General features: G+C 69.9%; 44 protein-coding genes, 1 tRNA gene and 3 pseudogenes (1 of these 48 running past the window's edge). 27 read left to right on the top strand and 21 right to left on the bottom strand.

Going from position 1 to position 57,671, the window contains the following annotated elements:
- Together U9R90_RS15345 and U9R90_RS15340 are read right to left on the bottom strand one after the other, a co-directional pair.
- Positions 1-1,110 carry the 5' portion of an ArsA family ATPase gene (locus U9R90_RS15345; protein ID WP_411056995.1) on the bottom strand. The gene continues 270 nt to the left of window position 1, outside the view, so 1,110 of the gene's 1,380 nt are visible here — the first part of the coding sequence; it begins with the start codon at positions 1,108-1,110; the stop codon falls past the left edge of the window.
- Positions 1,111-1,237: 127 nt separating this feature from the next.
- On the bottom strand, positions 1,238-2,212 hold the full coding sequence (locus U9R90_RS15340) for an ArsA family ATPase (protein ID WP_411056994.1): 975 nt from the start codon (positions 2,210-2,212) through the stop codon (positions 1,238-1,240).
- 71 nt (positions 2,213-2,283) lie between these two features.
- Here U9R90_RS15340 and U9R90_RS15335 point away from each other — a divergent pair, with 71 nt between their 5' ends.
- The 5 genes from U9R90_RS15335 to U9R90_RS15315 all read left to right on the top strand — a co-directional run bounded on the left by U9R90_RS15335 (position 2,284) and on the right by U9R90_RS15315 (position 5,836).
- Complete coding sequence (locus U9R90_RS15335; protein ID WP_020129281.1) at positions 2,284-2,442, top strand: DUF4177 domain-containing protein; 159 nt, start codon at positions 2,284-2,286, stop codon at positions 2,440-2,442.
- Entirely contained in the window at positions 2,439-2,906 is a 468-nt protein-coding gene (locus tag U9R90_RS15330; RefSeq protein WP_411056993.1) for a RidA family protein, read from the top strand. Before U9R90_RS15335 ends, U9R90_RS15330 begins: the two co-directional genes overlap by 4 nt.
- A 105-nt stretch (positions 2,907-3,011) precedes the next feature.
- Complete coding sequence (locus U9R90_RS15325; protein WP_411056992.1) at positions 3,012-3,884, top strand: NUDIX hydrolase; 873 nt, start codon at positions 3,012-3,014, stop codon at positions 3,882-3,884.
- Positions 3,881-4,711 (top strand): MBL fold metallo-hydrolase, encoded by an 831-nt coding sequence (locus U9R90_RS15320; RefSeq protein WP_411056991.1) that lies wholly within the window; start codon positions 3,881-3,883, stop codon positions 4,709-4,711. The genes U9R90_RS15325 and U9R90_RS15320 overlap by 4 nt, the downstream gene beginning before the upstream one ends.
- 234 nt (positions 4,712-4,945) lie before the next feature.
- Positions 4,946-5,836 carry a prohibitin family protein gene (locus tag U9R90_RS15315; RefSeq protein WP_411056990.1) on the top strand — a complete coding sequence of 297 codons (891 nt, stop codon included), beginning with the start codon at positions 4,946-4,948 and terminating at the stop codon, positions 5,834-5,836.
- A gap of 108 nt (positions 5,837-5,944) precedes the next feature.
- Here U9R90_RS15315 and U9R90_RS15310 read toward each other — a convergent pair whose 3' ends face one another.
- The gene (locus tag U9R90_RS15310; protein WP_411056989.1) at positions 5,945-6,619 is read right to left on the bottom strand and encodes a Crp/Fnr family transcriptional regulator; all 675 of its coding nucleotides are present in this window, start codon (positions 6,617-6,619) and stop codon (positions 5,945-5,947) included.
- Positions 6,620-6,930: 311 nt separating this feature from the next.
- Between U9R90_RS15310 and nth the strand changes: the two genes are divergently transcribed.
- The 3 genes from nth (at position 6,931) to U9R90_RS15295 (ending at position 9,932) form a co-directional block, all read left to right on the top strand.
- Positions 6,931-7,944 (top strand): endonuclease III, encoded by a 1,014-nt coding sequence (nth, locus tag U9R90_RS15305; protein WP_411056988.1) that lies wholly within the window; start codon positions 6,931-6,933, stop codon positions 7,942-7,944.
- A 73-nt stretch (positions 7,945-8,017) separates the two neighbouring features.
- Complete coding sequence (locus U9R90_RS15300) at positions 8,018-8,719, top strand: NUDIX hydrolase (RefSeq protein WP_411056987.1); 702 nt, start codon at positions 8,018-8,020, stop codon at positions 8,717-8,719.
- A gap of 13 nt (positions 8,720-8,732) precedes the next feature.
- Entirely contained in the window at positions 8,733-9,932 is a 1,200-nt protein-coding gene (locus tag U9R90_RS15295) for a MarP family serine protease (protein ID WP_411056986.1), read from the top strand.
- Between the two features lie 94 nt (positions 9,933-10,026).
- Here the strand turns inward: U9R90_RS15295 and U9R90_RS15290 are convergent, their stop codons facing one another.
- The 6 genes from U9R90_RS15290 to U9R90_RS15265 all read right to left on the bottom strand — a co-directional run bounded on the left by U9R90_RS15290 (position 10,027) and on the right by U9R90_RS15265 (position 17,902).
- A complete protein-coding gene (locus tag U9R90_RS15290; RefSeq protein ID WP_411056985.1) occupies positions 10,027-10,233 on the bottom strand; it encodes a hypothetical protein in 207 nt (68 codons plus the stop codon).
- 106 nt (positions 10,234-10,339) lie between these two features.
- Entirely contained in the window at positions 10,340-11,284 is a 945-nt protein-coding gene (locus U9R90_RS15285) for an alpha/beta fold hydrolase (RefSeq protein ID WP_411056984.1), read from the bottom strand.
- Positions 11,281-11,772, bottom strand: coding sequence for a phage holin family protein (locus U9R90_RS15280; RefSeq protein WP_411056983.1), 492 nt, complete (start codon positions 11,770-11,772; stop codon positions 11,281-11,283). The genes U9R90_RS15285 and U9R90_RS15280 overlap by 4 nt, the downstream gene beginning before the upstream one ends.
- Before the next feature lie 43 nt (positions 11,773-11,815).
- A complete protein-coding gene (nhaA, locus tag U9R90_RS15275; protein ID WP_411056982.1) occupies positions 11,816-13,228 on the bottom strand; it encodes a Na+/H+ antiporter NhaA in 1,413 nt (470 codons plus the stop codon).
- 258 nt (positions 13,229-13,486) lie between these two features.
- Entirely contained in the window at positions 13,487-15,484 is a 1,998-nt protein-coding gene (gene acs, locus U9R90_RS15270; RefSeq protein WP_411056981.1) for an acetate--CoA ligase, read from the bottom strand.
- A 180-nt stretch (positions 15,485-15,664) separates the two neighbouring features.
- Positions 15,665-17,902: a bifunctional SulP family inorganic anion transporter/carbonic anhydrase gene (locus U9R90_RS15265; protein ID WP_411056980.1), complete on the bottom strand. Its 2,238-nt coding sequence runs from the start codon at positions 17,900-17,902 to the stop codon at positions 15,665-15,667.
- Between the two features lie 244 nt (positions 17,903-18,146).
- Here U9R90_RS15265 and U9R90_RS15260 point away from each other — a divergent pair, with 244 nt between their 5' ends.
- Entirely contained in the window at positions 18,147-19,430 is a 1,284-nt protein-coding gene (locus tag U9R90_RS15260) for a hypothetical protein (RefSeq protein WP_411056979.1), read from the top strand.
- Here U9R90_RS15260 and U9R90_RS15255 read toward each other — a convergent pair.
- Complete coding sequence (locus U9R90_RS15255; protein WP_411056978.1) at positions 19,405-20,442, bottom strand: ATP-binding protein; 1,038 nt, start codon at positions 20,440-20,442, stop codon at positions 19,405-19,407. The two genes, U9R90_RS15260 and U9R90_RS15255, sit on opposite strands and share 26 nt — an antisense overlap.
- Positions 20,443-20,543: 101 nt before the next feature.
- Here U9R90_RS15255 and U9R90_RS15250 point away from each other — a divergent pair, with 101 nt between their 5' ends.
- Positions 20,544-21,359, top strand: coding sequence for an oxidoreductase (locus U9R90_RS15250; protein ID WP_411056977.1), 816 nt, complete (start codon positions 20,544-20,546; stop codon positions 21,357-21,359).
- A 378-nt stretch (positions 21,360-21,737) separates the two neighbouring features.
- Here the strand turns inward: U9R90_RS15250 and U9R90_RS15245 are convergent, their stop codons facing one another.
- Positions 21,738-22,580: an HAD family hydrolase gene (locus U9R90_RS15245; RefSeq protein ID WP_411056976.1), complete on the bottom strand. Its 843-nt coding sequence runs from the start codon at positions 22,578-22,580 to the stop codon at positions 21,738-21,740.
- Between the two features lie 566 nt (positions 22,581-23,146).
- Between U9R90_RS15245 and ssd the strand changes: the two genes are divergently transcribed.
- Genes ssd through U9R90_RS15230 form a run of 3 tightly spaced genes read left to right on the top strand, consistent with a single transcriptional unit; the run spans position 23,147 to position 26,222 of the window.
- The gene (gene ssd / locus U9R90_RS15240) at positions 23,147-24,226 is read left to right on the top strand and encodes a septum site-determining protein Ssd (RefSeq protein WP_411056975.1); all 1,080 of its coding nucleotides are present in this window, start codon (positions 23,147-23,149) and stop codon (positions 24,224-24,226) included.
- The gene (locus tag U9R90_RS15235; protein ID WP_411056974.1) at positions 24,223-25,389 is read left to right on the top strand and encodes a TadA family conjugal transfer-associated ATPase; all 1,167 of its coding nucleotides are present in this window, start codon (positions 24,223-24,225) and stop codon (positions 25,387-25,389) included. The genes ssd and U9R90_RS15235 overlap by 4 nt, the downstream gene beginning before the upstream one ends.
- Positions 25,383-26,222 carry a type II secretion system F family protein gene (locus U9R90_RS15230; RefSeq protein WP_411057752.1) on the top strand — a complete coding sequence of 280 codons (840 nt, stop codon included), beginning with the start codon at positions 25,383-25,385 and terminating at the stop codon, positions 26,220-26,222. Before U9R90_RS15235 ends, U9R90_RS15230 begins: the two co-directional genes overlap by 7 nt.
- 188 nt (positions 26,223-26,410) lie before the next feature.
- Here U9R90_RS15230 and U9R90_RS15225 read toward each other — a convergent pair whose 3' ends face one another.
- The gene (locus tag U9R90_RS15225; protein WP_411056973.1) at positions 26,411-28,864 is read right to left on the bottom strand and encodes a DEAD/DEAH box helicase; all 2,454 of its coding nucleotides are present in this window, start codon (positions 28,862-28,864) and stop codon (positions 26,411-26,413) included.
- A 77-nt stretch (positions 28,865-28,941) separates the two neighbouring features.
- Between U9R90_RS15225 and bldG the strand changes: the two genes are divergently transcribed.
- From bldG to U9R90_RS15175, 10 genes and pseudogenes are all read left to right on the top strand, one after another.
- Positions 28,942-29,283, top strand: coding sequence for an anti-sigma factor antagonist BldG (bldG, locus tag U9R90_RS15220; RefSeq protein ID WP_156725607.1), 342 nt, complete (start codon positions 28,942-28,944; stop codon positions 29,281-29,283).
- A gap of 103 nt (positions 29,284-29,386) precedes the next feature.
- On the top strand, positions 29,387-29,830 hold the full coding sequence (locus U9R90_RS15215; RefSeq protein ID WP_411056972.1) for an ATP-binding protein: 444 nt from the start codon (positions 29,387-29,389) through the stop codon (positions 29,828-29,830).
- A 243-nt stretch (positions 29,831-30,073) separates the two neighbouring features.
- Positions 30,074-32,461 carry a sodium-translocating pyrophosphatase gene (locus U9R90_RS15210; protein WP_411056971.1) on the top strand — a complete coding sequence of 796 codons (2,388 nt, stop codon included), beginning with the start codon at positions 30,074-30,076 and terminating at the stop codon, positions 32,459-32,461.
- 330 nt (positions 32,462-32,791) lie between these two features.
- A complete protein-coding gene (locus U9R90_RS15205; RefSeq protein ID WP_411056970.1) occupies positions 32,792-33,376 on the top strand; it encodes a small secreted protein in 585 nt (194 codons plus the stop codon).
- A 120-nt stretch (positions 33,377-33,496) separates the two neighbouring features.
- The gene (locus U9R90_RS15200; protein WP_411056969.1) at positions 33,497-35,059 is read left to right on the top strand and encodes a methyltransferase; all 1,563 of its coding nucleotides are present in this window, start codon (positions 33,497-33,499) and stop codon (positions 35,057-35,059) included.
- A 115-nt stretch (positions 35,060-35,174) separates the two neighbouring features.
- On the top strand, positions 35,175-35,372 hold the full coding sequence (locus U9R90_RS15195; protein WP_411057751.1) for a hypothetical protein: 198 nt from the start codon (positions 35,175-35,177) through the stop codon (positions 35,370-35,372).
- 339 nt (positions 35,373-35,711) lie between these two features.
- A complete protein-coding gene (topA, locus tag U9R90_RS15190) occupies positions 35,712-38,561 on the top strand; it encodes a type I DNA topoisomerase (RefSeq protein ID WP_411056968.1) in 2,850 nt (949 codons plus the stop codon).
- A 189-nt stretch (positions 38,562-38,750) separates the two neighbouring features.
- Positions 38,751-41,687, top strand: a pseudogene (tmk, locus tag U9R90_RS15185) (dTMP kinase); the annotation flags it as partial.
- Positions 41,638-41,820, top strand: a complete 183-nt coding sequence (locus U9R90_RS15180; RefSeq protein ID WP_411057750.1) for an alpha/beta hydrolase — start codon at positions 41,638-41,640, stop codon at positions 41,818-41,820. The pseudogene tmk and the gene U9R90_RS15180, both read left to right, overlap by 50 nt.
- Positions 41,821-41,935: 115 nt before the next feature.
- Positions 41,936-42,009: transfer RNA gene (locus U9R90_RS15175), tRNA-Thr, on the top strand.
- Between the two features lie 47 nt (positions 42,010-42,056).
- Here the strand turns inward: U9R90_RS15175 and U9R90_RS15170 are convergent.
- Together U9R90_RS15170 and U9R90_RS15165 are read right to left on the bottom strand one after the other, a co-directional pair.
- Positions 42,057-42,767: pseudogene (locus U9R90_RS15170) on the bottom strand (tyrosine-type recombinase/integrase); the annotation flags it as partial.
- A 70-nt stretch (positions 42,768-42,837) separates the two neighbouring features.
- Positions 42,838-43,131, bottom strand: coding sequence for an ATP-binding protein (locus U9R90_RS15165; protein ID WP_411056967.1), 294 nt, complete (start codon positions 43,129-43,131; stop codon positions 42,838-42,840).
- A 53-nt stretch (positions 43,132-43,184) separates the two neighbouring features.
- Here U9R90_RS15165 and U9R90_RS15160 point away from each other — a divergent pair, with 53 nt between their 5' ends.
- Positions 43,185-43,499: a hypothetical protein gene (locus U9R90_RS15160; RefSeq protein ID WP_411056966.1), complete on the top strand. Its 315-nt coding sequence runs from the start codon at positions 43,185-43,187 to the stop codon at positions 43,497-43,499.
- Positions 43,500-43,888: 389 nt separating this feature from the next.
- On the top strand, positions 43,889-46,339 hold the full coding sequence (locus U9R90_RS15155; protein ID WP_411056965.1) for an SIR2 family protein: 2,451 nt from the start codon (positions 43,889-43,891) through the stop codon (positions 46,337-46,339).
- Positions 46,340-46,361: 22 nt separating this feature from the next.
- On the opposite strand, the gene U9R90_RS15150 is transcribed toward U9R90_RS15155, so the two are convergent.
- The 6 genes and pseudogenes from U9R90_RS15150 to U9R90_RS15125 all read right to left on the bottom strand — a co-directional run bounded on the left by U9R90_RS15150 (position 46,362) and on the right by U9R90_RS15125 (position 53,691).
- Positions 46,362-47,414, bottom strand: a complete 1,053-nt coding sequence (locus U9R90_RS15150) for a hypothetical protein (RefSeq protein WP_411056964.1) — start codon at positions 47,412-47,414, stop codon at positions 46,362-46,364.
- A gap of 401 nt (positions 47,415-47,815) precedes the next feature.
- On the bottom strand, positions 47,816-48,025 hold the full coding sequence (locus U9R90_RS15145) for a hypothetical protein (protein ID WP_411056963.1): 210 nt from the start codon (positions 48,023-48,025) through the stop codon (positions 47,816-47,818).
- Between the two features lie 386 nt (positions 48,026-48,411).
- Positions 48,412-50,517 carry a protein kinase domain-containing protein gene (locus U9R90_RS15140; RefSeq protein ID WP_411056962.1) on the bottom strand — a complete coding sequence of 702 codons (2,106 nt, stop codon included), beginning with the start codon at positions 50,515-50,517 and terminating at the stop codon, positions 48,412-48,414.
- A 23-nt stretch (positions 50,518-50,540) separates the two neighbouring features.
- Positions 50,541-51,911, bottom strand: a complete 1,371-nt coding sequence (locus tag U9R90_RS15135) for a PQQ-binding-like beta-propeller repeat protein (protein ID WP_411056961.1) — start codon at positions 51,909-51,911, stop codon at positions 50,541-50,543.
- A gap of 134 nt (positions 51,912-52,045) precedes the next feature.
- A pseudogene (locus U9R90_RS15130) lies at positions 52,046-52,672 on the bottom strand (serine/threonine-protein kinase); the annotation flags it as partial.
- Between the two features lie 77 nt (positions 52,673-52,749).
- A complete protein-coding gene (locus U9R90_RS15125; protein ID WP_411056960.1) occupies positions 52,750-53,691 on the bottom strand; it encodes a serine/threonine protein kinase in 942 nt (313 codons plus the stop codon).
- 249 nt (positions 53,692-53,940) lie between these two features.
- Between U9R90_RS15125 and U9R90_RS15120 the strand changes: the two genes are divergently transcribed.
- Entirely contained in the window at positions 53,941-55,314 is a 1,374-nt protein-coding gene (locus U9R90_RS15120) for a benzoate/H(+) symporter BenE family transporter (protein WP_411056959.1), read from the top strand.
- A gap of 27 nt (positions 55,315-55,341) precedes the next feature.
- On the opposite strand, the gene U9R90_RS15115 is transcribed toward U9R90_RS15120, so the two are convergent.
- Positions 55,342-56,085 (bottom strand): maleylpyruvate isomerase family mycothiol-dependent enzyme, encoded by a 744-nt coding sequence (locus U9R90_RS15115; RefSeq protein ID WP_411056958.1) that lies wholly within the window; start codon positions 56,083-56,085, stop codon positions 55,342-55,344.
- A gap of 533 nt (positions 56,086-56,618) precedes the next feature.
- Between U9R90_RS15115 and U9R90_RS15110 the strand changes: the two genes are divergently transcribed.
- Complete coding sequence (locus U9R90_RS15110) at positions 56,619-57,515, top strand: carbonic anhydrase (RefSeq protein ID WP_411056957.1); 897 nt, start codon at positions 56,619-56,621, stop codon at positions 57,513-57,515.
- Positions 57,516-57,671: the final 156 nt, after the last annotated feature.

Below are 57,671 nucleotides of genomic sequence, written 5' to 3'. Positions count from 1 at the left end.
GTCCATAGCGTCAGTGCTGTCCGTACCGTCATTGCTGTTCGCGGCATCCGGGGCGCCTGCGGCATCGTCCGTGGTGTCGGCAGGGTCGGCGGAGTCAGAGGAACCGGGAGATTCGCTGGACGTTTCGGGGGAGTTACGCACTCCTACCTTCCCGGCCTCCTGATCCACAATGCGGCGTTCGTCAAGATTTTCCGCAGCGGCGAGCGCCCGTTCGGCGGACAGCTGAGCGGCGCCGCTGCCGTGCACCCGGTTCAGTACGAGCCCGGCGAGCGGCATCTTCTCGGCGGCCAGCCGTTCCACGAAGTACGCCGCCTCCCGCAACGCGTCCCGCTCCGGGGCCGCCACCACGAGAAACGCCGTCCCCGGCGCCTGCAGCAACTTGTACGTGGCGTCCGCGCGGGTGCGGAAACCGCCGAACATGGTGTCCATGGCAGCCACGAAGGTCTGTACGTCGCGCAGGAACTGACCGCCCAGCAACTTGCCCAGGGTCCCGGTCATCATCGACATTCCGACATTGAGGAACTTCATCCCGGCCCGGCCGCCGACCTTCGCCGGAGCCATCAGCACGCGGATGAACTTGCCGTCCAGGAACGACCCGAGGTTCTTGGGCGCGTCCAGGAAGTCGAGCGCGGAGCGCGACGGCGGAGTGTCGACCACGATCAGGTCCCACTCCTCGCGGGCCCGCAGCTGCCCCAGCTTCTCCATCGCCATGTACTCCTGCGTGCCCGCGAACCCGGCCGACAGGGACTGGTAGAAGGGGTTCTCCAGGATCGCGCGGGCTCGCTCGGCGTCCGCGTGCGCCTCGACGATCTCGTCGAAGGTGCGCTTCATGTCCAGCATCATGGCGTGCAGTTCGCCGACGCCATCCACGCCCTTCACCCGCCGCGGCGTGTTGTCCAGCGAGTCGATCCCCATCGACTGCGCCAGCCTGCGCGCCGGGTCGATGGTGAGGACGACGACCTTGCGGCCCCGCTCCGCCGCGCGCAGCCCGAGCGCCGCGGCGGTCGTGGTCTTGCCGACGCCGCCGGCGCCGCAGCACACCACGATGCGGGTCTCCGGGTCGTCGAGCAGCGGGTCGACATCCAGCGGAACGGCCGGTGTCAGGCTCATGGGCGGACCCCCTCCTTCGCGTAGTCCTTCACAGGGCTCACAGGGCTCACAGAGTTCACAGCGCTCACGGGACGCACAGCGCTCATGGGACGCACAGAGCTCACAGCGCTCACAAGGCTCACGGGGATCACAGGGCTCCCAGGCCCTGGTCCCGCAGGTCGCCCGCGAGCTGATAGAGCCCGGCCAGGTCGATGCCCTCGGCCAGCAGCTCCAACTCGTGTACGGGGAGCCCGAGCTCGGCCAGCTCGGCCCGCTGGCTGCGCTCCAGGGACACCCGCTCCTCGTAGTCGGCGGCCTGCGCGAGCAGCGGCTCGACCAGCTGCTCGGCCCGGCCGCCCTTGCGGGCTCCGCCGAGACCCGCCCGGGAGAGCGCCTTGGCGATGTCCGTACGGCGTACGTCGGCGGGCACCGGCGCGTCCAGGACGGCCGGGCGCACCATGTTCACCAGGACCCGGCCCGCGGGCAGCCCTGCGGCCCGCAGCTCCGCCATGCCGTCCACCGTCTCCTGGACCGGCATCTCCTCCAGGAGCGTCACCAGGTGCACCGCGGTCTCCGGCGACTTGAGCACCCGCATCACGGCCTGCGCCTGGTTGTGTATCGGGCCGATCTTCGCGAGCCCCGCCACCTCGTCGTTCACGTTCAGGAAGCGGGTGATGCGGCCGGTGGGCGGTGCGTCCAGGACGACGTAGTCGTAGGCGTAGCGGCCCTTCTTGTCCTTGCGGCGTACGGCTTCGCAGACCTTGCCGGTCAGCAGGACGTCGCGCACACCGGGTGCGATGGTGGTCGCGAAGTCGATCGCGCCGAGCTTCCTCAGGGCCCGGCCCGCGCCGCCGAGGCGATAGAACATCTGCAAGTAGTCGAGCAGTGCCAACTCGGCGTCGATGGCGAGTGCGTACACCTCCCCACCGCCGGGAGCGACCGCGATCTTCCGCTCCTCATAGGGCAGCGCTTCGGTTTCGAAGAGCTGCGCGATGCCCTGTCTGCCCTCGACCTCGACCAGGAGGGTGCGCTTGCCCTCGGTAGCGAGGGCGAGCGCGAGTGCGGCGGCGACCGTGGTCTTACCGGTACCGCCCTTGCCGCTGACGACCTGGAGCCTGCTCACATATGCGAGCCTAACCAGTCGGCCGCCGGGCTACGCACGAGGCTGTCAGTGCCAGGCATTACAGTCGCCGTATGACCAAGTGGGAATACGCAACTGTGCCGCTCCTCGTCCACGCGACGAAGCAGATTCTGGACACCTGGGGCGAGGACGGCTGGGAGCTCGTCCAGGTCGTGCCCGGGCCGAACAACCCCGAGCAGCTCGTGGCCTACCTGAAGCGGGCGAAGGCATGAGTGCCGTCGAGGACAAGCTCGCCTCGCTGGGGCTGACCCTGCCGGAGGTCGTCCCGCCGCTCGCCTCGTACCAGCCGGCCGTCCAGTCCGGTGTGTACGTGTACACCTCGGGCCAGCTCCCGATGGTGGAGGGCAAGCTGCCGGTCACCGGCAAGGTCGGCGCCGAGGTCACCCCCGAGGAGGCCAAGGAGCTGGCCCGCACCTGCGCGCTGAACGCGCTGGCCGCGGTCAAGTCGGTCGCCGGGGACCTGGACCGGATCGCCCGTGTCGTGAAGGTCGTCGGCTTCGTCGCCTCGGCCACGGACTTCACCGGCCAGCCGGCGGTCATCAACGGCACCAGCGAGCTCCTGGGCGAGGTGCTGGGCGACAAGGGCGTGCACGCACGGAGCGCGGTGGGCGTGGCGGTCCTCCCGCTGGACTCCCCGGTCGAGGTCGAGGTCCAGGTCGAGCTGACCAAGGCCTGATCGCCTGGGGGAGCGGGGCAGGTGGAGCAGGTGGGGCGGTGGAGCAGTGAGGCGCAGCGATTGCTGCCCCTCGAACATCCACCCGCCACCGGATAGCCTCCGCCCATGGCGAATGGTCAGTGGTACCCACCGGAGTGGCCCGACCGCATCCGTGCCCTGGCGAACGGCACGCTGCGGCCCGCCCTCCCCAAGCGCGCGGCGACGGTCATGCTGCTGCGGGACACCGCGGCAGCCGGCCCCGCCGTCCATATGCTGCGCAGACGCGCCTCCATGGCCTTCGCCGGAGGCGCGTACGCCTATCCGGGCGGCGGAGTCGACCCGCGGGACGACGACCACCTCGTCGGCTGGGCGGGCCCCGCTCTGAGCACCTGGGCCGAGCGGCTCGGCGTCGCGGACACCGAGGCGCAGGCCGTCGTCTGCGCGGCGGTGCGGGAGACGTACGAGGAAGCGGGCGTCCTGCTCGCGGGCCCGACCGCCGACACGGTCGTCTCGGACACCACCGGCGCCGACTGGGAGGCCGACCGCGAGGCGCTGGTGGCCCGCGAGCTCTCCTTCGCCGAGTTCCTGGACCGCCGCGGCCTGGTGCTGCGCAGCGACCTGCTGGGCGCCTGGACGCGCTGGATCACTCCGGAGTTCGAGCCGAAGCGCTACGACACCTGGTTCTTCGTGGCCGCGCTCCCGGCGGGCCAGCGCACCCGCAACGCCTCCACGGAGGCGGACCGTACGGTGTGGATCAGCCCGAAGGACGCCACGGCCGGGTACGACAAGGGCGAGCTGCTGATGATGCCGCCGACCGTCGCGACCCTGCGCCAGCTGACCCCGTACGCCACTGCCGCCGACGCGCTAGCCGCGGCGGCGGGCCGCGATCTGACCCCCGTACTGGCCCAGGCCCGGCTGGAGGAGGACGAGGTGGTGCTCAGCTGGCCGGGGCACGCGGAGTTCACCAAGCACATCCCGACCGGGGAGAGCTCCGTATGACCGACGCCGCCGCCCTGCCCGGACAGCCACGCGGCCAGGTGCTCTCGGGCCCCGCCACCGCGCGGGCCGTCAACGTCCTGGCCCCGAACCCGTCCGCGATGACCCTGGACGGCACCAACACCTGGATCGTCGCCGAGCCGGACTCCGAGCTCGCGGTGGTCATCGATCCGGGCCCGCTGGACGACGTCCATCTGCGGCAGGTCGTCGAGACCGCCGAGAAGGCGGGCAAGCGGGTCGCGCTGACCCTGCTCACCCATGGCCACCCGGACCACGCCGAGGGCGCGGCTCGCTTCGCCGAGCTGACCGGTAGCAAGGTCCGGGCCCTCGACCCCGCGCTGCGCCTCGGCGACGAGGGCCTGACGGCGGGCGACGTCATCGACACGGGCGGCCTGGAGCTGCGCGTGGTGCCCACGCCGGGGCACACCGCGGACTCGCTCTGCTTCCATCTCCCCGCCGACCAGGCCGTACTGACGGGCGACACCATCCTGGGGCGCGGTACGACGATGGTGGCGCACCCGGACGGCCGCCTCGGCGACTACCTGGACTCCCTGCGCCGACTGCGCTCGCTGACCGTGGACGACGGGGTGCATACGGTGCTGCCGGGCCATGGTCCGGTGCTGGACGACGCCCAGGGCGCGGTCGAGTTCTATCTGGCACACCGGGCGAACCGCCTCGCCCAGGTCGAGACGGCCGTCGAGAACGGGTACCGGACGGCGGGCGAGGTCGTCGCGCATGTGTACGCGGACGTGGACCGTTCGCTGTGGCCGGCTGCGGAGCTGTCGGTGCGGGCGCAGTTGGAGTATCTGGGGGAGCACGGTCTGATCTGACGGGCGCCCTGATTTGGCGGGCGCCCTGATCTGACGGGCGCCCTGATCTGACGGGGGTTCAAAGACAGGCTCTGAGGCCCTGACTGCCGTATTCCGCACGTGTCCGCTCTCCCTGGTTGCTTGACCCGGCCGTATTCCGCCCTCCCTCGATCCTTTACGCTCCGCATACACAGCAGCCCAGCCGCCTGTATGCGGCGTCTTCAGGGTTTTCAGGGTTTTCCAGGGGGAGTCCACGTGTTTGTCCTGTCCATCTTGCTTGTCATCGCCGCCGTGGTGGTGTGGTTCGTCGCGAAGGCGCGCCCGGAGACGCCCGCTCTGAAGCTCGGCGCTGTGGCCTCGCTGGTCGCCGGTGTGTTCTTCGGGATAGCCAGCTGTGTGCACGTGGTGAGCGCGTACGAGGTCGGGGTCCCGGTGACCTTCGGCAAGGTCGGGTCGCCGATGACGCCCGGTATGAACCTGAAGTCGCCGTTCACCAACGTCACCTCGTTCTCCACGCGCCCGGTGGACCTCAACCTGTCCGACAAGGACGTGATCGAGGTGCGTTCCTCGCAGGGCGGCGTGATGCAGGCGGAGGTCACCGTGAAGTGGGCGGTGTCCCCGGCCAAGGCGGTGGAGCTGTACCGGCTCGCGGGCAACGAGGAGTCCATCCAGCAGCGGCTGGTCTTCCCGGACAGCCGGGAGATCGTACGGAACGTCTTCGCCCGCCACACCAGCGAAGAGGGCTACAGCTCGGCCCGCGAGAAGATCAACACCGAGATCGGTGAGCTCATCAAGGAGCGGCTGGCGCCGCGCGGCATCGACGTGTCGACCGTCAACCTGCGCAATGTGAAGCCGTCCCAGAAGCTGCAGGACACGATCGACCGCAAGATCCAGCAGAAGGAAGCCACCGACCGGGCGACCGAGGCGAGCCGCACGGCCGAGGAAGAGGCCAAGCGGCGCAAGATCGAGGCCGAGGGCATCGCCAAGGCGAACAAGATCCTGAACGACTCGCTGACCGACAAGGTCCTGATGAACGAGTGCATCGACGCGTTCAAGCAGGCCGCGAAGCAGAACCCGGTCTACGCCGTGCCGTGTGGCGGCGGGGACGGCAACCCGCTGATCGTGGACGGCACCCGCAACAATTGACGGCCGTCGGGATTCGACGGGATTCGACACGGACATACGGGAAGGGCCCCACCCGCCGGGTGGGGCCCTTCCCGTATGTCCGTGTCGGTGTCGGTGTCCGACTCCGTGTCAGCGCGAGCGCTTGGCGAGCCGCTCCACGTCCAGCAGGATCACGGCGCGCGCCTCCAGGCGGAGCCAGCCGCGGCCCGCGAAGTCGGCCAGGGCCTTGTTGACCGTCTCGCGCGAGGCGCCGACCAGCTGGGCCAGCTCCTCCTGCGTGAGGTCGTGTACGACGTGGATGCCTTCCTCCGACTGCACACCGAAGCGGCGCGACAGATCGAGCAGGGCGCGCGCGACGCGGCCCGGGACGTCGGAGAAGACCAGGTCGGACATCTGGTCGTTGGTCCTGCGCAGGCGCCGGGCGACGGCGCGCAGCAGGGCGGTGGCGACCTCCGGGCGGACGTTCAGCCAGGGCTGCAGGTCGCCGTGGCCGAGGCCGAGCAGCTTGACTTCGGTGAGGGCGCTGGCGGTGGCGGTGCGCGGGCCCGGGTCGAAGAGCGACAGCTCGCCGATCAGCTCGCCGGGGCCGAGGACGGCGAGCATGTTCTCGCGGCCGTCGGGGGAAGTGCGGTGGAGCTTCACCTTGCCCTCGGTGACCACATACAGGCGGTCTCCGGGGTCGCCCTCGTGAAACAGCGCTTCGCTGCGTGCGAGCGTCACCTCACTCATGGAGGCGCGGAGCTCCGCGGCCTGCTCGTCATCGAGCGCCGCGAAGAGCGGGGCGCGCCGCAGAACGTCGTCCACGAGTTCTCTCCTATCGACCTGCATCAAGGGACCGTGATCCCCATTTTGCCGGACGGTCCAAACAGTGTGATCAGTCACAAGGATGCCGTACTGGTGTCGTATGCCGTGAGACAGGGGGCCCAATCGGGGTCGGTTCCCCGGGGTCCGGGGCGGATGTCGGTGGTCGGCCTTAGGCTGGCCGAGTGTCCAATACGCCGGTGAGAGCACAGGCCAAGGGGGCTGGGAAGGTGGCCGAGCGCCGTAATTCCGCTGTGGGCGAACAGGCTCCAACAGGGTCAAAGAATGCCGCAAAACGGACAGGGGAGAGGGGTGTGAAACCAGCCGCAGAGGGGTCCGGGGAGTCCGCGAAGGCACCGGCCAAGGCCACGAAGGCGGCCGCCAAGGCCCCCGCGAAGACTACGAAGGCCACGAAGGCCCCCGCGAAGGTCACGGAGGCATCCGCGAAGACCACGAAGGCCTCCGCGAAGACTACGAAGGCGGCCACCAAAGCTCCCGCGAAGACCACGAAAGCGGCCACCAAGGCGCCCGTGAAGACCATCAAACCCGCCAAGATCGCGAAGCCCGAGTCGCGCCTCTCCCTCGTCCGCCGCGCCCGCCGTATCAACCGCGAGCTCGCCGAGGTCTACCCCTACGCCCACCCCGAGCTCGACTTCGAGGACCCCTTCCAGCTCCTGGTCGCCACGGTGCTCTCCGCCCAGACCACCGACCTGCGGGTGAACCAGACCACGCCCGCCCTCTTCGCCCGGTACCCGACGCCCGAGGACCTGGCCGCCGCCGACCCGGAGCAGGTCGAGGAGCTGATCAAGCCAACCGGCTTCTTCCGCGCCAAGACCAAGTCGATCATGGGCCTGGCGGCCGCTCTGCGGGACCGCCACGGCGGCGAGGTACCCGGCCGCCTGGAGGACCTGGTCAAGCTCCCCGGCGTAGGCCGCAAGACCGCCAACGTCGTACTCGGCAACGCCTTCGGTGTCCCCGGAATCACCGTCGACACCCACTTCGGGCGGCTGGTGCGCCGCTGGAAGTGGACCGACGAGGAGGACCCCGAGAAGGTCGAGGCGCTGATCTGCGAGATCTTCCCGAAGAGCGAGTGGACGATGCTGTCGCACCGGGTCGTCTTCCACGGCCGCCGCATCTGCCACGCCCGCAAGCCCGCCTGCGGCGCCTGCCCGATCGCGCCGCTCTGCCCGTCGTACGGCGAGGGCGAGACGGACCCCGAGAAGGCCAGGAAGCTGCTGAAGTACGAGATGGGCGGCTTGCCGGGCCAGCGGCTGAAGCCGCCCGCCGACTACCCGGGCAAGCCCGCGCCGCCACTGGGGGCCGGGTGACGGCGGCCACGCCGAGACGGCGGAACGTTCCGCGCACCCCCATGCGTTGGGCAGGGAGATGCGGGGGGTGTTCATGACGCGCGCCAGTGAGCAGCAGGACGGTCAGGTGGCCGTCACGGTGAGCCGTGACGGGCTGCCCGACTGGCTGGATCCTGTGGCCAGCGCGGCCGAGGGCATCGAACCCAGGCAGCTCAGCCGCTTCCTGCCGCCCGAGAGCGGAGCCGGGCGGCAGTCCGCCGTGCTCGTCCTCTTCGGCGACGGAGACCGGGGACCCGAGTTGCTGCTCATGGAGCGGGCCGGCTCGCTGCGCTCCCACGCCGGCCAGCCCTCCTTCCCCGGCGGCGCCCTCGACCCCGAGGACGGCGACCCGCACACCACGGGCCCGCTGCACGCCGCCCTGCGGGAGGCCGAGGAGGAGACGGGGCTCGACCCGAAGGGGGTGCAGATCTTCGGCGTACTGCCCAAGCTGTACATCCCGGTGAGCGGCTTCGTGGTGACCCCCGTGCTCGCCTGGTGGCGACAGCCCAGCGCGATCGGCGTCGTCGACCCGGGCGAGACAGCGCGGGTCTTCACGGTTCCCGTGGCACATCTCACGGACCCCGAGTACCGCGTCACCGCCGTACACCCCAGGGGCCACAAAGGCCCCGCATTCCTGGTCGGATCGGCCCTGGTCTGGGGTTTCACGGCCGGGGTGATCGACCGCATTCTGCACTATTCGGGCTGGGAGAGACCGTGGGACCGCTCCCGGCAGGTCCCGCTCGACTGGCACGCATGACAGGGTGGCCTCCGTGAATGTGCTGGACATCCTGTTGCTGGTCGCCGCCGTGTGGTTCGCGATCGTGGGCTATCGCCAGGGCTTCGTCGTCGGCATCCTGTCGGTGATCGGGTTCTTGGGCGGTGGCCTGGTCGCCGTGTATCTGCTGCCGGTGCTCTGGGACGCCTTCACGGACGAACCGGAACTGAGCACCACCGCCGCCATCGGGGCGGTCGTGGTGGTGATCGTCTGTGCCTCCGTCGGCCAGGCCTTCACCACCCACCTCGGCAACAAGCTGCGCAGATACATCACCTGGACCCCGGCCAGGGCCCTGGACGCCACCGGTGGCGCGCTGGTCAACGTGGTCGCGATGCTGCTGGTCGCCTGGCTGATCGGCTCCCTGCTGGCCGTCACCACGCTGCCGACGCTCGGCAAGGAGGTGCGGGCCTCCAAGGTGCTGCAGGGCGTCGACCGGGCGCTGCCGAACCAGGCCGACACCTGGTTCACGGACTTCAGCGCCATCCTCGCGCAGAACGGCTTCCCGCAGGTCTTCAGCCCGTTCGCCAACGAGCCGATCACCGAGGTCCAGGCACCCGACCCGGCCCTGGCGAACAGCGAGGTCGCCACCCGCGCCAAGCGCTCCATCGTGAAGGTCACCGGCACGGCCCCGAGCTGCGGCAAGTCCCTGGAGGGCACCGGCTTCGTCTTCGCCGACCGCCGGGTCATGACCAACGCGCACGTGGTCGGCGGCATCGACGAGCCGGTCGTCCAGATAGGCGGCGAGGGCAAGCTGTACGACGGCAAGGTCGTCCTCTACGACTGGGCACGCGACATCGCCGTCATCGACGTGCCGAACCTGAAGGCGCCCCCGCTGAAGTTCGCCGACAAGAACGCGGTCAGTGGCAACGGCGCCATCGTCGCGGGTTTCCCGGAGAACGGCCCGTACGACGTGCGCTCCGCCCGTGTCCGCGGCCGGATCAACGCCAACGGCCCGGACATCTACCACCGCGGCACCGTGCGCCGCGATGTCTACTCGCTGTACGCGACCGTGCGGCAGGGCAACTCGGGCGGCCCGCTGCTCACACCGGACGGCGAGGTGTACGGCGTGATCTTCGCGAAGTCGCTGGACGACCCGGACACCGGCTATGCGCTGACGGTCGAGGAGGTCGCCGAGGACATCAGGCTCGGCCGCGCGGCGAACCAGCAGGTCGACACCCAGGGCTGTGCCCTGTGACGCTGCCGCGCTAGCTCTGCCTTCGCGGACAGAGCGGAGGCAGAGCGCCTACGGAGTGCAGGCAGAGCGTCCGACAGGGCCCAGAACCTGGATCTCAGGCGCGGGTGTGCCGCAGCCGCGCCGAGACCCAGCGGGCCCTGCGGCGCAGGATGCGCGGGATGCCCAGAACCCGGGGATCGTGGCCCTGGTCGTGCGGGCCTCCCGGGTGGCCTTGAGGGCCGCTCCCCGGATGCGGATGGTTCGCCGCGGTGGCCGAGCGGCGATTGCGTGCTGCGTCACTGAAGTCGTGCGTCCAGCCCATACCCCGACGTCTGCCCGTGCCCCATGGTCGATAACCGCCCCCACAGAGCCCAATTGGCCTATGCGGCGGGCAATTGGCCGTTCGGAGAACAGCCGTTCCCATGGCTCTACCGGTCGGGCTCGGGGTCCTTCAGCCAGTTGACCAGCTCGGTCGAGAAAGCCACCGGATCCTCCTCGTGCGGGAAGTGCCCCAGGCCGTCGAACAGCCGCCAGCGGTACGGCGCTTCGACGTACTCGCCGGAGCCCGCCGCGCTCCGGGTGCGCATCACCGGGTCGAGTGACCCGTGCAGATGCAGCGTCGGTACCCGTACCGGCCGCTTCATCCGCCGGTTGAACTGGATGCCGTCCGGCCGTGCCATCGAGCGCACCAGCCACCGGTACGGCTCGATCGAGCAGTGCGCCGTCGAAGGGATGCACATCGCCCGCTGATACGCCGCCACGGCCTTGTCGTCCGGCAGCCGCGGCCCCGACCAGTCCCGGATCAGACGGCCGGTCAGCGCTCCGTCGTCCGCGACCAGTTGCCGCTCCGGCAGCCAGGGCCGCTGGAAGCCCCAGATGTACGAGCTCGCCGAGGTCTGCTTGAGGTCGGCCAGCATCGCGGCCCGCCAGCGCCGTGGATGCGGCATCGAGGAGACCGCGAGGCGGCGCACCAGCTTCGGCCGCATCACCGCCGCGGTCCAGGCCAGATACCCGCCGAGGTCGTGCCCGACGAGCGCGGCGTCCGGCTCGCCCAGGGAACGTACGACCCCGGTGATGTCGAGGGCCAGGTTCGCCGGGTCGTAGCCGCGCGGTGTGCGGTCACTGCCGCCCGTACCGCGCAGGTCCATCGCCACCGCACGGAAGCCCGCGTCGGCGAGCGCGGTGAGCTGGTGCCGCCAGGTCCACCAGAACTGCGGGAAGCCGTGCAGCAGCAGCACCAGCGGCCCGTCACCCATCTCGGCGATGTGGAAGCGCGCGCCGTTGGCGGCGACGTCCCGGTGTGTCCAGGGGCCGTCGATCCGTACGGCCGACGTGGGTGCCGATGGGAGGGAGTGTGCGGCGGGGTCCGTCATGAGGACGAGCGTGCCACAGGGGCCGCCTCAAGCGCCCTGTCGTCGAGCTCGTCGCTGGCCGAAACGGTGGCCGCGCGGGGATGCGGCTTGACGTTCCCCAGTACGGCAGCCGTCTCCTTGGCCGAGGAGACGGCCTTCTGCGGGCCCTGGCCCTGCTTGGCCTTCTTGGCGAAGGTCACACCGATCAGGCCGAGCAGGGCGGCCACCAGCACGTTGGCCGCGAAGGAGAGGAGGAAGCAGACCGACAGGTGCCAGTCGCTCCAGGCGTGGATGCCGTAGGCGAGCGCGAAGCTCAGCATCGGCAGCGAGAAGATCAGGACCGCGACGGCCGCGATGAACGCGGCGCCACCCACTCCGGCACGCTTGACGTCGTTGCGGAGCTGGGCCTTGGCCAGCGCGATCTCGTCATGGACAAGACCGGACAACTGGTCGGTCGCCGCGGATACCAGCTGCCCGAGGCTGCGGTCTCCGCCTTCGGCTGCGCTCATCGCGGTCCCCTCTTCTCTTCTGTGGCCGACATCTGGCATCAGATCATGCCGGACTGTGGTCCTCTACGCTCTCTTGGGCTCGCGCTTCGGCGAGCTTGCGGTGCTCGGCGGCCTTCTTCTCGTAGATCGCGGCCATCCGGAGGTGGTAGTCGGGATTGTCCATCTCGTAAACGTCCGGGATGCCGTCGGCGTCGTCGTCGCGGTCCTCGTCCGCGCACAGCCTGCGGTACTTGGCGTTGCGGACCTTCAGCAGGATGGTCGCGGCGACGGCGGCGATCAGCGAACCGACCAGGACGGACGCCTTGATCTCCTCGGTCATCGCCGCGTCACCCTTGAAGGCGAGCTCGCCGATGAGCAGCGAGACGGTGAAGCCGATACCGGCGAGCGTGGCGACCGCGAAGACGTCGGGCCAGGCCAGATCCTTGCTGAGCTGGGCCCTGGTGAACCGCACGGTGAGCCACGTACCGCCGAAGATGCCGAGCGACTTGCCCAGGACCAGACCGAGCACGACGCCCAGGGTCTCGGGCTTGGTGAAGACGTCGTTGAGGGCCTCGCTGGAGACCGCGACACCGGCCGAGAACAGCGCGAACATCGGCACCGCGAAGCCCGCGGACAGCGGGCGCACCATGTGCTCGATGTGCTCGCCGGGGGACTCCTGCTCACCCTCGCGGGTGGTGCAGCGCAGCATCAGGCCCATCGCGACACCGGCGATGGTGGCGTGGACGCCGCTGTTGTACATCAGGCCCCAGATGACGGCGGCCAGCGGGATGTAGATGTACCAGCCGCGTACGCCCTTGCGGAGCAGCAGCCAGAAGACGGCGAGGCCGACGACGGCGCCCCCGAGGGCCGCGAAGTTCAGGTCCTCGCTGAAGAAGACCGCGATGATCAGGATCGCGAAGAGGTCGTCGACGACGGCCAGCGTGAGCAGGAAGGCGCGCAGCGAGGACGGCAGTGACGTGCCGATGACCGCGAGTACGGCGAGCGCGAACGCGATGTCGGTGGCGGTCGGGACCGCCCAGCCGTCCAGGGCGCCGTTTCCGGTCACATTGGTCAGGACGTAGACCAGCGCGGGGGCGGCCATACCGCAGAGCGCCGCGGCCACCGGCAGGATGGCCGCCTTGGGATCGCGTAGATCACCGGCGACCAGCTCGCGCTTGAGTTCGACACCGGCGACGAAGAAGAAGACGGCGAGCAGGCCGTCGGCCGCCCAGTGCTGGATGGACAGGTCCAGGCCCAGCGCGCTCGGGCCGATGTGGAAGTCGCGGACCGCCTCGTACCCCTCCCTGAGGGGGGTGTTCGCCCAGATCAGCGCGGCGATGGCGGCCGCGAGGAGCAGGACGCCGCCGACGGTTTCGGTGCGCAGAAGCTCCGCGATGAAGTTCCGTTCGCGGAGTGAGGGGCGTCCGAGTGCTTGGTCTTGGTCGCTTTGGGTCTTGCTGGGAGCGGGCGCGGCCACGGGTGAGGACCTCCGGGTCGGTTCGGCAACGGGGTTCGCTTGCTGCATTGCCGACCAGACTTCCCGGCACACCTTTGTGGATCTGTCGCGTCGGCTACAGGGGAGCAACCTTTCGAACCCTTGTCGCGTTGTTGACGCGGTCCCACCCTACCGGGTGTGTGCGCGGACTGACCTGGCAATCGTCACCTTATGCGCGAAACGGGCACCCGGCTCGTTGCCGGATGCCCGCCCAGGAGGCCTACGGGAGGTCGCTGGAGATCAGTCCTCGCTGCCTGCGCTCGGCAGTTTTGTCTGGATCAGGGCCATCACCGAGGAGTCGGTGAGCGTGGTGACGTCGCCCAGCTCGCGGTTCTCGGCCACATCGCGCAGCAGTCGCCGCATGATCTTGCCGGAGCGGGTCTTCGGCAGCTCGGCGACCGGCAGAATCCGCTTGGGCTTGGCGATCGGGCCGAGCGTCGCGCCCACGTGGTCGCGCAGCTCGCCCACCAGCCCCTCCGTCTCCGCCGCCGTACCGCGCAGGATCACGAAGGCGACGATGGCCTGGCCGGTGGTCTCGTCGGCGGCGCCGACCACCGCGGCCTCGGCGACCGAGGGGTGCGAGACCAGGGCCGACTCGACCTCGGTGGTCGAGATGTTGTGGCCGGAGACCAGCATCACGTCGTCCACCCGGCCGAGCAGCCAGATGTCGCCGTCGTCGTCCTTCTTGGCGCCGTCGCCCGCGAAGTACTTGCCTTCGAAACGCGACCAGTAGGTGTCGAGGAAGCGCTGGTCGTCGCCCCAGATGGTGCGCAGCATGGACGGCCACGGCTCGGTGAGGACGAGATAGCCACCGCCGCCGTTGGGTACCTCGTTCGCCTCGTCGTCGACGACGGTGGCCGAGATGCCCGGCAGGGCGCGCTGCGCGGAGCCCGGCTTGGTCTCCGTCACGCCCGGCAGCGGCGAGATCATCATGGCGCCGGTCTCGGTCTGCCACCAGGTGTCCACGATCGGGCACTTTCCGGCGCCGATGTGCTCGCGGTACCAGACCCAGGCCTCCGGGTTGATCGGCTCGCCGACCGTACCGAGCACCCTGAGGCTCGACAGGTCGAACTTCGCCGGGATGTCGTCGCCCCACTTCATGAACGTACGGATCGCCGTCGGCGCGGTGTAGAGGATCGTGACGCCGTACTTCTGGACGATCTCCCAGAAGCGCCCCTGGTGCGGGGTGTCGGGCGTGCCCTCGTACATCACCTGGGTCGCGCCGTTGGCCAGCGGCCCGTAGACGATGTACGAGTGCCCGGTCACCCAGCCGACGTCGGCGGTGCACCAGTAGACGTCGGACTCCGGCTTGAGGTCGAAGACGGCGTGGTGGGTGTACGCGGCCTGGGTGAGGTAGCCGCCGGAGGTGTGCAGGATGCCCTTCGGCTTACCCGTGGTGCCCGAGGTGTAGAGGATGAACAGCGGGTGCTCGGCGTCGAAGGCCTCGGGCGTGTGCTCGGCGCTCTGCCGCTCGGTGATCTCGTGCCACCACACGTCCCGGCTGTCGTTCCAGTCGACGTCCTGGCCCGTACGGCGTACCACCAGGACGTGCTGGACCCGGTCGACCCGCTCGATGGCGGCGTCCACGGCGGGCTTCAGCGCGGCGGGCTTGCCGCGGCGGTAGCCGCCGTCCGCGGTGATGACGACCTTGGCGTCGGCGTCCTCGATGCGGGTGGCCAGGGCGTCCGCCGAGAAGCCGCCGAAGACGACCGAGTGCGCGGCACCGACGCGGGCGCAGGCCAGCATCGCCACGGCGGTCTCGGGGATCATCGGCATGTAGATGGCGACCCGGTCGCCCTTCTGCACACCCAGCTCGGTCAGCGCGCCCGCGGCCTTGCTGACCTCGTCCTTGAGCTCGGCGTACGTGATGCTGCGGGTGTCGCCGGGCTCGCCCTCGAAGTGGATGGCGACCCGCTCGCCGTGGCCCGCTTCGACATGGCGGTCCACGCAGTTGTACGCGACGTTGAGCTTCCCGTCGGCGAACCACTTGGCGAACGGCGGATTCGACCAGTCGAGGGTCTCGGTCGGCTCGCTCGCCCAACTCAGCCGCCGCGCCTGCTCGGCCCAGAAGCCGAGCCGGTCAGCCTTGGCCTGTTCGTACGCCTGAGCCGTGACGTTGGCGGCTTCGGCCAGCGCGGCGGGCGGCGCGAACCTGCGCTCTTCCTTGAGCAGGTTGGCCAGGCTTTCGTTGCTCACGACATCTCCCTTTCCCAGGGTGTCCGTTGTGTCCCAGACCACACCTCATCAGACGCGCGCCCTCGGTGACAAGGGTTTGCCGGAAATTGGTTTAGACCTGTGCCTGTGGGTGGGGTGCCTGGGTGGTGCCATACGTTTTCACGGACGGGAACGGGTGGTGGTTCAGGCGCGGCGGAAACAGGTCGTGGTGGCTCAGGTGCGACGGAAACAGGTGGTGGTGGCTCAGGCGCGCTCCAACGCGGTGGGGGCCACCCGGTCGAAGAGCCGGTCGCAGTCGGCGAGCAGATAGGCCTGGGCCTCGCCCACGTGGAAGTACATGCCGTGGAGCTGGAGCGTGCCCTGGGCGAGGCCGTACGTCACCGCCGGATGGGACCGCAGATGCTCCAACTGCTGCACCACGTTGGTCAGACAGAGCTGCTCGACCGCGTCGGCCGGTGCCCGGCCAGCGATCCTCGCCCAGGAGTGGTTGTGGCTCGCCATGCGCTCCAGGCTGGGCACGCCGTGCCGCAGCCAGCGCCGCAGCGGTGTCTGGTCCACTCCCGAAGGGCTGTTCAGCAGCGCTTGCATGGCCCCGCAGCCGGAGTGTCCGCACACGGTGATCGACTCCACCTTCAGCACGTCCACCGCGTACTCGATCGCCGCCGCCACCGAGTCGTCCCCGCTCTCCTGGCCGGGCAGCGGCACGAGGTTGCCCACGTTGCGTACGACGAACAGGTCTCCCGGACCGCTTGAGGTGATCATCGAGGTGACCAGGCGGGAGTCGGCGCAGGTGAGGAAGAGTTGCGAGGGCCGCTGCCCCTCGATGGCGAGCCGCGCCAGCTCGCGGCGGACCAGGGGCGCCGTATCGCGTTGGAACGCGCCGATGCCGCTGGCCAGTTGGTGCCCGCGCTGGGGTGCCTCGGCCGGGCGGTCGCAGCGGTGGTTGCGCCAGGGGGTCCAGGGGCGGCAGCAGGTGTGGGAGCCGGACGCGGGTTCGGCGATCCGCGCTCCGGAGCGCCCGGTCAGCTCGGCGGTGCCGCCGCGCGCGGTGTGCGCCGCCTGCCAGTCCTGCAGCGTCTCGTACGCCGCGTGGTCCATGAAGGAGCCGTCCAGCTCGACCACGGCGTCGGAGCCCTGCGGCACCAGATGCAGCGAGCGGCTCAGCCGCGGCACCGCGAGGAACGTCAACTGCCCGCGCACCCGCACCTGGTGGATGCCGTTCCGTTCGGTGTACGTGATACGGGTGCGGGCCAGTCGGTGCAGCGCCACGGCCACCGCCACCGCCACGCCGATCGCCACGCCTTCCAGTACGCCGAGGAAGACCACGGCGAGGGTGGTGGCCGTGTAGACCAGTACTTCCCGGTGCCGGGTGACGGTGCGGATGTGGGTGAGGGACACCATCTGGACGCCGACAGCCATCACCAGTGCGGCCAACGCCGCGAGCGGGATCAGATCGAGTACGGGCACCAGGAGCAGCGCGGCGACCACGATCCACAGGCCGTGCAGCATCGTGGAGTTGCGGCTCACACCGCCTGCGCGGACGTTCGCGGCGCTGCGCACCGCGACGCCGGTGATCGGCAGGCCGCCCAGCGCCCCGGAGACGATGTTCGCCGCGCCCTGGCCGCGCAGTTCCTTGTCGAGGTTGGCGCGCGGCACGGGTGGTCCCTTGCGCGCGGTGGCCAGCTTGTCCACGGCGACGGCCGACAGCAGTGACTCGACGCTGCCGACCAGGGTGATGGTGAGGACGGCCGCGATGAGGCCCAGTACCGGGCCTTCGGGGAGTCCGGCCAGTGCGTGGCTCTGCCACGACGGCAGTTCGACCCGGGGCAGCCGGAGTCCGGCCGCGGCGGCCACCGCGGTCGCGGCGGCCACCGCGGCCAGCGGCGCCGGGACCTTCCGTACGGCCCGGCCGACCCGTCCGGGAATGCGCGGCCACGCCAGCAGCACCAGGAGGGTCAGTGCGCTCATCGACAGGGCGACCGGGTGCAGGTCGGCCAGCTGGGCGGGCAGCTCCCGGAGGTTGTCGGTGACGGAGCTGTGCGGATTGCCGCCCAGCACGATGTGCAGCTGGGCGACGGCGATGGTGACCCCGATGCCGGCCAGCATGCCGTGCACGATCGCCGGGCTGACGGCCAGTGCGGAACGGGCCACCCGCAGGAAGGCCAGGGCGAGTTGCGCCAGGCCGGCGAGGACGGTCAAGGCGCAGGTGGTGCGCCAGCCATAGTGCTGGATGAGGTCGGCGGTGATCACGGTGAGCCCGGCCGCGGGGCCGCTCACCTGGAGCGGCGCGCCACCGAAGCGGCCGGCCACCAAGCCGCCGACGGCGGCGGCGACCAGGCCCGCCTGGAGCGGGGCGCCGGTGGCCAACGCGATGCCGAGGGACAGCGGCAGCGCGATCAGGAAGACGGCGATCGAGGCGGACAGATCGGCTCCGGAGATCCGGAACCTCTTGCGGGGGCGGGTGGGGACGCAGGCGGACATGTTTCCCGTCTCCTCCGGCATTCCGGATGGTCTCAACTCCCGGACTTTTCTCAACTCTCAGTAAACGGACCGTAATGCAGAGTAAAGGATCGGGGAGGATTATCGGGGCAAATGGGTCAACCTTTCCCTCGTACGAGTGAATAGGCCATTTCTGCGGCTTGTCGCACCTTTTGGTCAGTTATGCCGTGCGAGGTTGGGCGGCGCTGTCAACAGAAACCGACCCGAAGGAAGAGGTGGGCGGATGATGGCCGCCACCAAGAGGCTTGTCGCGGGTGTCACCGTCGCCGCGTGCGCCGTAGCCCTGTCCGGCTGTGCGGGCGGCGAGTCGCGCCCCACCGAGGGTGCTCACGGCCCGAAGAAGGCGCAGCCCGCACCGGCCCCGAAGGCCGCGGTCCGGCTGATCGGTGACGGCTCCACGGCCTTCACCGGGGCGCAGCCGAACCTGGCCACGCCAAAGAAGCTGAAGCCCGGTCAGAAGCCCCCGCAGTTCGTGGTCTTCTCCTGGGACGGGGCCGGCGAGGACAGCCAGAAGCTCTTCTCGTACTTCCGCAAGGTGGCCAAGGCCAACAACGCCACGATGACGTACTTCCTCAGCGGCGTGTACATGCTGCCCGAGGACAAGAAGGGCCTCTACAACCCGCCTCAGCACTCGCCCGGCCGGTCGGACATCGGCTTCAACGACCGCCAGGGCATCAAGGACACCGTGGAGCAACTGCGCGGCGCCTGGCTCGAGGGCAACGAGATCGGCACTCACTTCAACGGGCACTTCTGCGGCAAGGGCGGCGGGGTCGGCCAGTGGTCCGTCGAGGACTGGAAGAGCGAGATCGCCCAGGCCAAGGCCTTTGTGAAGGAGTGGAAGTCCAACACCGGCACCAGCGAGGCCCAACCGCTCCCGTTCGACTACGAAAAGGAGCTGATCGGCGCCCGCACCCCGTGCCTGGAGGGTCAGCGGAACTTCATGCAGGCGGCGCGCCAACTCGGCTTCCGCTATGACACCAGCGGCGTCAACAACCAGCTTTGGCCCAAGAAGAAGGACGGGCTCTGGGATCTGTCGATGCAGCTGGTCCCGGTCCCGGGGCGGGCCTTCGAGACGCTGACGATGGACTACAACTTCATGGTCAACCAGTCGGGCACCACCTCGCAGGGCGACCCCGCCAAGCACGAGTACTGGGGCAATCAGATGCGCGACGGGCTGCTCCAGGGCTTCGAGCGTGCCTACAACGGCAACCGGGCCCCGCTGATCATCGGCAACCACTTCGAGTCCTGGAACGGCGGCACGTATATGCGTGCCATCGAGGAGACCATCGAGCGCGTCTGCAACAAGAGCGATGTGCGCTGTGTGTCCTTCCGGCAACTCGCCGACTGGTTGGACGCTCAGGATCCACAGGTGCTGGCGAAGATGCGCAAGCTCGGCGTGGGCCAGGCCCCGAAGCGAGGCTGGGCGGACTATCTCTCCGCCCAGCCCGCCCCGGCGCCGAAGGGTGTCCCGGGCGCCGAAGGGGTCAAGCCGGCTGGGGAGAACCGGTAGCACCGGCCAGCGTGTCTTCGCGGGTGCTCTCGCGGGTGCCCTCGCGGGTGTCTTCGCGCAGGACGAAGTCGGGGTCGACCTGGTCCGCCAGGTCGGCACCCGTCTTCGCGTTCCCCCACCCCGCGGCGTTCTTGAGATGGAAGTGCACCATCTGGCGGGTGTAGCGCTCCCAGTCCCGCCGCTCGTACGAGGCGTCGGCGGCGGCGGACATCGCCGCGAGCGCCTCGCGGTTGGGCGCTTCGAGCGCCTCGAACCGCGGCGGGCGGCCCTTCTCCATCGCCCGCACCCAGTCGGACTGCCCGACCGTCACCAGCAGGTCGTCTCCCACCTCCGCGCGCAGGAAGTCGATGTCGTCCTGGCCCTGGACCTTGTTGCCGACGACGGCGAGGGCGACGCCGAAGTCCCGGGCGTACTCCTTGTACTGGCGGTAGACGGAGACGCCCTTACGGGTCGGCTCGGCGACCAGGAAGGTCATGTCGAAGCGGGTGAACATGCCGGAGGCGAAGGAGTCCGAGCCCGCCGTCATGTCGACGACGACGAACTCGCCGCGACCGTCGACCAGGTGGTTCAGGCAGAGCTCGACCGCGCCGACCTTGGAGTGGTAGCAGGAGACACCGAGATCGGCTTCGGTGAAGGGGCCGGTGACCATCAAACGCACGGCGCTGCCGTCGAGTTCCACAGGTCGCGCGCAGGCCTCGTACACCGGGTTGTCCTCGCGCACCCGCAGCAGCCGCGAGCCCCGGCCCGGAGGCGTTGTCTTGATCATCGTCTCGGCGGAGGCGATCCGCGGGTTGCTGCCGCGCAGATAGTCCTTGATCAGCGGCAGCTGCGCGCCCATCGCGGGCAACGCGGCGGCCCGGTCCTCGGCGAGGCCGAGCGCGGCGCCCAGGTGCTGGTTGATGTCGGCGTCGACCGCGATGACCGGTGCTCCGGCGGCGGCGAGGTGGCGGATGAAGAGCGAGGACAGGGTGGTCTTGCCGCTGCCGCCCTTCCCCACGAAAGCAATTTTCATGTTCACCAAGGGTAGTGGAGTCATCGCTGTGTGCGGTTGGTCGGCGTGAAGAAGACCACTCCTTCGTGGGGTGTGCGCGTGGGGTGCGTAGGGTCGTACTTATGAGTACGCCAGCCGATCCCCTCGCCGCGCTGAGCGCCCTGCCGGGCGTGGCCGAGTCCGTGGAGTCCGTACGCAAGGCCGTGGACCGGGTTTACGGGCACCGGGTCATGCGGCGCCGCAGCAACGAGATCACCTCCGAGGCGGCGTTGCGTGGCGCGCGCGGTTCCGCCGCGCTGTCCGGGTCCGACTGGGCGCTCGAAGAGGTGCGCAGGCGCAGTGACTTCAGCGGTGACGGCGAGGCGCGCACGGTCGGTGCCGCGCTGCGGCTGTCCGCGGAGGCCGGGCAGCTGCTGTCCATCTGGCGGCAGTCGCCGCTGCGGGTGCTGGCGCGGCTGCATCTGGTGGCGGCCGGGACGCAGGAGGACACCGTGGGCCGGCCCCGGCAGGGTGCCGAGCCGGTGGATGAGCCGCTGATCGAGCTTCCGCTTCCGGGCGCCGAAGAGGTGGCGGGGCGCCTGGAGGGGCTCTCCGGGCTGGTGATCGCGGGTAGTCCGGCGCCGGCGCTGGTGATGGCGGCCGTGGTGCACGGGGAGCTGCTCGCGCTGCGGCCCTTCGGCTCGTACAACGGCCTGGTGGCGCGGGCCGCCGAGCGGGTGGTGCTGGTGGGCAGCGGCCTTGATCCGAAGTCCATCTGTCCGGCGGAGGCCGGGTACGCGGAGCTCGGGCGGGCCGCCTATGTGGCGGCGCTCGACGGTTATGCGTCCGGTACGCCGGAGGGCATGGCGGCGTGGATCGCGCACTGCGGGAAGGCGGTCGAGCTGGGGGTCAGGGAGTCGACGGCGGTCTGCGAGGCGCTGCAGCGCGGGGCGGCGTAGTCGGCGCGGGTGCCGCGGGCGAAACGGCGGCTTCTCCCCGGAATTTCCCCTGAACAGGGTTGCGGCGGTACCCGTACAGGTACCGCCGCTGGCATGTCCACCCAGTTACCAAGCGTCCTCGATATATTGCCCATCAGGTCGGGGTGCTTTGCCCGTTGCCTGGTGCGGCTGGCCCGTAATCGACGGGTCGACGTCGCGTGGGTGCTCGGCTTCCATGCTCGGTCCGTGGGGCCGTGAATGCGTTAAAGGTCTTCCTTTCGGATGTCCTTGGTCTCGCGGGCCGTTGACTCCTTTGTACTCCAGTCCTCAAGGAAGCGAAACCCCTGAGCGAAGTTCTTTACTTTTAGGTTCAAATACGGGTGAACCGGACTTCCGTGCTCAGGCGAGCGCCCGGCGTCGGCTCGTGTACCAGACCAGGCCCGCGGTGGCCGCCGCGGCACCGACGGCGGCGGCCGCCAGCAGTGCCGGGCGGGACGGAGTCGGCAGCGACGGCACGCGCTGCTTCAGCCGGACCGGGTGATGGAAGTCGAGAATCGGCCAGTCCCGCGCGAGCGCCTCCCGGCGCAGGGTGCGGTCGGGGTTGACCGCGTGCGGGTGGCCGACGGCCTTGAGCATCGGAAGGTCGGTGGCCGAGTCGCTGTACGCGTAGCAGCGCTCGAGCTCGTACCCCTCGGACTTGGCGAGCTCCCTGACCGCCTCGGCCTTGGTCGGGCCGTACGCGTAGTACTCCACCTCACCCGTGAAGCAGCCGTCGTCGCCGACGACCATGCGGGTGGCCACCACGCGGTCGGCGCCCAGGAGTTCACCGATCGGCTCGACCACCTCCGCGCCCGAGGTGGACACGATCACCACGTCGCGCCCGGCGGTGTGATGGCTCTCGATGAGCGAGGCGGCCTCGTCGTAGATGATCGGGTCGATGATGTCGTGCAGCGTCTCGGCGACGATCTCCTTGACCTGCTGGACGTTCCAGCCGCGGCAGAGCGCCGAGAGGTACTCGCGCATGCGCTCCATCTGGTCGTGGTCGGCGCCGCCCGCGAGGAACACGAACTGGGCATATGCGGTACGCAACACCGCTCTCCGGTTGATCAGTCCTCCTTGATAGAAGGACTTGCCGAAGGTGAGGGTGCTCGACTTCGCAATGACCGTCTTGTCCAGGTCAAAGAACGCCGCTGTGCGGGGCGAGGTGTGGGGCAGGGAGTGGTTTTCCACGAGCCCGAGCATAGGCGCCCACCATTCGGCGTAAGCTGTGGCGTGTGGGTTTGCCTGAGAAGGCTCTCGGGTACACCATGGAAGTCACGGATCGTTCGCGACCGTGCTAACCCGGTCTGGCTCCTCCCCCCCCGAGTCGGACCGTGGGGACGACCCCCGCTCTCCCCCCCGGCGGGGGTCGTCGCATGTCCGGGCCCGTTTGGGCCCTTCTTTTTTGCCCCGTTCCCCGTGCTCTGCGCCGGGTCGACGCCGTCTCCCATCTGCTTGGACTCGTCACGCTGCGTAGTGGTTGCGCTGCTCTGTGAAAGTCGCGCCGATGTCACTGGGATGGGTGGGCGAGATATCCACACCCTCCCTGTTGTCCACAGATTTCGACCAAGATCCACATGATTTCCGGGTTCCGCTCATGGTGATTCCGGGCCGCGAAGTCCGCGGTCCGGTTCACGGCCGCGGCCCTGTTCGCGGTCGGGTTCGCGCCATGTTCTCGGCCAAGTACGGGGGCGCGGGATTCACATGTTCACGACGGAGTTCACAGCGAGGCTCGGAGTAAGAGGGGGCGGGGGATCGTGGCTGGATCGATGACGAGTGACCGGCTGGCGGCCGACGCGGGGCAGCACAGCGGACCGCTGATCGTCACGGAGGACGTGGAGCTGCTCGACGACCTGCTGCGGCTGTGCGCCGCGGCGGGGGCGCGGCCCGAGGTGCACCACGGGGTGCCGGAGCGCAGAGGCAGCTGGGAGGCGGCCCCGCTGGTGCTGGTCGGGGATGACGCGGCGGCCCGGGTGCGTGGGGCGGTGCGCAGACGCGGGGTGTGCCTGGTCGGACGGGACCAGGACGACCCGGACGTATGGCAGCGGGCGGTGGAGATCGGAGCCGACCATGTGCTGCGGCTGCCGGACGCCGAGCAGTGGCTGGTGGACCGCATCGCCGATGTGGCGGAGGGCGTGGGGCGGCAGGCGCTGACCGTCGGTGTGCTGGGCGGGCGCGGCGGGGCCGGGGCCTCGACGCTGGCCTGCGCGCTGGCGGTCACCGCGGCCAGGTCCGGGCGGCGCACGATGCTCATCGACGCCGATCCGCTGGGCGGCGGGGTCGATGTGCTGCTCGGCGGAGAGACCGCTCAGGGCCTGAGATGGCCCGCCTTCGCCCAGTCCAGGGGACGGCTCGGCAGCGGCGCGCTTGAGGAGTCGCTGCCCGAACTGCACGCGCTGCGGGTGCTCAGCTGGGACCGCGGCGACTCGGTGGTGGTGCCGCCCGGTGCGATGCGGGCGGTGCTCGCCGCGGCGCGCAGGCGCGGCGGGGTGGTCGTGGTGGATCTCCCGCGCCGGGTCGACGAAGGGGTCGCCGAGGCGCTGGCCCAGCTCGACCTCGGCCTTTTGGTGGTGCCCGCGGAGCTGCGTGCGGTGGCGGCGGCCGGGCGGGTGGCCGCGGCGGCGGGGATGGTGCTGCGGGATCTGCGGGCCGTGGTGCGCGGCCCCTTCACGGGCGGTCTCGACGCGGTCGAGGTGGCCCGGCTCCTTGAGCTGCCGCTCGCCGGTGAAGTGCCCGAGGAGTCCGGCCTGTTGGGTTCGGATACGCCGCCCGCTGGGGCCGGGCGGGGTCCGCTGGCCCGGTTCTGTACGGCCTTCTGGAGCCGGGTTCCGGTGGAGGGCGGGTCATGAGCGCCGGGACGCGGGGGAGCGGCGAGCTGCTGGACGGGGTGCGCCAGTGGCTTGCGCGGAGCGGCGCCGAGCCGACACCGGCCGGTGTGGCCCAGGCGCTGCGGGCCCAGGGCCAGGTGCTGGGCGACTCCGAACTGCTAGGAGTGGTACGTGAGTTGCGCTCTGAGCTGGTGGGCAGTGGGCCGCTGGAGCCGCTGCTCGCGGACCCCGAGGTAACCGACGTGCTGGTCTCCGCGCCCGACCGGGTGTGGGTGGACCGGGGGCACGGCCTGGAGCTGACGCACGTGTCGTTCGAGGACGCCGGGGCGGTACGGCGGCTCGCCCAGCGGCTCGCGGCGGTCGCCGGGCGGCGCCTCGACGACGCCCGGCCCTGGGTGGACGCTCGGCTTCCGGACGGCACCCGGCTGCACGCCGTACTGCCGCCGGTGGCGGTCGGCTCTACCTGCCTTTCGCTGCGGGTGGTGCGGCCGCGGGCGTTCTCCCTGCCGGAGTTGCTCGCCGCGGGGACGGTGCCGCCCGGAGGGGACCGGGTGCTGCGCGCGCTGGTCGAGGCGCGGGCGTCGCTGCTCATCAGCGGAGGCACCGGGTCGGGCAAGACGACTCTGCTCAGCGCTCTGCTGGGCCTGGTGGGTCCCGAGGAGCGGATCGTGCTCGCCGAGGACTCCGCCGAGTTGCGGCCGGATCACCCCCATGTGGTGCGCCTGGAGACCCGGCCGGCGAACCAGGAGGGTGCGGGCCGGGTGACCCTGCGGGACCTGGTGCGGCAGGCGCTGCGGATGCGGCCCGACCGGCTGGTCGTGGGGGAGGTGCGGGGTGCCGAGGTCGTCCATCTGCTCGCCGCCCTCAATACCGGCCATGAGGGAGGTTGCGGCACGGTGCATGCCAACACCGCGGCCGACGTTCCGGCGCGCCTGGAGGCGCTGGGCACGGCGGCGGGCCTCGATCGGGCGGCCCTGCACAGCCAGTTGGCGGCGGCCCTCTCCGTGGTGCTCCACCTCGTACGGGACCGGACGGGCCATCGCCGGATCGCCGAGCTGGACGTGCTGGAACGGGACGCCGCGGGTCTGGTGGTGGCGGTTCCCGCGTTGCGGTGGGGTGCGGAGGGGTTCGTACGCGGGCCGGGCTGGGAGCGGCTGCGGGGGCTTCTCGGGGGTGCCTGGTGACGACGGGCGAGGTGGCTTCAGGGGCTCCGGTGTACGCCGCGGCGGTGTGCGCGGGGATGGCGGCCCTGTGGTTGACGGTGGGTCAGGACCGGGGGCTGCGGCGGGCGGGCCTGATGGTCGCGGGTGGCTCCACGCAGCCTGCTCCGGCCCCGGGGTGGGAGCGGGGGCTGGCCTGGGTGCGGGCTCGTGCACGGCGCGAATGGTGGTGCCTGGCGGCCGGGTTGGTGGTCGCCGCCCTGGGCGATTCGGTGGTGCCGCTGGTCCTCGGGGCGCTGGGGGTGCCGTTGGCGAGGCGGGTGCTGCGGGCCCGCGAGCGGGGACGGGAGCGGGAGGCGCGGGCCGATGCGGTGATCGTGCTGTGCGGGGCGCTCGCCGGGGAGGTGCGGGCGGGGCGGCAGCCGGGTTCCGCGCTGCTCGTCGCCGCTCGTGACTCGGGCGGGCTCGGTGCGGCCGAGGCGGCGGTGCTGGCCGCGGCGCGGTTCGGCGGTGATGTGCCGGGTGCGCTGCGCGAGGCGGCGCGGGAGCCGGGCGCGGACGGTCTGCTGGGGCTCGCGGCGTGCTGGCGGGTCGCGGTGGACCGCGGCGCCGGGCTCGCGGCGGGGCTCGGCCGACTCGAAGGGGCCCTGCGGGCCGAGCGCGACCAGCGTGCCGATCTGCGCGCCCAGTTGGCTGGAGCGCGCTCCACGGCGGTGCTGCTCGCGGTGCTTCCCGTGGTGGGCCTGGTGATGGGCACCGCGCTCGGTGCCGACCCGCTGGGTGTGCTGCTGCATACGCCGGCGGGGCTGGGGTGCCTGTTNCTCTCGGCTGCGCTCGAGCAGGGGAGACCCCATTGAGCAGGGAGGGACCCCCTTCGACGCACGGCCGAATCGCCCAAGTACGTCCAGTACGAGGGCGATCCCGCCGCACGCCGATGCACCGCACCGCGAGACATCAGCTGCTTCGCAGCGGGCGCGGGCGGGATCTGACGCGAGGGTGCGGGCGCAAGCAAGACCCGACGCGGCCGTTGACCGGGGCGGGGTGCCTACGTGGGCGGTGCCCCCTTGAGGAGTTCGGTGAGGAGGCGTACGGCGCCGCGCTTGTGCAGCGGGTCGTTGCCGTTGCCGCACTTCGGGGACTGGATGCAGGACGGGCAGCCCGCCTCGCACTCGCAGGCGGCGATGGCCTCACGGGTCGCGGTGAGCCACTCGGCCGCCGTGTGGAAGGCCCGTTCCGCGAAGCCCGCACCGCCAGGCTGGCCGTCGTACACGAAGACCGTCGGCAGCAGCGTGTCCGGATGGAGCGGGACCGAGACACCGCCGATGTCCCAGCGGTCGCAGGTGGCGAAGAGCGGCAGCATCCCGATGGAGGCGTGCTCAGCGGCGTGCAGGGCGCCGCCCAGCTGCTCCGGGTTGACCCGGGCGGCGTCGAGCTGGTCCTCGGTCACCGTCCACCAGACGGCACGGGTGCGCAGGGTGCGGGGCGGCAGGTCGAGCTTCGTCTCGCCGAGCACCTCGCCGGTGATGAGTCTGCGGCGGAGGAAGGAGACGACCTGGTTGGTGACTTCGACGGAGCCGTAGCAGAGGCGGCCGTCGCCCCAGGGGATCTCGACATCGGTCTCCAGGACGGAGATGGCGGTGGTGTCGCGGGCGGTGGTCGAGTACGGCGGGCTGGCCTCTTCGACGAGCGCGACCGAGTCCTCGAGGTCGAGGTGCCTCACCAGATAGGTGCGGCCCTGGTGGAGATGCACCGCGCCTTCGTGCACGGCCATGTGCGCGGCGGACGCGTCGACGGTGCCGAGCAACCGCCCGGTCCCGGACTCGACGACCTGGATGGGGCGGCCGCCCTCGCCGCGGATGTCGGTGAGGTCCGCGGCGCGTTCGCGGCGGGTCCAGTGCCAGGCCCTGGTGCGGCGGCGCAGCAGCCCCGCGGCCTCCAGCTGCGGCAGGAGCTCGGTCGTGGTGGGGCCGAAGAGGGCCAGGTCGTCTTCGGTCAGCGGGATCTCCGCGGCGGCCGCGCACAGGTGCGGGGCCAGGACGTACGGGTTGTCGGGGTCGAGGACGGTGGATTCCACGGGCTGCTGGAAGAGGGCTTCGGGGTGGTGGACGAGATACGTGTCCAGTGGGTCGTCGCGGGCGACGAGGATCGCCAGGGCCCCGTGGCCCGTGCGCCCGGCGCGGCCCGCCTGCTGCCACAGCGAGGCCCGGGTCCCCGGGTAGCCGGCGATCACCACGGCGTCCAGGCCCGAGACATCCACGCCGAGTTCGAGCGCGGTGGTGGCGGCGAGTCCGAGGAGTTCGCCGGAGTGCAGGGCGCGCTCCAGGGCGCGGCGTTCCTGGGGGAGGTAGCCGCCGCGGTAGGCCGCCACCCGGTTCACCAGGGACCGGTCGACCTCGGCCAGCCGCTCCTGGGCGATCACCGAGATCAGCTCGGCACCCCGGCGGGACCGTACGAACGCGACCGAGCGCACCCCCTGCACGGTCAGATCCGTCAGCAGCTCCGCGGTCTCGGCGGTGGCGGTACGGCGGACCGGGGCGCCCTTCTCGCCGTGGAGTTCGGTGAGCGGCGGCTCCCAGAGGGCGAAGACCAGCTCGCCCCGCGGCGAGGCGTCGTCGGCGACCTCCCGTACGGGCAGGCCGGTGAGCCGGCCGGCCGCTATGGAGGGGTCGGCCGCGGTGGCCGAGGCGAGCAGGAACACCGGGTCCGCGCCGTAGCGGGCGCAGAGGCGGCGCAGGCGGCGCAGCACCTGGGCGACATGCGAGCCGAAGACGCCGCGGTAGGTGTGGCACTCGTCGATGACGACATAGCGCAGAGCGCGCAGGAAGGAGGACCAGCGGGGGTGTGAGGGGAGGATGCCGCGGTGCAGCATGTCCGGGTTGGTCAGGACGTAGTTGGCGTACTGGCGTACCCATTCGCGTTCCTCGACGGGCGTGTCCCCGTCGTAGACCGCGGGCCTGACGGCATGCCCCAGGGGATCGGCCAGCTCCTTCACGGCCCGGCACTGGTCGGCGGCCAGCGCCTTGGTGGGGGCGAGATACAGCGCCGTCGCGCCCCGCCCGTTCGGAGCCTCGGACCCGTCGAGCAGCGTAGTGAGGACCGGCATCAGATAGGCGAGGGACTTGCCGGACGCGGTGCCGGTGGCGACGACCACGGACTGGCCGTCCAGGGCGTACTCGGCGGCGAGCGCCTGGTGCGCCCAGGGGTGCTCGATGCCCCGCTTCTGGACGGCGGCGATGACCTCGGAGCGGATGCGGTCGGGCCAGACGGCATGGCGACCCGCCCGCGGGGGCAAGTGCTCCGTATGAGTGATGCGCGAAGCCCGGCTCGCCCCTGCGGTCAGCCGGTCCAGGACCGTACGCGGGGAGGTGCGCTCGCGGTCGCCCGCCGGGGTTCGATCGGGACGGTGATTCTTGGCCATCGGCATCGAGTGTGTCACTGGCGTGACGGACAATGGTCCCAAGGCGTCGTGCACACGTGCCGTTAAGTGATTGAATGCCATCGCGGCTGGCGATCCCCCAGGCCTGAAGCTCAGGCAGCCACGGGGTGATTGCTCGATAGCAAGGTGCTGGAGGATCCGTGGACCTGTCCCTGTCGACCGAGACCGTGGGCGATCGCACGATCGTCAGGGTCGGTGGCGAAATCGATGTATATACCGCGCCCAAGCTGCGGGAGCAGCTGGTCGAGCTGGTGAACGACGGCAGCTTCCACCTCGTCGTCGACATGGAGGGCGTCGACTTCCTCGACTCCACCGGACTCGGCGTGCTGGTGGGCGGCCTGAAGCGAGTGCGGGCCCATGAGGGCTCACTGCGCCTGGTCTGCAACCAGGAGCGCATTCTGAAAATCTTCCGCATCACCGGCCTGACCAAGGTGTTCCCGATTCACACCTCGGTCGAGGAAGCGGTGTCGGCCACCGACTGACGGCCGAAGCCCCGGGTCGGTGGCCCGGGGCGGCAGGAGCAGGGGGGTACCGGGCCATTGGCCCGGCCCCTTGAAAGCACGCTCACATGTCCAAGGGGGATGCATGGCCACCGTGGAACTCCGCTTCAGTGCGCTGCCCGAGCATGTCAGAACCGCCCGTCTGGTGGCGGCGGCGGTGGCGCGCCGGGCCGGGGTGGACGAGGCCGTTCTCGACGAGGTCAGACTCGCCGTCGGGGAAGCCTGCACCCGTGCCGTCGGGCTGCACCAGAGCCACGGCGTGCTGGCGCCGGTGCGGGTGGTCCTGATCGAGGAGGAGAAGCAGTTCTCCATCGAGGTCGGCGACGAGGCGCCACACGGCAATGGCAACGGCCCCGGGGTCTCGCAGCCTCAGGCGCACGCCGCCGATGACCTGGAGCCCGAGGGCGAGGACGAGATGGGTCTCGCCGTTATCAGCGGCCTCGTCGACGATGTGGAGGTCAGCGCCGACGAGACCGGTGGGCTGATCAAGATGAGCTGGCCGACGGCGCCCGCGACGCTGTTGCCCTGATCCGTCACCTCTGAAGGCCCTGTTGAACAGGGCCTTTTTTGCTGCCCGCACATCAGTGCTAGATCAACGATCAAGCGTCAACGCTTTTGAGGCATTACCGCTTTCGGGTTCGATCTGTGGGCGCGATCATTTGCTGATGAGCACGTGAAGGCCAATTCTGTTTGCCGCCCACTGTTTTGATCAGGTCAAGCTCCCTACAATCCGTCCACATCTTGAGCTCAGCCCCAGCGTCAAGGAGGACGAATGACGGGGCTTTCTACCCCTCATCAGTTTGACCACCCTTCAACCTTCGCAGCCGCAGTTCTGACCGACGACAACCGCCTCATCGTGTTCGCCATCGGGGCGGTCGCGCTCGCCGCGCTCGTCGTCGCCGGCGTCCTGGTACGCCAGGTCCTCGCGGCCGGCGAGGGCACCGAGAAGATGAAGGAGATCGCGGCAGCGATCCAGGAAGGTGCGAACGCCTACCTGACCCGGCAGATGCGCACGCTCGGCGTATTCGCCGTCGTCGTGTTCTTCCTGCTCATGCTGCTGCCCGCGGACGACTGGAATCAGCGCGCCGGACGTTCGATCTTCTTCCTGATTGGCGCGCTCTTCTCGGCGGCCACCGGCTATATCGGCATGTGGCTCGCCGTCCGCAGCAATGTGCGTGTGGCGGCGGCCGCCCGCGAAGCGACCCCCGCCGAAGGCGAACCGGCAAAGGACCTCACCGAGGTCTCCCACAAAGCCATGAAGATCGCTTTCCGTACAGGCGGCGTCGTCGGCATGTTCACGGTGGGGCTCGGTCTGCTGGGCGCCTCCTGTGTGGTGCTCGTCTACGCGGCCGACGCGCCGAAGGTCCTGGAGGGCTTCGGTCTCGGCGCGGCGCTGATCGCGATGTTCATGCGTGTCGGAGGCGGCATCTTCACCAAGGCCGCCGACGTCGGCGCCGACCTGGTCGGCAAGGTCGAGCAGGGCATTCCGGAGGACGATCCGCGCAATGCCGCGACCATCGCCGACAACGTGGGCGACAACGTCGGCGACTGCGCCGGCATGGCGGCTGACCTCTTCGAGTCGTACGCCGTCACGCTGGTCGCCGCCCTGATCCTCGGCAAGGTCGCCTTCGGCGACTCCGGACTGGCCTTCCCGCTGATCGTTCCCGCGATCGGTGTGATCACGGCGATGATCGGCATCTTCGCGGTGGCGCCGCGCCGCGCGGACCGCAGCGGGATGACCGCGATCAACCGCGGGTTCTTCATCTCCGCGTTCATCTCCCTGGCCCTGGTCGCGGCCGCGGTCTACGCGTATCTGCCCGGCACCTACGCCGAGCTGGAGGGCGTCACCGACGCGGCGATCCAGGCCAAGGGCGGCGATCCGCGCATCCTCGCGGTCGTCGCCGTCGCCATCGGCATCGTCATGGCCGCGGTGATCCAGCAGCTGACCGGATACTTCACCGAGACCACCCGGCGCCCCGTCAAGGACGTCGGTAAGTCCTCGCTGACCGGTCCGGCCACCGTCGTACTCGCGGGCATCTCGCTGGGCCTGGAGTCGGCCGTCTACACCGCGCTGCTGATCGGCCTCGGCGTCTACGGCGCGTTCCTGCTCGGCGGTACGTCGATCATGCTGGCGCTCTTCGCGGTGGCGCTGGCCGGGACGGGGCTGCTCACCACGGTCGGCGTCATCGTCGCCATGGACACCTTCGGCCCGGTCTCCGACAACGCCCAGGGCATCGCCGAGATGTCCGGCGACGTCGAGGGCTCGGGCGCCCAGGTGCTCACCGACCTGGACGCCGTCGGCAACACCACCAAGGCCATCACCAAGGGCATCGCTATCGCCACCGCGGTCCTCGCGGCGGCGGCGCTCTTCGGCTCGTACCGCGACGCCATCGCCACGGCGGTCAGCGACGTGGGGGCCAAGGCCACCGAGATGAACCTGAGCATGGACATCTCACAGCCCAACAACCTGGTCGGCCTGGTGCTGGGCGCCGCGGTCGTCTTCCTCTTCTCGGGTCTCGCGATCAACGCGGTGTCGCGGTCCGCGGGAGCCGTGGTCTTCGAGGTGCGGCGGCAGTTCCGCGAGCACCCCGGGATCATGGACTACACCGAGAAGCCGGAGTACGGGCGCGTCGTCGATATCTGCACCAAGGACGCGCTGCGCGAGCTGGCCACACCAGGGCTGCTCGCCGTGCTGACGCCGATCGCGGTCGGCTTCACGCTCGGCGTCGGCGCGCTCGCCTCGTTCCTGGCGGGCGCGATCGCCACCGGTCTGCTGATGGCGGTCTTCCTGGCCAACTCCGGTGGCGCGTGGGACAACGCCAAGAAGATGGTCGAGGACGGCAAGCACGGCGGCAAGGGCAGCGAGGCCCATGCCGCGACTGTCATCGGCGACACCGTGGGCGACCCGTTCAAGGACACCGCGGGCCCCGCGATCAACCCCCTGTTGAAGGTGATGAACCTGGTGGCGCTGCTCATCGCGCCCGCGGTCGTCCAGTTCAGCTACGGCGACGACGCGAGTGTCGGCGTACGGGCGACGATCGCGACTCTCGCGATCGTGGTCATCGCCGGAGCGGTCTACGTCTCCAAGCGGCGCGGTATCGCCGTCGGCGACGAGGGAGACTCCCAGCGGGCTGAGTCAGTTTCGGCGGTGGTTTCCTGACCTTTGGTCGGTTACCGCTCAACAGACGGGCGGACGGCGCTTCTTGATGCGCCGTCCGCCCGTCTTGTGTTGCGTGAGCTACTCTCGGCTTGGTGCAAATGGCTTCAATAGGGTACTAAGCGGACCTTCGCCAAGCGGTTGTCGCCCACTTGGNTTTCACGGGGGGGACGGCGCTTCTTGATGCGCCGTCCGCCCGTCTTGTGTTGCGTGAGCTACTCTCGGCTTGGTGCAAATGGCTTCAATAGGGTACTAAGCGGACCTTCGCCAAGCGGTTGTCGCCCACTTGGCGTGTATGTTCCGGGGCCGAGAGCCATGGAAGGGACCAATCCGGTGAACAAGAAGCTCGCAGCCGCACTGTCCGGCGGTGCGGTACTCGTACTGGCCTTGTCGGGGTGCACCAGCGATGACGACGGCGACGACAAGCTCAACGACTGGGCGAAGTCGCTGTGCGGCCAGATCCAGCCCCAGCTGGAGAAGAGTGTGCAGGCGCAGCACACCATCGTCTCGACCGCCGCTGACGGTAAGCCAGAGGAGATCCAGAAGGCCGACTCGGAGGCCTTCCAGGCCATCTCCGACGCGGACAAGGCCATCGCCAGCGCGTTGGAGAAGGCCGGACCGCCGCCGGTCGACGATGGCGAGAAGATCCAGAAGGACGCCATCAAGGACCTGAACGCGGCGTCGAAGTCGTACGCGGACCTGAAGAAGAAGATGGACGGCCTGGACACCAAGGACGACTCGCCGGACGGCCTGAAGGCGTTCTCCGCGGGCCTGTCGGAGGTCGCCGACGACCTCGGCAAGATCCAGAAGAACGGGGACGGCGCACTGAAGACGCTGCTCGCCGGAGACGTCGGCGACGCGATCTCGAAGCAGGACGACTGCAAGGCGGAGACGCCCAAGCCGTCGCCTGCCCAGTAGTTCACGCACCTTCGGGCAGCGTCTGCTCCCCGCGGCGCCCGCTCCCCCGAATGGCCGCCACGCGCGCGTGGCGGCCATTCGGCGTGGGGACGGGGTCACGAGTGGGCCAAGGGGAGGACAATGGACCCCGTGAGTACGCCCACCCTGCCCACGACCGACCGCGCCGACGGCATCGCCCGGCTGCGGGAAGCCCTCCTCGCCGCCGACTTCACGGCCGACGGACTGCTCGACCTCCTCGGCGCCGCCGCGTATGCCGCGCTCGCTCGCAGCGAGACGGTGCCCGCCCTGCGGGCCACCCGCGGCGACGGCCCCCTGGAGACGCTCGTACGCCTCTTCCTGCTGCAACAACCCGTCGCTCACGCGCGCGTGGCGGCCGTTCTGCCGGTCGACGCGTGCCTGGCGGACGGCTGGCTCACCCGCGCCGGTGACGGCGACAGCCTGTGCGCGACGGTGGACGTGCGGCCGTACGGCGGGCCCGACGGGGAGGACTGGTTCATCGTCTCGGACCTGGGATGCGCGGTCGGCGGCGCCGGCGGTATCGGCAGCCGTGACCCGGGAGTCGTACTCGGCGTCGGCGGTGCCTCCACCACGCTGGCCGGGATCACGGTGCGTACGCCGGTGCAGAGCGCCCTCGACATCGGCACCGGGTCCGGCATCCAGGCGCTGCACGCCGCCCAGCACGCCACCCGCGTGACCGCGACCGACCCCAACCCCCGGGCCCTGCACATCACCCGGCTCACGCTGGCGCTCTCCGGCGCCCCCGAGCCGCGGCTGAAGGAGGGCTCGCTCTTCGAACCGGTGGCGGACGCCACGTACGACCAGATCGTCTCCAACCCCCCGTTCGTCATCTCGCCCGCCGCCCGGCTCACCTACCGCGACGGCGGGATGGGCGGGGACGATCTGTGCCGCTCGCTCGTTCAGCAGGCAGGGGAGCGGCTGAACGAAGGGGGGTACGCGCAGTTCCTCGCCAACTGGCAGCACGTGGAGGGGGAGGAGTGGCAGGACCGGCTGCGTTCCTGGGTGCCGCGTGGATGCGACGCCTGGATCGTGCAGCGCGAGGTGCAGGACATCACCCAGTACACCGAGCTCTGGCTGCGTGACGCGGGGGACCACCACGCGGACCCCGTCGAGTACGCGGCGCGGTACGACGCCTGGCTGGACGAGTTCGAGGCCCGCAAGACCAAGGCCGTCGGCTTCGGCTGGATCACGCTCAGGAAGACCGCCGCCGCTGAGCCGTCCGTCACGGTCGAGGAGTGGCCGCACCCCGTCGAACAGCCGCTCGGCGAGGTCGTCCGTGCCCACTTCGCGCGCCAGGACTATCTGCGTGCGCACGACGACGCCGCGCTGCTCGCCGGGCACTTCAAGCTCGCGGACGAGGTCATGCAGGAGCAGGTCGGACTGCCCGGCGCGGAGGACCCCGAGCATGTGGTGCTGCGGCAGAACCGCGGGATGCGCCGCGCTACCAAGGTGGACACGGTCGGTGCGGGCTTCGCGGGGGTGTGCGACGGCAGCCTGAGCGCCGGGCGGATTCTGGACGCCATCGCCCAGCTGGTCGGCGAGGACCCGGTGGGGCTGCGGGACCGCTCGCCCGCGCAGATCCGGCTCCTGGTCGAGCAGGGCTTCCTGGAGCCGGTCGAGCACGGCGCGGGGAGTGCGCATCTCACGGAGCCCCTGGAGCTCTGAGCCGCTCACACCGCGGCCTCGGCGTTCACCCGGGGTTCGCGCGGTGGACGCTCGGGTGTGCCAGCGTCCGCCCTCTGGGGATCTACGGAGGGAAGGACGCGGCATGGGTACGGGCCTGGAGAGCGGACCGGCGATTTTCGCGGGCGTGGTGTTCGCACTGTTCGGGGCCGGGCTGCTGCTGTGGACCGGCGTACGGGTCCTGCATCGCGCGCCCGTCGCGCAGGGAGTGAACCCGGCCGCTTCCGTGGCGTTCGCCACGCTCGCCGGGGCCGTGGCGCTCCTGCTCGGAGTCTGGTGCTTCACCCGCCTGTGAGGCGCCGCCCGGAGGCGCGCCGGGCGTGCCGCGGCCCGTGTCACCTCGACCGCGGCCCAGGTGAGGGGCCCGGAATCGGACTCGATCCGGCCAATAATTGAATCAGGGACAATAGCTGAGAGGTCACGCTCCGCATCGGCGCGAAACAACCGGGTGGGCACTCCGGGCGGCAGGAACGGCGAAAGTCGGGTTACCGTTCGAGTGGCCGTTGCGGGCTTTTCCCGTTTGACACGGGGGCGGGATGTACCGTCACACTCCGCAGCGTCAGCGTACGGACCCGTACTGACGGACCCGTACTGACCGCAAGGCATCCAGCGTCGACCGGAGAGAAGAGCAACGTTGTCCCCGACCAGCGACACCGCACCGGGCGGCCGCCGACTCGTCATTGTCGAGTCGCCTGCCAAGGCGAAGACGATCAAGGGCTATCTGGGCCCTGGCTATGTCGTCGAAGCGAGCGTCGGGCACATTCGCGACCTCCCCAACGGCGCCGCCGAGGTCCCCGATAAGTACACCGGCGAGGTGCGCCGCCTCGGCGTGGACGTCGAGCATGACTTCCAGCCGATCTATGTCGTCAACGCCGACAAAAAGGCGCAGGTCAAAAAGCTCAAGGACCTGCTGAAGGACTCCGACGAACTCCTCCTCGCCACCGATGAGGACCGCGAGGGCGAGGCCATCGCCTGGCATCTGCTCGAGGTGCTCAAGCCCAAGGTCCCGGTCAAGCGGATGGTCTTCCACGAGATCACCAAGAGTGCGATCCAGGGCGCCGTGGCCAACCCGCGCGAGCTCAACAAGCGCATGGTCGACGCCCAGGAGACCCGCCGTATCCTCGACCGCCTCTACGGCTACGAGGTCTCGCCGGTCCTGTGGAAGAAGGTCATGCCGCGGCTGTCCGCGGGCCGTGTCCAGTCCGTCGCCACCCGCCTCGTCGTCGAGCGGGAGCGCGAGCGCATCGCCTTCCGCTCCGCCGAGTACTGGGACCTGACCGGCACCTTCGCGACCGGCCGCGCCGGTGACTCCAGCGACCCCTCGCAGCTGGTCGCCAAGCTCACCACGGTCGACGGCAAGCGCGTCGCGCAGGGCCGTGACTTCAACTCCGTCGGACAGCTCAAGTCCGACACCCTGCAGCTCGACGAGGCGAACGCCCGCGCGCTGGCCGCCGCCCTTGAGGACAGCCAGTTCGCGGTCCGCTCGGTCGAGTCCAAGCCGTACCGCCGCTCGCCCTACGCTCCTTTCCGTACGACGACGCTGCAGCAGGAGGCCTCGCGCAAGCTGGGCTTCGGCGCGAAGGCCACCATGCAGGTGGCCCAGAAGCTGTACGAGAACGGCTTCATCACCTACATGCGTACGGACTCCACGACCCTGTCCGACACGGCGGTCTCGGCCGCCCGTGCGCAGGTCACGCAGCTGTACGGCGCCGACTACCTGCCGGACAAGCCGCGCACGTACGCCGGGAAGGTCAAGAACGCGCAGGAGGCGCACGAGGCGATCCGCCCCTCGGGGGACCGTTTCCGCACGCCCGCCGAGACCGGCCTGAGCGGTGACCAGTTCCGGCTCTACGAGCTGATCTGGAAGCGGACCGTCGCCTCCCAGATGAAGGACGCGGTGGGCAGCTCGGTCACCGTGAAGATCGGCGGGCGGGCGAGTGACGGCCGGGACGCCGAGTTCAGCGCCTCCGGCAAGACGATCACCTTCCACGGCTTCCTCAAGGCGTACGTCGAAGGCGCCGACGACCCGAACGCCGAGCTGGACGACCGCGAGCGCAGGCTGCCGCAGGTCGCCGAGGGCGACGCGCTGTCCGCCGAGGCGATGTCGGTCGACGGGCACGCCACCAAGCCGCCCGCCCGCTACACCGAGGCGTCCCTGGTCAAGGAGCTCGAAGAGCGCGAGATCGGCCGCCCGTCGACGTACGCCTCGATCATCGGGACGATCCTGGACCGCGGCTACGTCTTCAAGAAGGGCACCGCGCTGGTCCCCTCCTTCCTGTCGTTCGCCGTGGTCAACCTCCTGGAGAAGCACTTCGGCCGCCTGGTCGACTACAGCTTCACCGCCAAGATGGAGGACGACCTCGACCGCATCGCCCGCGGCGAGGCACAGGCCGTGCCGTGGCTGCGGCGCTTCTACTTCGGCGAGGCCGGCGAGGCATCCGGGGCGGGCTCCGCTTCCGACGCCGGGAACGGCGACGGCGATCACCTCGGCGGTCTGAAGGAGCTCGTCACCGACCTGGGCGCGATCGACGCCCGCGAGATCTCCTCGTTCCCCGTCGGCGACGACATCATGCTGCGGGTCGGGCGCTACGGCCCGTACGTGGAGCGCGGGGAGAAGGACGCCGAGGGCCACCAGCGCGCCGACGTCCCGGACGACCTGGCCCCGGACGAGCTGACCGTCGAGTACGCCGAGGAGCTGCTGGCCAAGCCGAGCGGTGACTTCGCGCTCGGCACCGACCCGGCGACCGGCCGCGAGATCGTCGCCAAGGACGGGCGGTACGGCCCGTACGTCACCGAGATCCTGCCCGAGGGCACCCCGAAGACCGGCAAGAACGCGGTCAAGCCGCGTACGGCCTCGCTCTTCAAGTCCATGTCCCTGGACACGGTCACGCTTGAGGACGCGCTGAAGCTGATGTCGCTGCCGCGCGTGGTGGGGACGGACGCCGAAGGTGTCGAGATCACCGCGCAGAACGGCCGGTACGGCCCGTATCTCAAGAAGGGCACGGACTCGCGCTCCCTGGAGACCGAGGACCAGCTCTTCTCGATCACGGTCGAAGAGGCGCTGGCGATCTACGCGCAGCCGAAGCAGCGCGGGCGGGCCGCCGCCAAGCCGCCGCTGAAGGAGCTGGGCACGGACCCGGTCAGCGAGAAGCCGGTGGTCGTCAAGGACGGGCGGTTCGGTCCGTACGTCACCGACGGCGAGACCAACGCGACGCTGCGGGCGGCCGACAGCGTCGAGGACATCACGCCCGAGCGCGGGTACGAGCTGCTCGCGGAGAAGCGGGCGAAGGGTCCGGCCAAGAAGACCGCCAAGAAGGCGGCGAAGAAGGCACCGGCGAAGAAGACGGCCGCGAAGAAGACCGCGGCCAAGAAGACGACGGCTGCGGCGAAGAAGACGGCTGCCAAGAAGACGACGTCGGCTACGGCCGCGGCGAAGAAGGCTCCGGCGAAGAAGACGGCTGCGAAGGCGTCCTCCGAGGGCTGAGGGATGGGGGCTGGGGTGTCTGGCCTCGTGTGGCGCGGGCTCGTGTGGCGCGGGCTCGTGTGGTCTGGCCTCGCGTCCGGCCTGGCGTCCGGCCTGGTGGGGCTGGGCGCCCGGCGTCGGGCGTGTCGGTGCGCTCGTATGTTCGGGTACAGCCTTCGGGGAGTGCGGGGCTCCGGATAGGCTGGCGGGATGACCCGAGCAGAGCAGCCCCCGGTCGAGCCAACCGACCCCGACGACGCCCTGGTCGCGGATTCACGTGAGCGCGCCGTCCGCGCCCTGCTGCGCTGTCCCCCGCTGAAGCGGCTGTGGAGCGCCCACTTCGTGGGGAGCGTCGGTGACGCGCTCGCCATCCTCGTCCTCGTCGTGCTGGCTTTCCAGGTGGCCTACTCGGAGGGCGCGCTCGGCGGTGGTGTGCGCGGCGTGGCCCTGGCGGTCGCGACCGTGTTCGGGGCGCGCTTCCTGGCCACGGTGCTCTTCGGAGCCGTACTCCTGGGGCCCCTCTCGTCACTTACGTCACAGGGTGGTCCACTCGACCGGCGCTGGACCATGATCGTCGCGGACGGCGTGCGCGCCGCGCTGCTGATCGTCGCGCCGCTGTGGATCGACTGGACCCCGGACAGCGCTCTGGCCGTCCTGCTGGTCACCGCGTTCGTGATCGGCGTCGCCGAGCGCTTCTGGACCGTCTCGCGGGAGACCGCGGCGCCCGCGCTGCTGCCCGCGCCACCGCTCGAGGGCGCGGCCGTACGGCCGCTGCCGGACCAGATGGAGGCACTGCGGCGGCTGTCGCTGCGTACGGCCTTCGTGTCCCTGCCGGTCGCCGCGCTCGGCCTCATCGCGGTCACGCTCGTCAGCAACCTGCTCGGTGCCGGGCTCGACTGGTTCGAGCTGCACCAGGTGGCGCTCGCCTCGTATGTCGCGGCCGGACTCTTCGCCGCGTCGCTGTCGGTCGCGTACTTCCTGGAGCTGCCCGACGCTCAGACGCCACGCGCGCGTTCCCCGCTGGAGGGCCTGCGTCGCCCCAAGACGGGCGACGGCGTGGACAAGGGGCGCACCGGGGCCATCCCGCTGCTGGTGCTCGCCTGTGCGAGTGTCGCGGGGGCGATTGCCGCGGCGGTCTCGGTCGCTGTTCTGCATGCTTGGGATCTGTCGGGAGGGCCGGTCTACTTCGGGCTGCTGGTACTCGGGCTGACCGGCGGCACGGTCGTGGGTATCCGTACGGCGCCGTCCGTACTGCCCGCGCTCTCCCGGCGCCGGCTGCTGGCGCTGGCGATCGCGTTCACGGGTGTCGCGCTGCTCGCTGCGGGTCTCGTACCCGACCCGACGTCCGTGCTGCTGATCGTCGCGCTCGCGGGTGTCTCGGCGGGGATCGCCGCGAACACCGGGCACGCTCTTCTCGACCAGGAGGTCGAGGACTACCGCAGGGTCCGGACCACGGAGCATCTGCACGCGGTCGTACGGGTCGCCATCGCGCTCGGTGTGCTGGCGGCGCCGGTGCTCGCCGCGCTGATCGGGGAGCACCGGCTGGTCAGCGGCAAGTTCGTGTTCGCCCATGGGGGAGCCGCGTTCACCCTGATGCTCGTGGGCGCCCTGCTGCTGCCGGTGGCCGCGCTCGTGCTGGCGCGTACGGATGACCGTTCCGGGGTGCCGCTGCGGCGGGACCTGAGCGACGCGCTGCGCGGCAGCGATCCGGCGCAGGCGCCTGCCGCCACGGGGTTCTTCATCGCCCTGGAGGGCGGTGACGGTGCCGGGAAGTCCACCCAGGCCGAGGCGATCGCGGAGTGGATTCGCGGCAAGGGCCACGAGGTGGTCGTGACCCGTGAGCCGGGCGCGACGCCGGTCGGCAAGCGGCTGCGGTCGATCCTGCTCGATGTGTCGTCGGCCGGTCTCTCGCACCGGGCGGAGGCGCTGCTGTACGCGGCGGATCGTGCGGAGCACGTGGATACGGTGGTCCGGCCTGCGCTGGAGCGTGGTGCTGTTGTTGTCTCCGATCGCTACATCGACTCGTCCGTGGCTTACCAGGGCGCGGGACGCGACCTCTCGCCTACCGAGATCGCGCGGATTTCGCGCTGGGCTACGGATGGGCTCGTACCGCATCTGACGGTGCTGCTCGACGTGTCGCCCGAGGCCGCCAGGGAGCGCTTCACCGAGGCGCCGGACCGGCTCGAGTCGGAGCCCGCGGAATTCCACGCGCGCGTGAGGGCTGGTTTCCTCACCCTGGCGGCGGCCGATCCGGGGCGCTACCTGGTGGTGGACGCGGGCCAGGAGCCGGAGGCCGTGACCACCGTCGTACGGCATCGGCTCGACCAGTTGCTGCCGCTGTCCGAGGCCGAGAAGAAGGCGCAGGAAGACGCCCGTAAGGCGGCCGAGGAGGAGGCGCGGCGGCGCGCCGAGGAGGAAGCCGCGCGCAAGGCCGAGGAGGAGCGCCTGGAGCGGGAGCGCCAGGAGCAGCTGGCGAAGCTGCGCGCCGAAGAGGAGGAGCGCAAGCGGCGCGAACTCGAAGAGGCGCGGCGTCTTGAGGCTGAGCGGCAGGCCGAGGAGGCGCGGCAGCGGGCGGAGGAGGCGCGGCGGCTGGCCGAGGAGGAGCGGGCCCGGCGGCTGGCCGAGGAAGCGGCTCGGGCGGCTGAGGAGGAACGGCGTCGGCGGGAGGCCGAGGAGGAGGCTCGGCTGCACGCGGAGGCGGAGGAGCGGCGGCTCGAGAGGCAGCGCAAGGCGGAGGAGGCGTTGCTGCGGGCTGAGGCGGCTCGGCGGGCGGCGTCTGAGGAGGGTTCGGGTTCGGCTGACGAGGGTTCGGGCTCGGGTTCGGGTTCGGGTTCGGGTTCGGCTGATGAGACTGCCGTTCTGCCGCAGGTGTCTGAGCCCTCTGAACCCTCTGATTCCTCTGAGCCCTCTGATGGCGATCCGGCGGGTCGGGTGCCGCCGGGGTTCTTCCGCGATGAGCGGACCGGTGCCGAGGTCACCCGCGAGATGCCGCAGGTCGACCCGGATTCCGGCTCTGGCACGCAGCGGCGTCGGCCGCGCTCCGACTGGGCGGAGGAGACTCCGCTGGACGACCTGCCCACGCTGGCCGACGAACTGCTTGGCTCGCGGGACGACGAGGACAACGGCGACGGTCGCAAGGGGGCCGGGGGCCGGTNCCACCCTCCTCACCTACAACGGCGACGGCCACACCGCCTACGGCCGCGGCAGCACCTGCATCGACACCGCGATCAACCGCTACCTCCTCCAGGGCGACCCCCCACCCAACAACACCCGGTGCTGACCCCGAACCGCCCCCTGCCCCGAGCCCGGTCCGGGGCACCCCGAACAACCCTGTAGACTTGGCGCCGCTGCTGATGCGAACCTCTTCCTGCGCGGGAGGGGTATTTCCGCAGCTTGCCGCCTTAGCTCAGTTGGCCAGAGCAACGCACTCGTAATGCGTAGGTCTCGGGTTCGAATCCCGAAGGCGGCTCTGTAGAAGCCTCAGGACTCACTCGCCGTGACCTGGGGCTTTTGCTTTTACCGGATACGTCGGCGGCGCCGGGAGCGGGCCGCGCGGGTGTCAGCGGTCTCAGTTTTGGTCTCAGTGGGGCCCGAATCCGGGGTCGGGGGAGCGGGCGCGAAGAACTCGCCCATGCGTCGCATGGCGTCCTTCGAGAGGTGTGATCTGCCCTTCACGTAGCGGCGGGTCTGGCTGATCTGGGTGTGCCGCAGGATCTCCATGATGGTGGTCATGTCGACGCCCAGTTCGTTCAGGATCGTGCCCGCTGTGTGGCGGCTCCCGTCGTACAGGCGGCGGTCGTCGATCCCGACCTCGGCGAGCAGTTCCTTGAACTCCTCGTAGTCCTGTCGTGGGTCGAGTGGGCGCCCATCCGGCCGTGAGAACACGACGTCGTGTTCCTGCCACAGCTCACCGGCCGCGGCCCGCATCGCTTCCTGTTGGGCCCTGTGGTCGGCCAGGAACGGGATGAAGACGGGCGGGATCGGTACGGGGTTCTGGCTCTTCTTGGTCTTGGGCCGTGTGAAGGAAAGACCGCCTCCCGTGCGCTCCGGGCAGGCGCTCGCGTGCCTTGTGCACGTCTTGGTGCAGGGCTTCGGGCAGCCGCGCGTGTAGCCCTTGTGGGTGGTGCAGTCCGGTGGGCACGGCTCGAAGTGGTGGAGGCGCGCTCCGCAGGCGTGCGGGTCGTCGCAGCCGTGCCGCCACGTGAGGCGTTGCAGCTGCCACTTGGGGTGTGTGAACGACGGCGATTTTCCCCGGGGCTGAGGTCGCGATTTTCCCCAGCCCCGGAGGCTGCTGGGGCTACTTGTGCCTGGGGTCAGGTTTATCCGTGCGGTTCTTGGGACGCTTGTTGGAACGGTAACTCGGGCCGTTCATGATGACCTGGTGGCTGGTGTTGATCAGCCGGTCCAGGAGGGACTCGGCGACGACGGGGTTCGGGAAGAGCGGATACCAGTCGCTGGGCGCCCTGTTGCTCGTGATGATCAGCGATCGGCCCTGCCGCTCCGAGACGAGTTCGTAGAGGTCGTCGGCCTGCGTCGCGTTCAGCTGGCGCATCGCGAAGTCGTCGAGGATGAGCACGCCGGGCAGGCTCATCAGGTGTCCTCCACGAATGCGACGTGTTGGTACTGCCCGCGGAGGAGGCAGCCTTGAGCCGTGAACAGGACGTTGCCCCGCGCGGAAGTCAGAGCATCCTCATCGTCGAGTGCAAGTACTACGTGTCCAACCTCGGCATCGGACTGGCGCGGAACTTTGAGGGCCTGCGCGCCGACATCCGTACTCAGAGCGAGCTCTTCGTCTCCAACATCGGTTCACCGAGCATCGTCAGGTACCTCGATGCTCGGAAGCGAGGCTTCGAGCGTGATGTGGTGCCCAACTCGCCGCAGGCGGGCTACCTCCAGGCAGAGATCAGGAAGACCTTCAAGAGTTACCTGAACAAGCACTCTCCCTCAACGGTGATCTGACGACGCCGATCAAGCCTGCGACGGTTGCGATCTGCGTGAGCGGACTGGGTGGCACTAGGGCGGACCCAGCGTCATGGTGATCAATGTCAGGGGTCTCTGACCTGGAAAAACGGGACTCGGCGGCACTGCTCGGCACCAGCCGAGATGATCTTACGGGCCCTCGGCGCGCATTCCTCCGGCGCCATGATGCTGCAGGACGCGAGTGCGCTCCCCCGGGTCGTCGAATCCGCCTCGTCCACGGCCTGGACTCGATACGATCTGCCTGACTGGAGGTCGCGAACTCGCCCATGAACACGGCCTGCCGGGCTGACTGACCGCTCGAACCCGTCATGGGGCGCTCACACTCTGGCGCAGCACCGCGCTCACGCATCTCAAAAAGGGGACGGGTCTTGCCAACACCGTGGATGTCGGTCGAGCAGTGGGACAGCATGATGCGGGCTATCACCGAGTCGAAGTACCAGCTGCTGCTGGGCGCCGGCGCCAGCCTGGACTCGGAGGGGCCGCTGGGGCGGCTTCCCGGCGGCTGGGACCTCGCTCAGGAGATGGCTACGGCGTTTTCGCTGCCCGGCAATCCGCGCGGGAACCTGCGCCAGGTCTTCTCGATGGCGAGGTCGCGCGTCGCAGCGGACGGCCAGAACGTCCTGGCCTATATGGCGGACCGCTTCGTCAACTGCACCGCTCCGTCGTGGTACGCCGACCTCGTCTCTATCCCGTGGCGGTACATCTGGTCGCTGAACATCGACGACTCGGTGGAGAACGCCTACAACAAGCAGTTCACCGAGCACACGGCCAAGGAACTCATCTCCGTCTCCTGGACGGACCCCCACCGCGTGCCCTCGGGTCACCAGGCCATCCTCGTCCACCTGCATGGTGTCGCCTGGGCGAAGAAGACGGACGACCTCGTCTTCGACATCTCGTCCTATCTGTACGCGGTCACCCAGCGCCACCGCTGGCACAGTATCTTCGCCGACAGCTACTTGGAGGCGCCCACCATCATCCTGGGCGCGAGCCTCAACGACGAGATCGACCTGGAGAACGTCCTAGAGAAAGGGCGTGTGCAGGGCGCCTCCGAGCCCTCTGTCATCGTCATGCCGACGATCGACGAGTTCGACAAGGAACGCTTCCGTGAGTGGGGCCTCATCCCGGTCGAGGCCACGGCCGAGGAGTTCCTCGCCGAGGTCCGGGCCAGCTGGCCGGACTACTTTCAGCAGGCCGACGTGTCGGCGGACAACCCCAGCCGCATCAACCCCAACGTGCTGAGCTTCCTGAGCCAGTGGCATCCCATTCGCACAGGCTCCGAGTACCGCCTCGACGACCGGCACGACTTCTACGCCGGGCACGAACCCCTGTACTCCGACATCCTGCGCGACCTCGACTCACACCGCGTGCTCACCGACAGAGTCTTCCGCGAGGCGCTGTCTGACGAACAGCAGAAGGTTGTCTGCCTGACGGGTTCCGCGTTCACGGGGAAGAGCACGATAGCCCTGCGGGTCGCGAGGAAACTCGCCGAGCAGAACTGGACGCCGTATCTGCTCGATCCCGAACTGCGTCCCTCCCCGGAGGCCACCCTGTGGTGGCTCAGACAGCATCCGCGGACCCTCCTTATCGTGGAGGGCGCCGCCGACTTCGCGAACGACCTCGCCGACATGGCGCTGCGTGCCAAGGAGCGGGGCATTCCCTTCGAGCTGCTGGCCGTGGAACGGCGTTCGCGCGCCCGGGAGGTGCGCCGCAGCTTCACGGGCGTGGGGTTCGCTGACGTGGAGGTCTCAGACAAGCTGAGGGACAAAGAGATCGAGGATCTGATCCGGCAGCTCAAGGGGCACGGACGGCTGGGCATCGTGGCCGACGTCGGCCACACCAAACAAGTCGAGTACTTCACGCAGAAGCATGGCAGGAACCTCTTCTCGTCGATGTCGAACCTGGAGGAGGCCGACGGGTTCCGCAGCAGGGTGAGGACGGGCTATTTGCTCCTGAAGAGCGAGACCGAACGATCGGTGTTCCAGGCAGTGTGCATCACCTCCGCCCTCGGATACGGACTGCCGATCGGCGCTGCGGCGTCCGTCTGCGGACTGCCGGCAAGCGAGCTGAACGCCCTGCTGCACTCCGAGTCGGTGCTCGCCGACTTCATCCGCGTGGCCCGGGGACGCCTCCACCCGCGGCACCGGGCATTTGGCTCGTACATGCTGGAGAATTCCTTCAGTAAGCAGGAGAACTACGCCGTCACCCTGAAACTCGCCCAGCACTACGGTGTGCAAATCTCCCCGGCGGCCATCTCGTCGCGTACGTTCGCCTACCGCATGGTGCGCCAGCTCCTCGATCACGAGATGCTGACCGTGTGGCTGGGCGGGGAACATTTGGACGCCTGGTACGAGGCGCTGCAGGAGACGTACGCCTGGAACGCCCGGTACTGGGAGCAGCGGGCCCTCGGGGCGAGTAAGCGGGGCCGGCACGCCCCGGCCAGTTCGTGGGCCCGGCAGGCCATCGCCCAGCGCCGTGACGCGTTCGCGCTGAACACGCTGGCCACCGTGCTGTTCCGCAGGTACCTCGCTGAGGGCGGGCCGGAAGACGGCAGGACGGAGAACCTGCTGGAGGTGGCCGCGTACCTGGAGGAGGCGCGCGCCATGGCCGCCGAGGACTCGGAGTACCCGTACATCACCTTCTTCAAGTACACCCTCAGCTGGGTGGAACGGGCCAAGAAGGCGAACGGGTCCATCGACAGACGTATCGTTCGCCGGTGGAACGACTGGATGCACCTGGTCGACATCTCCCCGATCACGCGCTCGCCGGAGGTCAGGGAGCAGTTGAAGTCGTTCCGCAGGAAGTGGCTCCTCCTGGCCTGAGGACCGCTGGCTCCGGATCGGGTCAGCCCGCGCTCTCCGACGAGAGCGCGGGCTCCAAGTCGAGAGCCGCCCGGCACACGGTGGCCTGCACGTCCGTGAACGCGAGCAGGTAGACGACACGGATGCGCGATGTCGCGTGAGAACGGAAGTAGCTCACGGTAGCGGCCAGTAGGGTGTCTACGGTCTTGCCGAGGTCGCTGCTGCCGCCGCCAGTCCCGAGGAGCGGCAGCACCACCGAGCGCAGCGGCTCCCCGGTGGCGGCCAGCCGGTCCACCTCAGCAAGGACATTGCGCACGCACCGCTCCAGGTCGATGACCTGCCGGTACCCCGAGCCGGGTTCTCCCTCTACGGCGGCGACATGCAGGATGCGCCGGACCTGGTGGCTCTCCTGCAGCTCTCCCGGCCCCGTGACTAGCACGGAGCCCGCCGTCACATGGGACCGGCCCGCCATGCGCTCGATCAGCTCCAAGGCGATAGTGTCGTGCACCAGATGGCCTGCAGTGTCCCGGCGGCCACCGTGGTACCGGATCGTCGCGGAGAGGGTGGGTTCGTCGACGCGTGACATCTCCATCCGCGTGTTCTCGGAGTTGACCCACACGTCCGTCCCCAGCACGTTGGCGACGTTCCCGGTGATCATCCCGATGCGATGGCGCCGGTCGCCTTGCAACGGCAACTCGTACCGGGTGCACTGCAGGACGGGCCGCGGAGTGTCCTCCACTGGCCGCTGCTGCGACAGTTGCCTGCGCAGCACAGTGTTCTCCCGGGTCGCCTTCTTCAGCTGCGCCGAGACCTCGTCCAGACGCCGGGTCTTGCTGAGCCATGTGAACGACGCCAACAGGAAGAAAGCGGCGAACCCGGCGGCCCCGCCGATCCCGAAGCCCAGGGCCCGGCCCTCGGTCATCGAGTCCGGGAAGGCGGAGAACAGGAAGAGGGCCGCAGCCAGGGAGTACAACAGGGTCACCGGCAGCTGGAGAGAGTACTGCCGCCCGGCCCGGTCCGGCGCGGAGGACCAGATGTGCAAGGCGATGCCGGAGATGCAGAGGACGGCAGTGATGGAGAGCTGCAGCGGACTCATTGGCCCGACTCCTATTGGTCGCGTCGCTGAACGGTCGATCACTCTGCGGGACAGCCCGCCTTGCCTCCGAGCATATGCCTTGCTGCGGAGGGCCAATTCGGATCGATGCACTCAACTGGCCCGAACGAGGAAGTACTTGACGTATGACTGACTCGTGACAGAGACCCAACTGCCATACAGGCTCGCTGTAGGCGCGCCCGCAATGGAGATCCGCCGCCCTGACCCCTCTGCGACCAGCCGCAGGCACCATGCGACCGCCCTCAACACCAGCCCGGCCAAGGGCGGGGTACCGATCAGGATGAGGAGCCCCGCGCCGAGATTGGCGCCGACGACACGGGTACACCCGCTCGGGGGTTGGAGTCGTCGTGCCAACGCTGTAGAGCTGATAGCCCTCGGTAGGGTCACCGTCCCTCGGCGGCGAGCTGCCCCAGTGCGGAGCGGACCGCGGCCGTCGGCAGCCGGACGCTGCGCTTGATCGTCACCAGCCCTCGGTCGCGCAGCGCGTAGGCGGTGCGGAACTCACCGGGGTCCCAGGGCTTCTCGGACTCCTTGCCGTTCGCCGAGCCGGCCGAGCAGGGCGAGCTGTCGTTCAGGGGAGACCAGCGATGCATGGCAACAGCTCACCCCGGTGCCGGGCCTGGTGCAATGACTCGTACGGGTGGTCGATTCGGGCAGTACCGGAGACCTGCGGTTTTGCGGCGTCGGACGGCCTGCTTGCGTGAGCGCTGCGTGAGCGGACTGGCTGGCACCAGGGTGGACCCAGCGTCATTGTGAGCAAGGGAAGATGTCTCTGACCTAGGGAAACGGGATCCTGCGGCATCGGCCGGCACCAGTCGTGATGATCTTGCTGGCCCTCGTAATACGTAGGTCTCGGGTTCGAATCCCGAAGGCAGCTCTGCAAAAGCCTCAGGACTCACTGGGTGGTCAGCTCTGGCCATCGGGGAGCGGGCGAGGGATCGCTTCACCGGCCTCAGTGCCCGGCGATGGGCCTCAGCGCTCAGAACACGGGCAGGGCGCTCAGTGACGTGCCGTCCAGGAGGAACACGCGGTTCGCGTCCGCTGTGAGCCAGTAGCGGTCGGGGTTCTTGATGATCGGGAAAACCCAGGATGGTCGGCTCTCGGGCGAGAGGTCGAGGACGTTGATGCCTGCCTGCTTCTCGTTGACGGTGACCGACCAGAGGCCGCTGCCCTGCACGACGAGAGGGCTGGGGGCATCGCATTCGAGGAAACCGTTGTAGTTCCAGTTGGTCGGCTTTCCGGTCCGCAGGTTCAATTGGAGGGGGAAGATGACTTCGGACGCGTACACGAGGTTGCCGTGGATGGTTGGCCGGCCCCAGAAGGGCGGATCGCCGTTCGGCAGTTTCGGGCTCGTGGTCGACCAGCGCTTCTTGCCGTTGATGAGGTCGTGAGCGGTGAGCTGCTTGCCGCTTACGCACAGGGAGCGTCCCGACTGGGCGAGGTGGGCTCGGCCGGTGGCGGTCACCCTGCGGTGGGTCCATGCTCTGCGGCCGTCGGACGTGTCGAGGGCGATGACGGCTCCGTCCGCCGCCGCGATGATCAGTCGGCCGTGGGCCGCCAGGCCGCGCGAGGCGGCCTTCGTGCCGAGGTCGGCGTCTACGTCGACGGTCCAGCGGATCTTGGCATCGGAGCGGCCGATGCTGCGTACGCGCCCGCCCTTGGTGATCAGGTATACGGCTTCGTCGTCGGCGGCGAGTAGGGAGTCGGCCTTCGCGGGAGACGTCCACTTGGGTTCGCCGGTTGAGGCGACGAAGGTGACGAGGGTGCCGTCCCGGTCAACCGTCGCCACCAACTGGTCGGAGAGGGACAGGTAGCGGCCGGTGGCCACCGTGTTCGGCGCTGACCAGCGGAGTGTGCCGTCGACGACGCTGCGCGCGGCGATGCCGCCTTTCGGCGCTCCGACGATGAGGACGTCACGTACGGGTAGGGGCGCGGGTGTGGTCTCCGAGAGCGCCGAGGGGACGGTCCAGAGTGGCTCGGGAGCCACGCCTAGGACGTAGTCGCCCTTGTTCGCGTCCAGGACGCGGGCCTTCGGGGTCGATGCGGCCGCGGGAATGTCGAAGGGGCCGCGACTGGCACGGTCCGCGTTCCGTTTCCACCACGCGGCGGCCCCGCCGCCGACGGCGAGCACGGATGCGCCCGCTCCAAGGCCTGTCAGCAGGCGGCGGCGTGAGACGGAGCGCGGTACGGCTTGGCCTGGCACTGTGGTCAGCCGGTGGAGACTGTGCTCGCGGGTCGTGATGTCCTGCGCGATCGGCCCCTGCCGCCAGGTGCGTTCGGCGCCCCGGGGCGGGGCGGACGCCTGGAGGATCTGGTCCGGTGACGGTCGATGGGCAGGGTCCTTGGCGAGGCACGGGGCGATCAGCGGCTGGAGCGCGGGCGGTACGACGTCCAGGCGCGGCTCGCCGTGGACGACCTCGTACTGCACGGCGGCGACGTGTGAACCCTCGTACGCGTGCTGCCCGCTTGCCGCGAACACCAGGACCGCACCCAGAGAGAAGACGTCGGCCGGTGGACCGACGCGCTGCCCGAGGACTTGCTCGGGCGCGCCGTAGCCGGGAGTGACCGGCACTTGGCCCGTGGCGGTGAGCGTGAGGCCGTGTTCGGGACGGGCGATGCCGAAGTCGATGACGCGCGGGCCCGTCGCGGTGAGCACGATGTTCGCGGGTTTCAGGTCGCGGTGGACGAGGCCGGTGGCGTGGATGTCCCGGAGCGCGTGGGCGAGCGCCGCCGCCAGGGCCCGTACCGTCGGTTCGTCGAACGGCCCGTGGGAGCGGACGGCGTCCGAGAGTGTCGGACCGGTCAGGAACTCCGTGGCGATCCACGGACGCCCGCCCTCCGTTTGGGCGTCGAGGACGCGGGCCACGGATCCGCCGCTGACCGCCCCGGCCATCTGGGCCTCGCGGACGAAGCGGCTCGTGAGGTTCGTGTCGTGCGTCAGGTGGGGGTGCAGCACCTTCACCGCGGCGACCTGCCCCTCGCCGTCCTGACCGACGTAGACCTTGCCCATGCCTCCTTCGCCGAGCACGGCGAGGATGCGGTACGGGCCCAGTCGGATCGGGTCTCCGGATTCCAGGGGCTTCATTGCGTGTGCGGCTTTCTGTGAGCTCAGTCGAGGGGGTAGGCGGCGGTGTGCTCGTCGCCGACGGCGATGAGCCGCCTGGCGGAGGCGTGGGCGAAGTACCGCGCCTTGGCGGCTTTGACGCGACGGGTCACGGCGCCGGTCCGGATGTCCACGGCCACCAGTGCAGACGACTCCTTGCTGTGCGCGTACACGGACGCGACCCCGATCACGGGCGGGGCGTCGAGGTCCTCGGTCGTGACCTCGCGGCTCTTCTCCGCCCACCGCAGGGAGCCGTCGGCGGCGTCGAGCGCGACGATGCCGCGGTTCTCCTCCACCGCGTACACCACACCGTCCTTGGTGGCCGGGGGGCTGAACCGCGCCTTCGGTGTCTCTCCTTCGAAGCGCCAGGCCTCCTTGCCGTCGGCCAGGCCGAGCGCGACCAGTTCACCCGCCGACGGGTACACGTGCCTGCCGTCCACGGCCAGATGGGCCCGGCTGAAAGCCGGCTGCTCGCCGTCGAGCGGCCGGTTCCACAGCGCTTCGCCCGTCAGGGCGTTGTGGACGACGAGGCGTGGTTCACCGTCCGCGGACTGCTGGACGAGGACCAGGTACTCGCCCACGGACTCGGCGGACAGGAAGTGCAGGCGGGTGGATTCGTCCGGTCGGGCCGGGAGCGGGACCTCCCAGAGCTTGTCGCCCGAACGGATGTCGATGCCCAGCAGGAACCACGACTGGGCCTTGCCGAATCCGGATTCCGTATGGGGCCCTCGTCCTCCTGCCAGGTAGACGGCATCGGCTGTCGCGCAGAGCACTTGGGTTCCGTCGAGGATCGCCCTCAGGTCCTTGAGCTCGCTGAACGGGGCGTTGATCTCTCCCGTGGCCGGGTCGACCGTGGAAACGCTGAGCGGATCGCTCTCTTCGAGGGTGTGGTCGGCGGCGTAGATCCGCTTGCCGTCCGTAGCGGTCCGACGCAGGAAATAGACCTCGGGGTCCGACCACCTCACCGCTCCTGTCACAGGATTCAGGCCCTGTACGCCGAACTCGCCTGCGACGAGCAGCCCGTCCAGAACGAGCGGCACCGGGGGAACCTGGGGGTCGACGGAGCTGGTCGCCACCTGCCAGAGCAGGTCCCACGCGGGCTTCTTCGAGGCGGCGGCGGGTGGCTTCGGGGCGGTGGTGTCCCCACGGCCACGGCCACGGCCCAGCCACGCCCAGGCGCCGCCTGAGACCGCTGCCGCTCCGAGTGCGGAACTCCCCCCGAGGGCAAGGAGCTTGCGGCGGGACAGGCGGGACAGGCGGGACGTAACGGACGGGGTGCCGCTCGGGAAGGCTTCGGCGAGGGCGTGTTCCGGCGGGGCCGGGAGGCGGTGCGGCCGGGCATGCCAGACGCTGCCTGCGCGGCGGGCGATCTCCATGAGCAAGGGCTCGGGGAGGTGGCAGGCGAAGTCGCTCTGCCCAGGGCGCAGTTGGGTGGCGAGGTCGGCGGTGGTGGGCGGTCGGCCGGGTTCTTGCTGAGGCAGCGGGTCAGGATCGGGAGCAGGGCCGGAGGGACTCCGGTGAGGTTCGGGTCGGCGTAGCGGACGCGGTAGATGAGGTCGGCGTGCTGGCCGGTGCCGAAGGGCCCGTGGCCGGTGGCCGCGTGGACGAGGACGCCGGCCAGCGCGAAGACGTCCCCCGCAGAGGTGTGTTCCTGGCCGGTCGCCTGCTCGGGGGACATGAAGGCCGGCGTGCCCGCGGCGGTACCCGTGCGGGTGAGGCGGTCGTCGCCGATGGCACGGGCGATGCCGAAGTCGATGACTTTGGGGCCGTCTGCCGTGACCATGATGTTGGAGGGCTTGAGGTCGCGGTGGACGACGTCCGAGGCGTGGAGCTGGGCCAGAGCCGCACACAGCAGGGCTCCCAGTGCGCGTACCGCGGGCTCGGGGAGCGGCCCCGCGACGGAGACGGCGTCGGTGAGGGGCGGGCCGAGTACGTACTCGGTGGCCAGCCAGGGGGTCTCGGCGAGCGGGTCGGCGTCGAAGACCCGGGTGCCGTGGACGGGGCCGATGACACGGGCCGCGTCCACCTCAAGGCGGAAACGGGTGCGCATGGCGGGGTCGGTGGCGATGTGGGCATGCAGGGTCTTCAGCGCTGCCGTACGGCCTGTGGTCGAGCGGGCGAGGTAGACGGTGCCCATGCCGCCGCTGCCCAGGCGGGCGATGAGGCGATAGGCGCCGAGCCGGTGCGGGTCGTTGTGGGTGAGCGGGGAGAGCATCAGCCGTGAGTCCAGGGCGCAGGAACGGGCACTTCACGAACGGGCACTTCAGGAACGGGCATGGCAGGAACGGGCACTTCGGCCGCCAGGACCTGCGCCGACTGGCGCGCGAGCGCGGCGACCACCGGTGCCGGCAGGGGGATCGGGGCGGCCGTGTCCAGGACGGTGGCCTGATGTCCCGTCGTAGGTGCGGCCGGCTCCAGGTGGGTGAGGACCTGGTCCGCCCGCGGACGCCGCTCCGGGGCACGGGAGAGGCATGCCGTGATCAATCCGCGGAGGGAGGAGGGAAGTTCGTCGCGTTCGGGGACGGTGTGGCCGGTTGCCGCGTAGGCGAATACGGCCCCCAGGGCGTACACGTCGCCCAGCGGGCGCGGCCGTCCACCGGTCGCTTGTTCCGGGGCGAGGCCGCCGGAGTCGAGGCCCGGCAGACCAACGCGCTGCTCGCCGTCCGGGGCGGCGGCCCGTACCGCCCCGAAGCAGCTCAGACGGGGGCCTTCTGTGGTGAGCAGTACGGCGGCGGGAGACAGGCCCGCGTGCGTCACGCCAAGGGCGTGGGCGGTGGCGAGCGTACGGGCGAGGGCGACGCCAAGGGCCCGTACGAACGGCTCGGGCAGCGGGCCGCCGTGAGCTCGCAGGACGGCGGGGAGCGGGAGAGCGGGGACGTACGGCGCCGTGCACCAGGGGAGGTCCGCTGTGCCGCCGACCTCCCCGACCGGCAGGAGTCCCGGTATCGAGAGCCGACGGGCGCCCTCCGCCTCGATCGCCCAGCGGGTCGGGTCGACGTCGACGCGTGGGAGGCAGGCAAGGAACGTACGGTCGCCGTCGGCACTGCGGGCGATGAAGCGGCGTGCGGGAACGGCCTGTTCGGACTCCGCGTCGAGCCGGGCCAGGGTGATGTGGGGCCCGATCCGTGGAGGGTCGTCCTGGCGCAGCGGTTCCATGCGCGCTCCCCCCGCTCCGTGATCAGCCAGGTCAAGCCTACTCAAGCGCCGTTGCGGGGGCGGAGGTAGGTGTCGCACGGGCCATTGGGCTCCGTTGCGTGCGCAGGTTGTGTGGTCGCCGTGCTGGGCGCGTTTGCTTCCTGGGCAGTGGCGGCTCAGTCTGTACAGCGCAGCTGGACGGGGCGGGGGAGAGCAGATGGCGTCGAGGAGCTCATGTGGTCCGATCGTGGGGATGGGCGGTCGGGCGTGGTGAGCGTCACTGGGGGCATACGACGGGGCGCGCCGCTCTCGGCGGTCGTCGCGGGGCTGATCGCGGTGCTGGTCAGCATCAGCAGTTCCGCGGCGATCGTCTTCTCCGCGGCGAAGGCGGCGGGGGCCACTGACCGGGTACTCGCCTCGTGGATGCTGGCGTTGGGTGTCGCGATGGGGGTGACCTGTATCGGGTTGTCGCTGCGGTACCGGGCGCCCGTGGTGACTGCCTGGTCCACCCCTGGGGCGGCGCTGCTCGTTGTCGGCCTCGACGGGGTGACGATGGCCCAGGCGGTCGGCGCGTTCCTGGTCTCGGCGGGCCTGATCACGCTCAGCGGACTCACGGGTTGGTTCGCGCGCGTCATGGACCGGATTCCCGTGCCGCTGGCGGCGGGACTGCTGGCCGGGGTGCTCGTGCAGTTCGGCACCGGGCTGTTCACCGCGATGGACGGTGACTTCGGGCTCGTCTTCTCGATGTTCGCCGCGTATCTCGTCTGCCGGCGCCTGTTTCCTCGCTACGCGATCATCATCGCGTTGGCGGTTGGTGTGGTGGCGGCTGTGTGGAGCGGCTCGCTGCACCTTGAGGGCGTACGTGTGTCGCTGGCCGAGCCGGTCTTCGTCGCGCCCGAGTTCTCCTGGCAGGTGCTCATCAGTGTCGGGCTGCCGCTGTTCGTGGTGACGATGGCCTCGCAGAACCTGCCCGGTGTGGCCGTGCTGCGCAATGACGGATACGACGTTCCGGTGTCGCCGCTGATCACCTGGACCGGCGCGACCAACGCTCTGCTCGCACCGTTCGGCTGCTTCGGGCTCAACCTCGCGGCCATCACCGCCGCGATCTGTACGGGGAAGGAGGCTCACCCGGATCCTGACCGGCGCTATCTGGCCGGTGTCTGGGCGGGGGCGTTCTACCTCTGTGTCGGCGTCGTCGGCGGGGCCGTGGGCTCGCTGCTCGGGGCCCTGCCGGCCGCCCTCATCCTGGGCATCGCGGGGCTGGGGCTGCTGGGCACCATCGCCGGATCGCTCACCGCGGCTCTTGCCGACGAGGGGTGGCGCGAATCCGCCGTGGTCACCTTCCTCGCGACCGCCTCCGGCTTCTCGCTGCTCGGCATCGGCTCGGCCTTCTGGGGGCTGCTCGCCGGAGTGGTCACCGCTGTGGTCACGCGTGGTGGGCGGCGTGTGGCCGCAGGGTCGGTGACGGGCTCGGAAACGGGCTCGGAAACGGGCTCGGCAGTGGGGTCGACGACGGGTACGGCAACGGAGTCGACGACGGGTACGGCAACGGAGTCGACGACAGGTACGGCAGCGGGGTCGACGGCAAGTACGGTCCGGGCGGTCGGAAACGTACGCCGGACCGAGCGCGGGGCTCGCATGTGACGTTCGGCAGAGCGGGCTCGCCTGGATTCAGCTCCAGGCCGGGGTCGGGGGCAGCGGCCAGGCGGGCGGTTGCGGTACGGGCCCGTCGGCGGCGAGCGCGGTGTCGGTCGTACGCCCGCTGAGCCAGCCGAGGAGCGTGTGACCGTCGGCGCTGACCGTGGGGCCGTTCTGGGACAGGTTCCAGGACCGCCCGAGGTCGATTGCCCTGACGCGGGAGACGGGGAAGTCGCGCTCGCTCAGCGCGGCGAGTGTGCCGTCCAGGGCCCATGTCACATAGGTGTGGGGCCAGTTGGCGGTGCCGTAGTCCGCGTCCAGGTCGACGTGGTGGGTCTCCAGCTCGCGCCAACAGCGGTAGAGCGTGAACCAGGCCGGATGACGGTAGCCCGGCAAGGCCGTGACCAGGGTGTCCCATGCCGTGGCGGGCATCGCCTCGGAGTCCGCGAGCAGCCGGTTCAGGGAGGTGCGGAGGTCGGCGACGAGTTCGGCAGCCGGGCGGGCGGCGCCGGATTCGACCGCTCGGGCCAGCGACTCGGCGGTGTCCCTCGGCCGGGGCTCAACACCCGTGCGGGCAAGGGCGAGCAGCCACGTATAGGCATCGGCGCCGCGGGCCACATGAGCGATGACGTGGCCGCGGGTCCAGCCCGGCAGCGCGGAGGGGCCGCGCAGGTCGGCGCCGGTCAGTGCGGTGGCCGTGGCAGCGAACCGGGCGTGTGAGCGGGCTATCTCATCAATGACGTCGGGAAGGGCATCGGACCTGGTGTCTTGGGTCATACGGGCCAGGTTGCCGCAGTGGCCGGGCGCCTGGGGGAAGTTGGCGTGATACGGGTCGGCTGCCGAGCCGGTGTGGCGTGCGGAGCGGTGCGGCATGCGGGGTGGGGCGGTGCGGCAGACGGGGCGGTCGTCGTCGTGGCCCTCACGCGCCGGAGCCCCGCAGCCGCCGCGCGATGTCGATGTCCCGCTGCAGCGCGCTGAACCGGGGTGGCTCCCGGCTCGCGTCGAGTACGACGACGTGCAGCCGGTCCCCGGCCTCGGGCGGGGCGTTGCATCGGTCGGCGCCGCCTCCCGGTCCCTGGAGGAGGGGGACGTGCGATGTCCGGTCTATTGATCCTTGTGAGTACTTGACTGCTGCGTCACGAGGTGGGGTGAGAGACGGCGGTCGTTTCTTGTACAAATCCTTGCCTCTTTGGCTCTCTCTTGTTCGTTGCTTGCCTCTGTATTGATCGACGAGGTCGAACAGTGGAAGTCGGCACCCAGCGGGTGACCGAGCCCCACGATCAACCGACCTCCGCGAGGTGGAAACAAGCATGTCTTCCCGTGTCATACGGATGGCCGCGATAGCCGGCGTCACCGCCCTCACGGTCTTCACGGCCACGTCTTGCGCCGACGGAGACGGAGGCGGCGACACGGATGGGAAGGGCGGGAAGCATGAGACGGCGGAGAGGGGTGCCCACTGGGGTTACGGGAGAGCCGACGGTCCGGCGAACTGGGCGACCCTCGCAGAGGACTTCGAGGCGTGCGAGGCCGGGCGCGAGCAGTCCCCGATCGATCTGGGCGACGACAAAGATGACGGCAAGAACGACGACAAGAACGACGACAAGAACGACGACAAGGACGACGGCAAGAACGACGGCAAGGTGGTCGAGCGGGCGGTTGAGAAGGCTGTCACCATCGATTACGAGCCCGTCACCGCGGAGCTGGTGAACAACGGCCACACCGTCCAGGCCAAGGTCTCCACCGGCAGCCAGATCGTCATCGACGGCACCTCCTACGGCCTCAAGCAGTTCCACTTCCACCTCCCGAGCGAGCACACGGAGGAGGGCGAACACACCGCGATGGAGATGCACTTCGTGCACGCGGACAAGAACGGCGAGCCCGCCGTCGTGGGCGTGCTGATGGAGGAGAAGGCCGGCAAGTCCGCCTTCGCGGATCTGTTCAAGAAGCTGCCGTCCGAGGAGGGCGCCACGGCGAAGATCACCAAGGCCTTCGACCTCACAGCCTTCCTGCCAGGTGACCGTGACCAATACCAGTACGAAGGTTCACTGACGACTCCGCCCTGCACCGAGGGCGTCAAGTGGACCGTCCTCAAGGACCCGGTCCGGGTCGCCCCGGACGAAGTGGCCGCGTACAAGGAGCTGTTCCCGAAGAGCAATCGGCCGACCCAGCCGCTGATCGACCGCGAGCTCACGGTCGTGGACGAGTAACCCCGCATCCCGCATCCCGCAGCCCCGTATCCCGGCTCTGAGGTTCGTCCGGCATTCGAACGCCCAGGGTTGCCCTCGCGCTTGTCAGACCGTCACGGCGGCGGCGTAGTGGTCGAAGTACCGCTTGATGTGGTCGGTGTCGGGGGCGGTCTGGGC

Origin of the sequence: Streptomyces sp. E11-3 (assembly GCF_046540415.1) — a bacterium.
Taxonomy (GTDB): domain Bacteria; phylum Actinomycetota; class Actinomycetes; order Streptomycetales; family Streptomycetaceae; genus Streptomyces.
The sequence above is the reverse complement of the archived record's forward strand: the minus strand, read 5'-3'. Positions and strand labels throughout refer to the sequence as shown.

Coding starts and splice junctions, on each gene's coding strand:
- U9R90_RS15335 (WP_020129281.1), top strand. CDS start 2,284: ATGACCAAGTGGGAATACGCAACTGTGCCGCTCCTCGTCCACGCGACG.
- U9R90_RS15330 (WP_411056993.1), top strand. CDS start 2,439: ATGAGTGCCGTCGAGGACAAGCTCGCCTCGCTGGGGCTGACCCTGCCG.
- U9R90_RS15325 (WP_411056992.1), top strand. CDS start 3,012: ATGGCGAATGGTCAGTGGTACCCACCGGAGTGGCCCGACCGCATCCGT.
- U9R90_RS15320 (WP_411056991.1), top strand. CDS start 3,881: ATGACCGACGCCGCCGCCCTGCCCGGACAGCCACGCGGCCAGGTGCTC.
- U9R90_RS15300 (WP_411056987.1), top strand. CDS start 8,018: ATGACGCGCGCCAGTGAGCAGCAGGACGGTCAGGTGGCCGTCACGGTG.
- U9R90_RS15290 (WP_411056985.1), bottom strand. CDS start 10,233: ATGGGCTGGACGCACGACTTCAGTGACGCAGCACGCAATCGCCGCTCG.
- U9R90_RS15285 (WP_411056984.1), bottom strand. CDS start 11,284: ATGACGGACCCCGCCGCACACTCCCTCCCATCGGCACCCACGTCGGCC.
- U9R90_RS15280 (WP_411056983.1), bottom strand. CDS start 11,772: ATGAGCGCAGCCGAAGGCGGAGACCGCAGCCTCGGGCAGCTGGTATCC.
- U9R90_RS15265 (WP_411056980.1), bottom strand. CDS start 17,902: ATGTCCGCCTGCGTCCCCACCCGCCCCCGCAAGAGGTTCCGGATCTCC.
- U9R90_RS15260 (WP_411056979.1), top strand. CDS start 18,147: ATGGCCGCCACCAAGAGGCTTGTCGCGGGTGTCACCGTCGCCGCGTGC.
- U9R90_RS15255 (WP_411056978.1), bottom strand. CDS start 20,442: ATGAAAATTGCTTTCGTGGGGAAGGGCGGCAGCGGCAAGACCACCCTG.
- U9R90_RS15250 (WP_411056977.1), top strand. CDS start 20,544: ATGAGTACGCCAGCCGATCCCCTCGCCGCGCTGAGCGCCCTGCCGGGC.
- U9R90_RS15245 (WP_411056976.1), bottom strand. CDS start 22,580: ATGCTCGGGCTCGTGGAAAACCACTCCCTGCCCCACACCTCGCCCCGC.
- ssd (WP_411056975.1), top strand. CDS start 23,147: ATGACGAGTGACCGGCTGGCGGCCGACGCGGGGCAGCACAGCGGACCG.
- U9R90_RS15235 (WP_411056974.1), top strand. CDS start 24,223: ATGAGCGCCGGGACGCGGGGGAGCGGCGAGCTGCTGGACGGGGTGCGC.
- U9R90_RS15225 (WP_411056973.1), bottom strand. CDS start 28,864: ATGGCATTCAATCACTTAACGGCACGTGTGCACGACGCCTTGGGACCA.
- U9R90_RS15215 (WP_411056972.1), top strand. CDS start 29,387: ATGGCCACCGTGGAACTCCGCTTCAGTGCGCTGCCCGAGCATGTCAGA.
- U9R90_RS15210 (WP_411056971.1), top strand. CDS start 30,074: ATGACGGGGCTTTCTACCCCTCATCAGTTTGACCACCCTTCAACCTTC.
- U9R90_RS15200 (WP_411056969.1), top strand. CDS start 33,497: ATGGACCCCGTGAGTACGCCCACCCTGCCCACGACCGACCGCGCCGAC.
- U9R90_RS15165 (WP_411056967.1), bottom strand. CDS start 43,131: ATGAGCCTGCCCGGCGTGCTCATCCTCGACGACTTCGCGATGCGCCAG.
- U9R90_RS15150 (WP_411056964.1), bottom strand. CDS start 47,414: ATGAGTCCGCTGCAGCTCTCCATCACTGCCGTCCTCTGCATCTCCGGC.
- U9R90_RS15145 (WP_411056963.1), bottom strand. CDS start 48,025: ATGCATCGCTGGTCTCCCCTGAACGACAGCTCGCCCTGCTCGGCCGGC.
- U9R90_RS15140 (WP_411056962.1), bottom strand. CDS start 50,517: ATGAAGCCCCTGGAATCCGGAGACCCGATCCGACTGGGCCCGTACCGC.
- U9R90_RS15135 (WP_411056961.1), bottom strand. CDS start 51,911: ATGGAGATCGCCCGCCGCGCAGGCAGCGTCTGGCATGCCCGGCCGCAC.
- U9R90_RS15125 (WP_411056960.1), bottom strand. CDS start 53,691: ATGGAACCGCTGCGCCAGGACGACCCTCCACGGATCGGGCCCCACATC.
- U9R90_RS15115 (WP_411056958.1), bottom strand. CDS start 56,085: ATGACCCAAGACACCAGGTCCGATGCCCTTCCCGACGTCATTGATGAG.
- U9R90_RS15110 (WP_411056957.1), top strand. CDS start 56,619: ATGTCTTCCCGTGTCATACGGATGGCCGCGATAGCCGGCGTCACCGCC.